Origin of the sequence: Rahnella aceris, from assembly GCF_011684115.1 — a bacterium.
Lineage (GTDB): Bacteria > Pseudomonadota > Gammaproteobacteria > Enterobacterales > Enterobacteriaceae > Rahnella > Rahnella aceris.
Genome location: NZ_JAADJV010000006.1, coordinates 1 through 57,113 on the forward strand (window position 1 = coordinate 1; position 57,113 = coordinate 57,113).

56 protein-coding genes, 1 tRNA gene and 1 rRNA gene (1 of these 58 running past the window's edge) are annotated in these 57,113 nt (G+C 53.0%); 24 read left to right on the top strand and 34 right to left on the bottom strand.

What is annotated here, in order from left to right; translation table 11 throughout:
* Together rrf and GW591_RS21790 are read left to right on the top strand one after the other, a co-directional pair.
* Positions 1-74, top strand: a 5S ribosomal RNA gene (gene rrf / locus GW591_RS24310); the annotation flags it as partial.
* Positions 75-301: 227 nt separating this feature from the next.
* Complete coding sequence (locus GW591_RS21790) at positions 302-1,600, top strand: MFS family transporter (protein WP_013574070.1); 1,299 nt, start codon at positions 302-304, stop codon at positions 1,598-1,600.
* A 189-nt stretch (positions 1,601-1,789) separates the two neighbouring features.
* Here the strand turns inward: GW591_RS21790 and pssA are convergent, their stop codons facing one another.
* The 4 genes from pssA to trxC form a co-directional block, all read right to left on the bottom strand.
* Positions 1,790-3,145 carry a CDP-diacylglycerol--serine O-phosphatidyltransferase gene (pssA, locus tag GW591_RS21795; RefSeq protein ID WP_153376683.1) on the bottom strand — a complete coding sequence of 452 codons (1,356 nt, stop codon included), beginning with the start codon at positions 3,143-3,145 and terminating at the stop codon, positions 1,790-1,792.
* An 84-nt stretch (positions 3,146-3,229) separates the two neighbouring features.
* Positions 3,230-5,950: a bifunctional acetate--CoA ligase family protein/GNAT family N-acetyltransferase gene (locus GW591_RS21800; RefSeq protein ID WP_119261262.1), complete on the bottom strand. Its 2,721-nt coding sequence runs from the start codon at positions 5,948-5,950 to the stop codon at positions 3,230-3,232.
* 31 nt (positions 5,951-5,981) lie between these two features.
* Positions 5,982-6,686 carry a tRNA-uridine aminocarboxypropyltransferase gene (locus GW591_RS21805; protein WP_013574073.1) on the bottom strand — a complete coding sequence of 235 codons (705 nt, stop codon included), beginning with the start codon at positions 6,684-6,686 and terminating at the stop codon, positions 5,982-5,984.
* A gap of 129 nt (positions 6,687-6,815) precedes the next feature.
* Positions 6,816-7,235, bottom strand: coding sequence for a thioredoxin TrxC (trxC, locus tag GW591_RS21810; RefSeq protein ID WP_013574074.1), 420 nt, complete (start codon positions 7,233-7,235; stop codon positions 6,816-6,818).
* A 244-nt stretch (positions 7,236-7,479) separates the two neighbouring features.
* Here trxC and GW591_RS21815 point away from each other — a divergent pair, with 244 nt between their 5' ends.
* On the top strand, positions 7,480-8,583 hold the full coding sequence (locus GW591_RS21815; RefSeq protein WP_013574075.1) for a tRNA/rRNA methyltransferase: 1,104 nt from the start codon (positions 7,480-7,482) through the stop codon (positions 8,581-8,583).
* A gap of 75 nt (positions 8,584-8,658) precedes the next feature.
* On the opposite strand, the gene emrB is transcribed toward GW591_RS21815, so the two are convergent.
* The 15 genes from emrB to GW591_RS21890 form a co-directional block, all read right to left on the bottom strand.
* Positions 8,659-10,194, bottom strand: coding sequence for a multidrug efflux MFS transporter permease subunit EmrB (emrB, locus tag GW591_RS21820; RefSeq protein ID WP_015689403.1), 1,536 nt, complete (start codon positions 10,192-10,194; stop codon positions 8,659-8,661).
* Positions 10,195-10,211: 17 nt separating this feature from the next.
* On the bottom strand, positions 10,212-11,387 hold the full coding sequence (gene emrA / locus GW591_RS21825) for a multidrug efflux MFS transporter periplasmic adaptor subunit EmrA (protein ID WP_013574077.1): 1,176 nt from the start codon (positions 11,385-11,387) through the stop codon (positions 10,212-10,214).
* A gap of 25 nt (positions 11,388-11,412) precedes the next feature.
* A complete protein-coding gene (locus tag GW591_RS21830; protein ID WP_013574078.1) occupies positions 11,413-12,867 on the bottom strand; it encodes an efflux transporter outer membrane subunit in 1,455 nt (484 codons plus the stop codon).
* Positions 12,868-12,890: 23 nt separating this feature from the next.
* Complete coding sequence (gene mprA / locus GW591_RS21835) at positions 12,891-13,412, bottom strand: transcriptional repressor MprA (RefSeq protein ID WP_013574079.1); 522 nt, start codon at positions 13,410-13,412, stop codon at positions 12,891-12,893.
* A gap of 174 nt (positions 13,413-13,586) precedes the next feature.
* Positions 13,587-13,925 carry an L-valine transporter subunit YgaH gene (gene ygaH, locus GW591_RS21840; RefSeq protein WP_013574080.1) on the bottom strand — a complete coding sequence of 113 codons (339 nt, stop codon included), beginning with the start codon at positions 13,923-13,925 and terminating at the stop codon, positions 13,587-13,589.
* Complete coding sequence (locus GW591_RS21845) at positions 13,915-14,676, bottom strand: AzlC family ABC transporter permease (RefSeq protein WP_013574081.1); 762 nt, start codon at positions 14,674-14,676, stop codon at positions 13,915-13,917. Before GW591_RS21845 ends, ygaH begins: the two co-directional genes overlap by 11 nt.
* A gap of 174 nt (positions 14,677-14,850) precedes the next feature.
* Positions 14,851-16,035 (bottom strand): MFS transporter, encoded by a 1,185-nt coding sequence (locus tag GW591_RS21850; RefSeq protein WP_119261265.1) that lies wholly within the window; start codon positions 16,033-16,035, stop codon positions 14,851-14,853.
* 168 nt (positions 16,036-16,203) lie between these two features.
* Positions 16,204-16,635: a type II toxin-antitoxin system HicB family antitoxin gene (locus tag GW591_RS21855; protein WP_013574083.1), complete on the bottom strand. Its 432-nt coding sequence runs from the start codon at positions 16,633-16,635 to the stop codon at positions 16,204-16,206.
* A gap of 21 nt (positions 16,636-16,656) precedes the next feature.
* Positions 16,657-16,839, bottom strand: coding sequence for a type II toxin-antitoxin system HicA family toxin (locus GW591_RS21860; RefSeq protein ID WP_013574084.1), 183 nt, complete (start codon positions 16,837-16,839; stop codon positions 16,657-16,659).
* A gap of 116 nt (positions 16,840-16,955) precedes the next feature.
* Positions 16,956-17,951 (bottom strand): glycine betaine/L-proline ABC transporter substrate-binding protein ProX, encoded by a 996-nt coding sequence (proX, locus tag GW591_RS21865; RefSeq protein WP_166861366.1) that lies wholly within the window; start codon positions 17,949-17,951, stop codon positions 16,956-16,958.
* Positions 17,952-17,975: 24 nt separating this feature from the next.
* Positions 17,976-18,986 carry a glycine betaine/L-proline ABC transporter substrate-binding protein ProX gene (gene proX, locus GW591_RS21870; protein WP_112152327.1) on the bottom strand — a complete coding sequence of 337 codons (1,011 nt, stop codon included), beginning with the start codon at positions 18,984-18,986 and terminating at the stop codon, positions 17,976-17,978.
* Positions 18,987-19,091: 105 nt separating this feature from the next.
* The gene (gene proW, locus GW591_RS21875) at positions 19,092-20,291 is read right to left on the bottom strand and encodes a glycine betaine/L-proline ABC transporter permease ProW (RefSeq protein ID WP_013574087.1); all 1,200 of its coding nucleotides are present in this window, start codon (positions 20,289-20,291) and stop codon (positions 19,092-19,094) included.
* Positions 20,288-21,484, bottom strand: a complete 1,197-nt coding sequence (proV, locus tag GW591_RS21880; protein WP_013574088.1) for a glycine betaine/L-proline ABC transporter ATP-binding protein ProV — start codon at positions 21,482-21,484, stop codon at positions 20,288-20,290. The genes proW and proV overlap by 4 nt, the downstream gene beginning before the upstream one ends.
* A gap of 588 nt (positions 21,485-22,072) precedes the next feature.
* Entirely contained in the window at positions 22,073-22,786 is a 714-nt protein-coding gene (locus tag GW591_RS21885; protein ID WP_112152328.1) for a response regulator, read from the bottom strand.
* Positions 22,779-24,431 carry an ATP-binding protein gene (locus tag GW591_RS21890; protein WP_166861368.1) on the bottom strand — a complete coding sequence of 551 codons (1,653 nt, stop codon included), beginning with the start codon at positions 24,429-24,431 and terminating at the stop codon, positions 22,779-22,781. Before GW591_RS21890 ends, GW591_RS21885 begins: the two co-directional genes overlap by 8 nt.
* Before the next feature lie 319 nt (positions 24,432-24,750).
* Between GW591_RS21890 and GW591_RS21895 the strand changes: the two genes are divergently transcribed.
* Together GW591_RS21895 and GW591_RS21900 are read left to right on the top strand one after the other, a co-directional pair.
* Positions 24,751-26,106 carry a 2-hydroxycarboxylate transporter family protein gene (locus GW591_RS21895; RefSeq protein ID WP_013574091.1) on the top strand — a complete coding sequence of 452 codons (1,356 nt, stop codon included), beginning with the start codon at positions 24,751-24,753 and terminating at the stop codon, positions 26,104-26,106.
* 194 nt (positions 26,107-26,300) lie between these two features.
* Positions 26,301-26,861, top strand: a complete 561-nt coding sequence (locus GW591_RS21900) for a C40 family peptidase (RefSeq protein ID WP_013574092.1) — start codon at positions 26,301-26,303, stop codon at positions 26,859-26,861.
* A gap of 47 nt (positions 26,862-26,908) precedes the next feature.
* On the opposite strand, the gene mgrA is transcribed toward GW591_RS21900, so the two are convergent.
* The 6 genes from mgrA to GW591_RS21930 all read right to left on the bottom strand — a co-directional run bounded on the left by mgrA (position 26,909) and on the right by GW591_RS21930 (position 32,561).
* On the bottom strand, positions 26,909-27,952 hold the full coding sequence (mgrA, locus tag GW591_RS21905) for an L-glyceraldehyde 3-phosphate reductase (protein WP_013574093.1): 1,044 nt from the start codon (positions 27,950-27,952) through the stop codon (positions 26,909-26,911).
* Positions 27,953-28,069: 117 nt separating this feature from the next.
* Positions 28,070-29,053, bottom strand: a complete 984-nt coding sequence (nrdF, locus tag GW591_RS21910; protein WP_013574094.1) for a class 1b ribonucleoside-diphosphate reductase subunit beta — start codon at positions 29,051-29,053, stop codon at positions 28,070-28,072.
* 21 nt (positions 29,054-29,074) lie between these two features.
* Entirely contained in the window at positions 29,075-31,237 is a 2,163-nt protein-coding gene (gene nrdE / locus GW591_RS21915; protein WP_119261268.1) for a class 1b ribonucleoside-diphosphate reductase subunit alpha, read from the bottom strand.
* Complete coding sequence (gene nrdI / locus GW591_RS21920; protein ID WP_013574096.1) at positions 31,219-31,623, bottom strand: class Ib ribonucleoside-diphosphate reductase assembly flavoprotein NrdI; 405 nt, start codon at positions 31,621-31,623, stop codon at positions 31,219-31,221. Before nrdI ends, nrdE begins: the two co-directional genes overlap by 19 nt.
* Before the next feature lie 10 nt (positions 31,624-31,633).
* Positions 31,634-31,873: a glutaredoxin-like protein NrdH gene (gene nrdH / locus GW591_RS21925; RefSeq protein WP_013574097.1), complete on the bottom strand. Its 240-nt coding sequence runs from the start codon at positions 31,871-31,873 to the stop codon at positions 31,634-31,636.
* Positions 31,874-32,129: 256 nt separating this feature from the next.
* Positions 32,130-32,561 (bottom strand): carboxymuconolactone decarboxylase family protein, encoded by a 432-nt coding sequence (locus GW591_RS21930; RefSeq protein WP_013574098.1) that lies wholly within the window; start codon positions 32,559-32,561, stop codon positions 32,130-32,132.
* Positions 32,562-32,684: 123 nt separating this feature from the next.
* On the opposite strand from GW591_RS21930, the gene pdxR reads away from it, so the two are divergent.
* A complete protein-coding gene (gene pdxR / locus GW591_RS21935) occupies positions 32,685-34,136 on the top strand; it encodes a MocR-like pyridoxine biosynthesis transcription factor PdxR (RefSeq protein ID WP_131638645.1) in 1,452 nt (483 codons plus the stop codon).
* Positions 34,120-34,293: a hypothetical protein gene (locus GW591_RS24260; protein WP_015689408.1), complete on the top strand. Its 174-nt coding sequence runs from the start codon at positions 34,120-34,122 to the stop codon at positions 34,291-34,293. Before pdxR ends, GW591_RS24260 begins: the two co-directional genes overlap by 17 nt.
* 237 nt (positions 34,294-34,530) lie before the next feature.
* On the opposite strand, the gene GW591_RS21945 is transcribed toward GW591_RS24260, so the two are convergent.
* On the bottom strand, positions 34,531-34,836 hold the full coding sequence (locus GW591_RS21945) for a DUF883 family protein (protein WP_013574100.1): 306 nt from the start codon (positions 34,834-34,836) through the stop codon (positions 34,531-34,533).
* Positions 34,837-35,108: 272 nt separating this feature from the next.
* On the opposite strand from GW591_RS21945, the gene GW591_RS21950 reads away from it, so the two are divergent.
* Both GW591_RS21950 and GW591_RS21955 read left to right on the top strand, forming a co-directional pair.
* On the top strand, positions 35,109-36,305 hold the full coding sequence (locus tag GW591_RS21950) for an MFS transporter (protein WP_013574101.1): 1,197 nt from the start codon (positions 35,109-35,111) through the stop codon (positions 36,303-36,305).
* Positions 36,306-36,431: 126 nt separating this feature from the next.
* A complete protein-coding gene (locus GW591_RS21955) occupies positions 36,432-36,767 on the top strand; it encodes a DUF2002 family protein (RefSeq protein ID WP_013574102.1) in 336 nt (111 codons plus the stop codon).
* Between the two features lie 64 nt (positions 36,768-36,831).
* Here GW591_RS21955 and GW591_RS21960 read toward each other — a convergent pair whose 3' ends face one another.
* The 3 genes from GW591_RS21960 to pfkB form a co-directional block, all read right to left on the bottom strand.
* On the bottom strand, positions 36,832-37,719 hold the full coding sequence (locus GW591_RS21960) for an AraC family transcriptional regulator (protein WP_166861370.1): 888 nt from the start codon (positions 37,717-37,719) through the stop codon (positions 36,832-36,834).
* 126 nt (positions 37,720-37,845) lie between these two features.
* Positions 37,846-38,286, bottom strand: coding sequence for a DUF1198 domain-containing protein (locus tag GW591_RS21965; RefSeq protein ID WP_013574104.1), 441 nt, complete (start codon positions 38,284-38,286; stop codon positions 37,846-37,848).
* A 159-nt stretch (positions 38,287-38,445) separates the two neighbouring features.
* A complete protein-coding gene (gene pfkB, locus GW591_RS21970; RefSeq protein ID WP_112152335.1) occupies positions 38,446-39,390 on the bottom strand; it encodes a 6-phosphofructokinase II in 945 nt (314 codons plus the stop codon).
* Between the two features lie 183 nt (positions 39,391-39,573).
* Here pfkB and GW591_RS21975 point away from each other — a divergent pair, with 183 nt between their 5' ends.
* Entirely contained in the window at positions 39,574-40,104 is a 531-nt protein-coding gene (locus tag GW591_RS21975; RefSeq protein ID WP_013574106.1) for a class IV adenylate cyclase, read from the top strand.
* Between the two features lie 48 nt (positions 40,105-40,152).
* Here the strand turns inward: GW591_RS21975 and ygfZ are convergent, their stop codons facing one another.
* On the bottom strand, positions 40,153-41,145 hold the full coding sequence (gene ygfZ / locus GW591_RS21980; protein ID WP_166861372.1) for a tRNA-modifying protein YgfZ: 993 nt from the start codon (positions 41,143-41,145) through the stop codon (positions 40,153-40,155).
* A 278-nt stretch (positions 41,146-41,423) separates the two neighbouring features.
* Here ygfZ and sdhE point away from each other — a divergent pair, with 278 nt between their 5' ends.
* Both sdhE and GW591_RS21990 read left to right on the top strand, forming a co-directional pair.
* Positions 41,424-41,690: an FAD assembly factor SdhE gene (gene sdhE / locus GW591_RS21985; RefSeq protein ID WP_037035260.1), complete on the top strand. Its 267-nt coding sequence runs from the start codon at positions 41,424-41,426 to the stop codon at positions 41,688-41,690.
* Positions 41,671-42,123, top strand: coding sequence for a protein YgfX (locus GW591_RS21990; protein ID WP_112198031.1), 453 nt, complete (start codon positions 41,671-41,673; stop codon positions 42,121-42,123). Before sdhE ends, GW591_RS21990 begins: the two co-directional genes overlap by 20 nt.
* 45 nt (positions 42,124-42,168) lie before the next feature.
* Here GW591_RS21990 and fldB read toward each other — a convergent pair whose 3' ends face one another.
* A complete protein-coding gene (gene fldB / locus GW591_RS21995; RefSeq protein WP_013574110.1) occupies positions 42,169-42,687 on the bottom strand; it encodes a flavodoxin FldB in 519 nt (172 codons plus the stop codon).
* A 99-nt stretch (positions 42,688-42,786) separates the two neighbouring features.
* Here fldB and xerD point away from each other — a divergent pair, with 99 nt between their 5' ends.
* The 7 genes from xerD (at position 42,787) to GW591_RS22030 (ending at position 50,002) form a co-directional block, all read left to right on the top strand.
* Positions 42,787-43,746, top strand: a complete 960-nt coding sequence (gene xerD / locus GW591_RS22000; RefSeq protein WP_013574111.1) for a site-specific tyrosine recombinase XerD — start codon at positions 42,787-42,789, stop codon at positions 43,744-43,746.
* A gap of 25 nt (positions 43,747-43,771) precedes the next feature.
* On the top strand, positions 43,772-44,491 hold the full coding sequence (gene dsbC, locus GW591_RS22005; protein WP_013574112.1) for a bifunctional protein-disulfide isomerase/oxidoreductase DsbC: 720 nt from the start codon (positions 43,772-43,774) through the stop codon (positions 44,489-44,491).
* A 6-nt stretch (positions 44,492-44,497) separates the two neighbouring features.
* Complete coding sequence (gene recJ, locus GW591_RS22010) at positions 44,498-46,231, top strand: single-stranded-DNA-specific exonuclease RecJ (RefSeq protein ID WP_166861374.1); 1,734 nt, start codon at positions 44,498-44,500, stop codon at positions 46,229-46,231.
* A 130-nt stretch (positions 46,232-46,361) separates the two neighbouring features.
* Positions 46,362-47,460, top strand: a protein-coding gene (gene prfB, locus GW591_RS22015; protein WP_013574114.1) for a peptide chain release factor 2 whose coding sequence is annotated in 2 segments (ribosomal slippage) — positions 46,362-46,436 and positions 46,438-47,460 — 1,098 coding nt in all. Because the reading frame shifts where the segments join, the coding sequence is not laid out codon by codon here.
* A 9-nt stretch (positions 47,461-47,469) separates the two neighbouring features.
* Positions 47,470-48,999 carry a lysine--tRNA ligase gene (gene lysS / locus GW591_RS22020; RefSeq protein ID WP_013574115.1) on the top strand — a complete coding sequence of 510 codons (1,530 nt, stop codon included), beginning with the start codon at positions 47,470-47,472 and terminating at the stop codon, positions 48,997-48,999.
* A gap of 151 nt (positions 49,000-49,150) precedes the next feature.
* A tRNA-Gly gene (locus GW591_RS22025) sits at positions 49,151-49,224 on the top strand.
* Positions 49,225-49,750: 526 nt separating this feature from the next.
* Complete coding sequence (locus tag GW591_RS22030; RefSeq protein WP_112152338.1) at positions 49,751-50,002, top strand: helix-turn-helix domain-containing protein; 252 nt, start codon at positions 49,751-49,753, stop codon at positions 50,000-50,002.
* 71 nt (positions 50,003-50,073) lie between these two features.
* Here GW591_RS22030 and argG read toward each other — a convergent pair whose 3' ends face one another.
* Both argG and GW591_RS22040 read right to left on the bottom strand, forming a co-directional pair.
* A complete protein-coding gene (gene argG / locus GW591_RS22035; RefSeq protein WP_015689414.1) occupies positions 50,074-51,435 on the bottom strand; it encodes an argininosuccinate synthase in 1,362 nt (453 codons plus the stop codon).
* 150 nt (positions 51,436-51,585) lie between these two features.
* Positions 51,586-52,491 (bottom strand): LysR family transcriptional regulator, encoded by a 906-nt coding sequence (locus tag GW591_RS22040; protein WP_037035253.1) that lies wholly within the window; start codon positions 52,489-52,491, stop codon positions 51,586-51,588.
* A 128-nt stretch (positions 52,492-52,619) separates the two neighbouring features.
* On the opposite strand from GW591_RS22040, the gene GW591_RS22045 reads away from it, so the two are divergent.
* The 4 genes from GW591_RS22045 (at position 52,620) to GW591_RS22060 (ending at position 56,416) form a co-directional block, all read left to right on the top strand.
* The gene (locus tag GW591_RS22045) at positions 52,620-53,759 is read left to right on the top strand and encodes a M20 family metallopeptidase (RefSeq protein WP_015689415.1); all 1,140 of its coding nucleotides are present in this window, start codon (positions 52,620-52,622) and stop codon (positions 53,757-53,759) included.
* A 365-nt stretch (positions 53,760-54,124) separates the two neighbouring features.
* The gene (locus GW591_RS22050) at positions 54,125-54,805 is read left to right on the top strand and encodes a nucleoside recognition domain-containing protein (protein WP_015689416.1); all 681 of its coding nucleotides are present in this window, start codon (positions 54,125-54,127) and stop codon (positions 54,803-54,805) included.
* Positions 54,798-55,265 (top strand): YjiG family protein, encoded by a 468-nt coding sequence (locus GW591_RS22055; protein ID WP_013574121.1) that lies wholly within the window; start codon positions 54,798-54,800, stop codon positions 55,263-55,265. Before GW591_RS22050 ends, GW591_RS22055 begins: the two co-directional genes overlap by 8 nt.
* A 47-nt stretch (positions 55,266-55,312) precedes the next feature.
* On the top strand, positions 55,313-56,416 hold the full coding sequence (locus GW591_RS22060; RefSeq protein WP_013574122.1) for an amidohydrolase: 1,104 nt from the start codon (positions 55,313-55,315) through the stop codon (positions 56,414-56,416).
* 55 nt (positions 56,417-56,471) lie between these two features.
* On the opposite strand, the gene GW591_RS22065 is transcribed toward GW591_RS22060, so the two are convergent.
* A complete protein-coding gene (locus tag GW591_RS22065) occupies positions 56,472-56,948 on the bottom strand; it encodes an Lrp/AsnC family transcriptional regulator (protein ID WP_013574123.1) in 477 nt (158 codons plus the stop codon).
* A gap of 132 nt (positions 56,949-57,080) precedes the next feature.
* Between GW591_RS22065 and GW591_RS22070 the strand changes: the two genes are divergently transcribed.
* A protein-coding gene (locus GW591_RS22070; RefSeq protein WP_119261274.1) for a DUF2000 domain-containing protein crosses the window boundary here: on the top strand, positions 57,081-57,113 show its start. The gene runs 384 nt beyond the window's last position; the window shows 33 of its 417 coding nt (coding positions 1-33); the start codon lies at positions 57,081-57,083; the stop codon falls past the right edge of the window.

Below are 57,113 nucleotides of genomic sequence, written 5' to 3' on the forward strand. Positions count from 1 at the left end.
AACTCAGAAGTGAAACGCCGTAGCGCCGATGGTAGTGTGGGGTCTCCCCATGCGAGAGTAGGGAACTGCCAGGCATCAAATAAGTGGAAAGCCCCGTACGAAAGTACGGGGCTTTTTGCTATGCGGAATTTAACTAAAAGTTACCTTTAACCACGCGCTGCATCACAAAAAACAACGCAAACGCAGGTAACTCGTCAACTTTCCTCTCTTCCTTATCCATTCGTTGCTTAACTCAATATTTCCTATCGATAAAAAATAGCCTTAACCACGCTTATAGCAGGAACTATTGGGAGAAAATAATATGAAGGATACTCTGGGATCTCAATCTGAGAATCATGATCAGCAAGATAAGAAGAAACGTATTTTTGCGATTGTGGGGGCATCTTCGGGAAATCTGGTCGAATGGTTTGACTTCTACGTCTATTCCTTTTGTTCGCTCTATTTTGCTTCTTCATTTTTCCCCAGCGGAAACAGTACAACCCAGTTATTACAAACTGCAGGCGTTTTTGCCGCAGGATTCTTTATGCGCCCTATTGGAGGATGGTTATTTGGTTATATCGCCGATAAACATGGGCGCAAAAACTCAATGATGATCTCGGTCTGCATGATGTGCTGCGGTTCGCTGGTGATCGCCTGTTTGCCAACCTACGCGACGATAGGCAGCTGGGCACCGGTATTATTACTGGTCGCCCGTCTATTCCAGGGGCTTTCTGTTGGTGGGGAATACGGAACAAGCGCAACTTATATGAGTGAAGTTGCGATTAAAGGACGTCGCGGTTTTTATGCTTCATTTCAGTATGTGACCTTGATCGGTGGGCAACTATTAGCACTTCTGGTTCTGGTTATACTGCAGCAGATATTCTCCAATGATGAGCTTAAATCCTGGGCGTGGCGGATCCCCTTTGCCTTAGGCGCTGTGCTTGCTGTCGTGGCGTTGTTCCTGCGGCGTTCACTGAACGAAACATCAGATAAACAAACTCGTGAGCATAAAGATGCTGGTACCCTCTCGGGTTTATGGAAGCATAAAAAGGCATTTATGATGGTATTAGGGTTCACGGCGGCAGGATCCCTGACCTTCTATACCTTCACCACTTATATGCAAAAATATCTGGTGAACACTGCCGGGATGGATACCAAAACAGCGAGTGCCTTAATGACCGTCGCCCTGTTTGTCTTTATGTGTTTGCAGCCTATTATTGGCGGGCTCTCGGATAAAATAGGTCGACGCAGTTCTATGTTGATATTCAGCGGCCTGGCGACTGTTTTCACCATCCCGATTTTGTATATTCTGCAAACCGTTACCAGTCCTTATATCGCCTTCGGACTTATTGTTTTGGCACTGCTGATTGTCAGTTTTTACACATCAATCAGCGGATTATTAAAGGCGGAAATGTTCCCGCCGGAAGTGAGGGCATTGGGTGTCGGATTATCTTATGCGGTTGCAAATGCTGTGTTTGGTGGTTCGGCAGAATATGTCGCCCTGACCTTTAAATCCTGGAATATAGAGGAAGTATTTTTCTGGTATGTCTGCGTAATGTGTTTGATCGCTTTGGTCGTATCGATGAAATTGCACCGCAAAGGAAAGGAAATACAGCTGTAATTCTTACGGAGAGAGTGCAGGGATGCACTTTTAATAATGGATAAGATGGTAAGCGCTGTAGCCAGCAGCTGCGCCTGCTATAAGCATAATGACAGGAAGCCTGAGAGCCAGGAGAATTTTTGCATCACAAAGTGGAATTCCAAATACAAAAAAGCCCGATCACGATGATCAGGCTTTCAGTATAGCCAATTACAGAATCCGGCTGATTAATCTGTCGATACGTATCCGGCGCAGACGGCGGATAAGCTTACGGACTTTCACCGGGTAATTAGGAATACTTTCCAGCTCCATATAATGCGAGACAACCTGCGTGTGCTGGCGTATTTCTTCCAGTTCTTTGTGTCGCGCGATCGCCAGCTCTTTATGCGGATCATGGATCAAAATGGCATTCTCCAAATCCAGACGCCAGGCGCGAGGATTCAGGTTATTACCGGTAATAAGTTGCCAGCGGTCATCCACCCACATTCCCTTCAGGTGATAGCTGTTATCACCGTCTTTCCACAGGCGGACAATCAACTGTCCGCTGTCCACGAAGCGTTGTAAACGGCTCAGGAAACGACGCAGATTAATTTCATACAAATACGGTAAGGCACCGATGATTTTGAATGGCTGATCCTGCGGAATATAAAAATCGTTTGCGGTTTTGTCACCCACGATAATTTCAACCTGCTTACCACGACGCAGCAGATGAATAATATTACGTGCCAGCATGGCAGGCATATTGAAATAAGGCGTACACAGCGTCAGCTTATGTTCCGTACTGGCCATGAGATGATGGATAGTTCGGTTAAGCTCATTTTGTTTGCCCAGACCGACGATAGGGGTCACTGCCAGCTCATCATTCCCTGCGCTGTCTTTGAAATGATAACCGCTGCTGCGCAGATTCTGACGGAACTGACGCGTTTCGTTTTTAATCTCAATGCTTTTCGGGCGATCTTCACGATCAAGACGCTGTACCGCTGCGGCTGTCAGGATCGACTTCTTCATAAAGTCGATCATGGCATCTGCCAGCGGGGCGTTGGACAGTAACTGATAGCGATCGTAGCGGTATTTTTCATGACGATGCAGATAAACATCATTGAGGCTCGCGCCGCTGTAGATCACCTGATCGTCAATAACAAAGCCTTTGAGATGCAAAACACCTAACGCTTCACGGGTATTGACCGGAACGCCATACACCGGCACGGAAAGCTCAGGATGCTCTTTTGCCATGCGACAATACCAGTCAGCATTGGTGTTTGACGCTGCCGCGCCAATGCGACCACGCTGCGCGCGGTGCCAGTCAACCAGCACACAAATCTCCAGTTCAGGACGTTGCTGCTTGGCGGCATATAGCGCCGACAATACATCACGACCGCCATCATCGTTCTCTAAATAGAGCGCGACCAGATAAATCCGTTGGGTGGCGTTGGCAATGGCTTCGAGCAGCGTCTTACGGAAATCTGCAGGGCAGTAGAGTGTTTTTACAGCATCAACCGTTTGGGGGAGTTTGGGCAGCTGAGCAAGGTGTTGTTGATGTTTATTACGTTTAAATTTTGACAACATCACAGTGCGCTTCTTCTCTCTTCATGTAATGGCTTTAGCGGCACAAGCAGACAGTGGTAACCGCACAATCGGTCGATAATACCATTAGTCCTGCCCCATGTGCGCATCTTTTGCCTGTTCATGGCGCAGGCTCGCAGCTTTCTGCTGCGAAATCCGGGTCTTTTCCAGTGCCAGTGAGAGGTTCACAATGCCGTCCTGGATCTGAATATCGACGTCGAATTCGAGTTTTCTGGCCAGCGTGATCATGCCACGGTTATTGGGCATCGTAATGCCGGTCAGACGTTGCAGGCCGTGCTCTGCCGCGTAATGGATCATCTTATCAAGCAGCCGCCTTCCGAGCCCCAGACCTTTCAGATCCGACCGCACCAGTACCGAGAATTCAGCATCAATATTATCCGGATCCGAGACCGCCCGGGTGACGCCAATAATTTCACTTTCATCATTCACAGTACGAATGGCGACGAACGCCATTTCACGGTCGTAGTCGATCTGTGTCATGTTCGCTAAATCTTCATGGGTGAACTCATTGATCTCACTGAAGTAGCGGTAATACAGGTCTTCCTTAGTGACTTTCAGGATAAATGCTTTAAGCAGCGGCTCATCTTCCGGAAGGATTGGCCGGAACAATGCCGGTGATCCGTCTTTCAGTATAACGCGCTCTTCCAACTCGCGCGGATAAGGGCGAATCGCCAGTCGTGACGGTGCCTCTGCTCCCTGTGCACAAAGCTGCATGGACACATCCAGCAGGCTGAGCTCACTGCCGGAAATCAGCAGAGGATGGATATCCAGCCGTTCGATCTCCGGGCAGTCGATAATCAGGTTCGACACATTCACCAGCAACTGACTCAGCGCCGGTATATCAAGAGGATGCAGGGCATGGCGGCCACGAATTTTTCCACTCTTCAGCGCCTGAACTATCTGATAACGTGCAAGCGTCATGTTCAGCGGCGGCAGGGAAATCGCCGCCTGTCTTTCAGGTCGCCAGTCGGTACCGCCTTCGGCCAGCATGATCAGCGGGCCGAATACCGGATCCTGTTCGACCACCACGCGCAATTCTTGTGAGCCTGGCCGGTTGGCCATGGTTTGCACCAGCAGCCCCAGAATTCTCGCCTGCGGAAACGCCTGTCTGGCACGGTCAAAAATGGCATTCGCCGCCTGCGCGACCTCGCTGGCGGTACGCAGATATAACATCACGCCCTGTACTTCAGAATTATGCGGGATGTCAGGGGAGCGTAATTTCAGCGCCACCGGATAACCCACCTGGCTGGCGATATTCACCGCTTCTGCGCTGTCGCTGGCAATCCACGTCGGCAGCACATTCATGCCGTACGCCTGCAAAATCGGGCGTACCTCATGTGTATCCAGCTGTGTCGTGCCTTCCGCCAGTGTGCGGGCGATCAACTGATGCGCCTGATCAGTGTTCTGCTCGAGGTCGGCCGGAAGTGCCGGTGTTTCTTTCAGCTGCTTTTGGTTCCGGCGATATTCCACCATATGCATAAACGCCGTCACCGTTCCTTCCGGTGTCCGGTAAGTCGGGATCCCGGCTTCAGTAAATAACTTGCGGGCTTCCTGCGAGGAAAACTCACCGCACCAGTTGGTTAGCAGCGTGATGTATTTGCCACGCGAATGCTTATGCACAGCATCGATCAGATGGCTGGCGGTCACCGTACCGTGTGCGACGGCGCTGGGGGCGTGGATCACCAGTAGCGCATCGTAATCGGTGCTATCCAGCAGGGCGGTCATCACAGCCTGATACAGCTGCGGTGTGGCGTCATCATGCAAATCCAGCGGATTCGAGACGGCAATATTGTCAGGCAGAATGGCACTCAGTTTTTGGCAGGTTTCATCGCTCAGTTTCGCCAGTTTGCCGTTACGCGAAAGCAACTGATCCAGCGCCATCGCGGCAGGAGCGGCACCGTTACTGATGATAAACAAACGCTCACCGCGTAACGGGCGCATATGGCTCAGCGTTTCAACGGCGGAAAACAGCTCGTGCGTATCCTGCACGCGCAGTAAACCGGCGCGCTGAATAGCCGCATCATAGGCGGCGTCGAGGCTAAGCGGGCTGTTGAGTAATTGCTGCGCCTGTCCGCTGCGACCACTTTTGATCACCAGAATCGGTTTATTGCGTGAGGCACTGCGGGAGGCAGAAAGAAAGCGCCGTGCATCGCTGATGTGTTCGAGATAGAGCAAAATAGCGCTGGTTTTACTGTCGCGGGCGAGGAAATCGAGCAGGTCATCGACATCAATATCCAGGCTGTCGCCCAGTGATACGAAATAGGAAAAGCCGACGGCACGCTGTTGCGCCCAGTCCAGAATCGTATTGGCGACCGCAGCCGATTGCGAAATAAACGCCAGCTTACCGGGCAGGATGGGCACCGGCGAAAAACTGGCGTTTAGTTTTTGCCACGGTGCAAGAATGCCCAGGCTGTTGGGTCCGAGCAGGCGCATCGAAAAGCGCTGGGCGCTGGTTTTGAGTTCAACGAATTGTTGTGGCTGTGAGGAAAGCACAATGACCGTCTTGCAGCCACGTTCGCCGAGCTGTTCGAGCAATGCAAGATTGCGGTCAGCGTGGGTACAGAGAATGGCGAGATCGGGCGACATCGGCAGGCTGGCGACATCCCGCCAGGTCAGTACGCCGCACACCGCGCGATAAGCGGGTGTAACCGGCAGCACCGGGCCATTGAATCCGCTGTCGAGCAGATTGCGCATCATCAGATATCCGGCCCGCCCCGGTTTATTGCTCGCGCCAATGACCGCGATAGATTCAGGTCGTAATAAGGCTTCCAGTCCGCGCTGACTCATAACGTCTCCGGTTCATCATGTTCCCATGATTCTAGAGGTTTTCTTCGTTCTTTGCTGTGAGCTGGTGCACCGGATGATGGGGTTTTCCGGCCAGATACTGGGTGCGGAAATGGGTAAAGTGGCGTGAGAGGCCCGCTGAAGCATCGAGATCACCGGCTTTTTCCAGCAGGGCGGCGGCCACTTCCACGGTGCAATGCAGTTCCGGGCGCGAGGCTTCCCGAAGGATATAGCCGGAGCTGGCGCTTACATCGAGAGAGAAAACCGGCAAATTATCCAGATACGGGCTTTTGCGGAACATTTTGCGCGCTTCGTTCCAGGTGCCGTCGAGCATAATGAATAAAGGCGGTTTGCTGCCCGCCGGAACTTCGGTAAACACCTGACGCGGCGGTTCGGCGAAAGAGGCGGGAAACACCACATAAGCCTGACGCTGCGGGTCCGCAATTGCTTCCAGCAGAGCCGGATCGGTTTGCGTGCGTGACCACAAAAACGCCTGCGTATCCGGCAACACGTCCGCGATTAAGCGACCCGTATTGCTCGGTTTCATCGGCTCCGTGTCAAACATCACCAGACAAAAACGGCTGGTGGCCTGATGAATTTCGCGCGTGGCGCAGATGCAGTGGCGTTTGGGCAACAGGCAGGTCTGACAGCGTATCGCCCGTGAACCACGCGCAAGAAAAGGACGGGTGGATCGGGCTAAACGCTGCTCACGCAGGCGAAGGACGGCATTGTCTGACATAGGCATTCCGGTATGCAAAAAACGGCTATTCTAATCGCCCGGTGGTGGCAGGCAAGTGGCTTGTGTTCGGAACAGAAAAAGGCCCGTGCGGTGACGGGCCTTCAGCAGGGCTTTATAGCGGCTTATGCGTTACAATGATTCATTAAGCCAGTTGTTGAAAGGTGCTTTAGGCATTGCTCCACTCAACATATCGACCATTTTGCCTTCATTAAATACCATAATGGTCGGAATACTGCGGATACGGAACCGCGCGCTCAGTTCAGGTTCAGCTTCGGTATTAACCTTGATGAAGCGGATTTTACCGGCGCGTTCCTGTGCAACGTCTTCAAAAATCGGTGCAAAGTTAACACAAGGGCCACACCACGGTGCCCAGAAATCGACAACCACCGGCAGATCATCCTGCAGGTATTTGTCCAGCGTGGCGGCAGTCGCGTGAATGACATCGCCTTCAAAAAGTGCATGACCGCAACGGCCGCATTTTGCGCCGTCGTCGATACGATCCTCAGGCAGGCGGTTGGTGGCCTGACATGATGAACAAACCGTATTCATAAAATAGCCTCTACATTGCTTAACGTGAGAATGGTATCAACCACAACCCCGGTTTTATCCTTAAAAGCGGTAAAGAACACGGCTGATATGTTACTTATATGTTGTAAGTATGGGGTCGATACGTCACGTAAACAACGTGGTTTATTCAATGATTACGATAGTTTTTAGCTTTTGGTCCAAAGCCTGTGGCTTAGCTCACAGACATCAGGTAATCTTCGCGCCCTGCGCGTAGGTGGAGAGAAAAATGAACGATTCATTCAGTGGCAAGAACGGCAAAGTCAAAGTGATGTACGTCCGCAGTGACGACGACGGCGATAACCGCAATAACGATAAACGTCCTTCTAACAATAAAGGACGTCCGGGCGATAAACCTCGCCAGGGTTCCCGTCCAGACGATGCCCGCCGCAATGAGCGTCGCAGCAGCGATTCCCGTGGCGATTCCCGCGGACCGGCACCACGCCGTGGTGATGATCGCCCGCGTCGTCCGGCGCGTGACGACGACGGCCCGTACTCTTCGCCGTGGAAAACAGTTTCACGTCCGCCGGCAGATGAATCTGTTCCGGATCACGGCGGTATCAGCGGTAAAAGCTTTATCGATCCTGAACAACTGCGTCGTCAGCGTCAGGAAGAAACCCGTGTGTATGGCGAAAACGCCTGTCAGGCACTGTTTGCCAGCCGTCCGGACGCGATTGTGCGTGCATGGTTTGTGCAGTCCGTGACTCCGCGTTTCCGCGAAGCGCTGCGCTGGATGGCGGCGAACCGCAAAGCCTACCATGTGGTTGAAGATGACGAACTGGCGAAAGCCTCCGGCACCGAACACCACGGCGGCGTGTGCTTCCTGATCAAAAAACGCCAGGGTCTGGATGCAGAAACGTATCTGCAAACGGCTCCGGCGAAAGACTGTGTGCTGGCGCTGGAAAACGTCGGTAACCCGCACAACCTCGGCGGTATCATGCGTTCTTGTGCGCATTTTGGTATCAACGGGATGATGGTTCAGGATCCGGCCCAGCTGGAATCTGGCGCAGCAGTCCGTACGGCAGAAGGCGGCGCGGAACACGTTAAAGCCATCAGCGCGGATAACTTCCTTGAAGTGCTGGAAACCTTCCGTAAAGCGGGATACACCATCGTGACCACGTCGAGCCATAAAGGTACGGCGCTGGGCAAAGCGCAGTTACCGGCCAAAATGGTGCTGGTGCTGGGCGAAGAAAGTGATGGTTTATCTGACAGCGCATGGCAGCAGGGCGACCTGAGCGTGTCTATCGGCGGTACCGGTAAAGTGGAAAGCCTCAACGTTTCCGTGGCATCCGGTATTTTGCTGGCAGAATGGTGGCGTCAGAACCAGGCGTAATCGCCCGGTTTCAGCCATAAAAAACGGACGCATAAGGCGTCCGTTTTGCTTTCTGACATTCAGGGTTTATCTGAATCAGTGCGCACCACCCGCGCCACCGCCACTGGTGAATGGCGGTCGGGCGAACCAGATTAAAATCAGCAACACCAGGAACGCCCCGCCGGATAACCAGAAAATCTCGTTGGCAGAGATAATTAATCCCTGATTGGTGATCTCCCGCGCTATCCATCCTGAAGCCTGCTGGTGGCTCATACCGAGACCTTCGAGCTGCTGATAAGTCTGCGTCGCCGCCGGATTATACGGCGTGATGTTTTCCGTTAACTGGGCGTGATGCAGCGATTCACGGTTCGACCATAACGTGGTGGTGATTGACGTACCAATCGACCCCGCCAGTGTACGGATAAAGTTCGACAGACTCGATGCCGCCGCCATCCGTTCCGGCGGTAATCCCGACAGAATAATGGTGGTCAGCGGCATGAAGAAGCAACCCACCGCGAAGCCCTGAATAAACTGCGGCCAGGCGGATGCGCCAAAATCCATCCCCGGTTCGAACGTATACGCACGCCAGAAGAAGCAGTAGGCATACATGATAAAGCTGAAGGTCACCAGCTTTCGCATATCCAGACGGTGCGCGAAACGCCCGATAATCGGCGACATCAGTACCGGCAAAATACCCACCGGCGCGGACGCCAGACCGGCCCAGGTGGCGGTATACCCGTAAACCTCCTGCAACAGCTGCGGCAGCAACACAATCGCGCCGAAGTAGAGCATGTAGGCCAGGCTGATACACAGCACGCCGATGGTAAAGTTTCGCGATTTAAACAGTGACAAGTCGACGATCGGATGGTCGTCGGTCAGTTCCCAGACCACAAGGAAACAGAGCGCGACCACCGCCACGACCGCCAGCACGATAATTTCCGTCGAGTTAAACCAGTCGAGTTCTTTACCCCGGTCGAGCATCACCTGCAAGGCACCGATACCCAGCACCAGCAGCACTAATCCCACACTGTCGATCGGACGGATCTGCGTGGCGGTTTCGCGTCCCTTCAGCGTTCTGAGCGTCAGGAACACCACGGCCAGACCGATCGGCACGTTAATAAAGAAGATCCATCCCCAGTGATAGTTATCACTGATATACCCGCCGAGGATCGGCCCGCAAATCGGGGCGACGATCACCGTCATCGACCAGAGCGCGAGCGCGGTACTCCGCTTGGCCGGTGGATAGTTATTCAGTAACAGACTTTGTGATAACGGGATCAGCGGACCTGCCACCACGCCCTGCAACACACGGAAGAAGATCAGCATTTCCAGACTGTTGGACATCCCGCACAACCATGAAGCGAGGGCGAACAGTACTGTGGACCACAGGAACAGTTTGACCTCACCGATGCGTTTTGCCAGCCAGCCGGTGATCGGGATCGAGATGGCATTCGCCACCCCGAATGAGGTGATAACCCAGGTACCCTGTGAGTTCGAGGCACCCAGATTCCCGGCGATGGTCGGGATCGCCACGTTGGCGATCGTCGAGTCCAGCACCTGCATAAAGGTGGCCATAGACAAAGCCACCGTCATCCAGGCCAGCGGGGCGCCTACCAGCGGTTTATTTGCCACAGAGGCCTCCGGATGTTTTAGCCTGCATTGGCATGTATAACGTCAGCAATAATGGCGTTAACCGGTGCCAGATCCAGCGTCAGTGCTGAAGTCTGATACAACGGTTCGGTACGGACTTTATCGGCCAGCACCAGGCCATCGCGATTCTGAGTATCAACCGTTACCAGTGTCGATAAACCGATACGCAGCGGATGTTCAGCCACTTCCTGATCGTTAAGTTCGATACGGACCGGCAGACGCTGAACCACTTTGATCCAGTTGCCGGTGGCATTTTGCGCAGGTAACAGCGAGAACGCGCCGCCGGTGCCCATGTCCATACCGACGACTTTGCCGTGGTATTTCACGTCATCGCCATACATATCGCTGACCACGGTTGCCACCTGACCAATACGCATATTCGCCAGCTGGGTTTCTTTAAAGTTGGCATCAACCCAGATGTGATGCGCTGGCACCACGGCCATCAGGGACGTTGTCGGGCTGATCTGCTGGCCGATTTGTACGGCACGGCGTGAAACGAAACCGTCAACAGGGCTGCGCACTTTAGTCCGTTGCAGGGCAAGCCATGCGTCACGAACCTGCGCGGCGGCCTGCAGAACTTGCGGCTGTTTATCGACCGGCGTATCCAGAATCATCGCCTGATTGGCGTTGTACTGCTGAACGGCGACATCGTATTGCGCTTTCGCGGTATCGACGGCGTCACGGGCGTGTTGCAGTTCTTCGCGGCCAATGGCATCGACATTACCCAGCACAATGCGGCGCTTAAGGTCAGTCTGTGCCTGTTGCAGTTGGGTCTGACGCAGCGCGATATTGGCCTGATATTGCTTGCCGTTGATGATCAACTGATGCGTCTGACGCACGCTGTTCGCCAGCGCCGTTTTAGAGCGCTCGAAAGCCTGCTCTGCATCGGTCGGATCGAGGGTCACCAGCACGTCGCCTTTTTTCACAAAGTCGGTGCTGTCGAAGTTGACGTCGGTCACGCTGCCCGACACCTGCGCCATAATCTGTACCTGATTACCGGCCACGTAAGCATCGTCGGTAGACTGGAAATGACGTAATACCAGCAGCCAGTAGAACAGGTAGGCGATGGCAATAATAATGAAAATTCCGGTTAACAAGAGCATCGCGACTTTGCGCGTCTTTTTCTTATTTTTCGGAGCTTGCGGCGTTGCCTGAGTGTCGGCATTTGCGCTCATGGTCTTCTCCACACTGAGTCTTTTATTATGATTTTTGGTCCGCGGCAGGGGCCTGATAGCCACCCCCAAGCGCACGGATGAGACTGATTTTTGCCTGCATCAACTGACTGCTGGCAGTGAGTTGCGCCTGCTGTTGTTGCAGGAGTGCTGACTGGCTGGTTAACAGCTCATCCCGTCCGATGACGCCAGCGTTGTATCTTGCATCTGAAACGCGATACACCTCTTCCAGCGATTTAGCGGCAGAAGACGCCTGCTGCAATTGTTCAACGCTGCTTTTCGAGACAGTAATGGCATCCGCAGTTTGCTGGATGGCGTTCAGGATGGTCTGGTTATACGACTCAACAGACTGGTCATATAACGCGGACTCTTCGCCCAGTTTGGAGCGCAGCGCACCGGCGTGGAAAATTGGCAGCGAAATGGCGGGCGCGATATTCCAGGCTTTACTGGCTGCTTCAAAAAGATTCGGGCTGGTGCCGCCGTAGTTGGTGGTTGTCAGACCGCCGAAGGCACTGATGGAAAGGCTTGGATAAAATTCTTTTTTCGCGGCACTGACCCGCTGGGAATAGGACTCCACCAGATCACGTTGTGCAGCGATGTCCGGGCGTTTGCCGAGTAAATCCAGCGTCAGTTCACCTTTCGGTGCCAGCGCGTCAGGCGACGGCAATGCCACGGCGTGCAGCCCGTTCATGGCATCCGGACCACGTCCGGCCAGCGCGGAAAGCTGGTGTCTTAGCTGTTCGGTCTGCGCTTTCAGATTGATGATTTGCTGTTTGGCACTGTCGGCCTGAGCCTGGGTTTGTTGCGGAATTTCAACACCGTACACGCCTGCCTGATATTGCGCTTTACGCAAATCAGCCAGATGCTGATTATTGTCCACTTCGTGTTGCAGAACATCCTGCAAGGCAAGATCTGCCTGCAACTGATAATAGGCTGACGCCACCGAACTGGTCAGCGTCAGAGCGGCTTCAGCCTGTTCAGCACGGGCGGAATCCACCTGTGCTTTCGCGGCATTCACCTGATTGCGGTATTTCCCCCACCAGTCAAACTCATAGCTCAGATTCAGCCCGAGGCTGTTGCTGCTGTCGTAAATTGGCGCTTCGGGATAACTGGTCAAAAACGGCGGGATCGTGTTTTTTGCGACACGTTCACGACGCGTTGAACCGTTCAAATCCAGATAAGGGCCATTGGCGGCATCAGCTTCTCCCATCACACTTTGCGCTTCGCGCACGCGGGCGGCTGCCTGACGTAATGATGGCGAGTTTTGCAACGTCGTAGTCATCAGATTATCGAGTTGCGGGTCATTAAGACTGCGCCACCACTGAGGACCGATGGTCAGGGAACTGACTTTTTCCTGCTGCAGATGAAGCTGTTGCGTATCCAGCAGCGACGACTGAGGAGCAATATTATTACTGGAGGCGCAGCCGGCCAACGTCAAAACGGCAAACAGCGGCGTAAGCCTCCAGCGAGCTTGGAGTGACATGTGTGGTTTACCTGAACAGAAATCTAGAATTGTTGTGGTGCTGTCGCATCCATCTGATCAAGGCGAGTTAACAGTTTGCGCGTCAGGGTTTCTAACTGCTTCTGTTCATCTGCGTCTAATGTCGACCAGAGAAAATGCAGGCTCTTATGTTGAGGCGGCAGTAACTTCTGAATAAAGGCTTCACCGTCAGCCGTCAGGTGCAAATGCAGACACCGGCGGTCGTTATCGCTTTCACGGCGTTCGATCCATCCGCGTTTTTCCAACTCATCCGCAATACGGGTGGCGTTGGTACGGGATGAACCTAGCGCAGAGCTTAGCTCCGAAGGCTGAATACTGTGACTTTCCTGCGCATCAAGGGTGAGTAACGCCATAAACAGCGTTTCATTAATTCCTTGTGCTTTCAGCATCTTATTACGGTTTTCAAGCAATTTACTTTGCATGTGCATACACAGGCGGGTCAGCAGAATTTCCTGATAAGGGAAATCTTTTTGCTTTTTAGCCCGGAAATTCAACATGTTTTCAATTGGCGCGAACGAACTGTCCATATGAGAAGCCTCATTAGTTACGAATGACATAGTAACGATGGTAATTAATAATATCAATGTCATGAATCACCAATTCTTTAGCAATTAGTGTTATTCATAACTCCGGTGAATTATTCGATGTTTAATGTATCAGGCAGACTTTGCCCGGGTGTTGCCTTACGGTAAAAATGGTCCTCAGCTTGCCAGCAGCATCACCTTGAACACCAGTCCGTACACTACGGCACCGGTCAGGGTGGCAATAATGATGCTTTTGGTGCGCCAGAAAATCAGTGCGAGCAGAACGAAACCGGCCAGTGACGGCAGCAGTTTTTGTTGATCGCGCAGAATTTCAGGGGTGCCTGAAACCACCAGCAGCGCGCAAATTGACGCGATACCAATGCTGTCGAGCACGCGGGAGAGCGGGCCATTTTTCAGTCCCGATTTCTGCCGCGAACCCAGGCGCAGAGGCAGATACCGGAACAGGTAATTGACCGTGCCGACGAGCAGACAAACCAGAATGACATCAGTGCTCATCTGAGGTTATCTCCGTGGCAGAAGGGGATTGAGGACGTTGCAGCAGGGCGGCAAGGCACCCTGCGCCCAGACCACCGCCTATGGCAGCGGGGATCGACCAGAACAGCAGCCCGCCCAGCGCACCGGCCAGTGAGGCGACAAACACTATGCTCTGCTGGCGCTTAAAAGCTGCGAGCAGGAAACTCAGAAACAGCGCCGGTAACATAAATCCCAGCGCGGCTTCGACGGCCGGGAAATTTTCCAGCGGACCATTACCAAACAGTGCACCCACGGCGGTGCCCGATACCCACGACAGCCACGATGACAGCGCAATGCCGCACATCCAGTTTTCACTCCAGCTGCGTTTATCACGGATCAGCCTGGCGGTGGCGGCAGCGAACACTTCGTCCGTCAGGCCGAATGCCCAGAGCGCCGTTTTTTTACCATTGAGCTTTCCCGCCAGGCGATTGCGCAGCGACGGGCCGTACAGCACGTGCCGGACATCCATCGCCATCACGGTCAGGGCGGAAACCCACAACGACATTCCTGCACTGAGCAGCGCGGTGATCACAAACTGGCTGGCGCCAGCGTAGATAAGAATGGAAAACAGCAGACTTTCAGCGGGAGTGAAACCTAGTTTGACCGCGCTGAGCCCGAATGCAAAAGCAATGGGCAGATAACCAATCACGATAGGAAGGCTATCGGTAATACCTTGTGCGAAAGTGGAAACGCGGACGGGGTCAGGTGCTTCGAGATCTGGATTGGTTTGCATGGATATTTGAAACATTGTGAAACCGGATGGTTGCCGGCGAATAATTCATGGCGTAAACATTACCAGACTGTAAGTATTGTTGACACCCTTTGGTTCAAATAAATTTCCCAAATGACTATTCGCAAGCTAATCAGGAGGGGTGATGATTCCCGCCTGATGTAGTTTCGTACGTTATCAGGCCAGTGTGTACTTATGACCCTTCCACCAGACCAGTAAATTCAGTATACACATGACGATGCCTGCTGCTGAGACCCCGTACCAGCCTGCCGCCTGATAGGCTGAAGCCGACACCAGTGAACCTGCCGCACCCCCGATAAAGTACGTCGTCATGTAACCCGCCGTCAGGCGGTTACGCGCTTCCGGCATCGTTTTATAGATAACACTTTGGTTGGTGATGTGTACGCCCTGAACCGAAAGGTCCAAAACGATGATACCGATAATCAGCGAAATCACCGAGTGTTGTCCCAGGGCAATCGCAGCCCATGACAGTAACAGCAGCACCAGCCCGGCGGTCGTGGTCAGATGCGCTTTGCCTTTATCCGCCAGATTCCCTGCACGGGTGGCCGCCAGTGCCCCCGCCGCCCCCACCAGACCAAACAGGCCGATTACCCCTTCGGAATAGTGATACGCCGGGCCAGCCAGCAGGAACGCCATCGACGTCCACAAAATGCTGAAGTTGGCGAAGCAGAACATGCCGATCAGTGCGCGGGTACGTAACACCGGCGTGTGGATGAACAGCGTAAAAATGGATTTCAGCAGTTGTAGATAATTCAGATCCGTTTTTTGCTGATGTTTCGGCAGCTTGCGCCACAGCACCAGCGCCATCACGATCATCAGCGCACTGGCGACCCAGTACACCGTCCGCCAGCCGCCCAGCGACGCCAGCGCACCAGCGACGGTTCGCGCCAGCAGAATACCCAGCAGCAAGCCAGACATAATCAGTCCGACCACTTTACCGCGACGCTCCGGTTCCGCCAGTGTGGCGGCCAGCGGCACCAGAATCTGCGCCACGACCGAGAACAGTCCTGTCAGCGCCGTCCCGACCAGCATGACGGTCAGCGTGGGCGCCATGGCGGTGATCAGCAGTCCGGCGGCGGAAAGCAGCGTCATCAGCACGATTAAACCGCGACGCTCAAACATATCGCCCAGCGGCACGATAAACATCAACCCACAGGCGTAACCGAGCTGCGCCACCGTCACAATAAACCCGGCCTGATTGACGGAAAGATTAAAAGCGCGGGCGATGGTTTCCAGCAACGGTTGCGGATAATAGTTACTGGCGACGGCAAGCCCGGTGGCCACCGCCATCAGAATAATCAGTGCCGGGCTGAGTGGGGAATGTGTGGTCGTTTTTTTCATAATGAGATTTAACAGATCTTATTGAAGAATCAGGGGAAATTCGGATGATGATTATCGTTTTGGTTGAAATATTAAACCAATGAATAGTTTTAATGGCAACTATTTGGTTTTGTAATAGACACAGTGGCAAGGGAGTCGCCAGCAGGAGGGTTTCCTGCTGTCAGATTGTCAGGTCAGCAATTCTTTACGTGCGGCCATCGCCAGAAAATGGCTGCGGTCGCGATATGACGGATGATTTTTAACTTTATTATCAATGCGTTTGATCAGGGTGTCAGGCAGCGAAATATTGATTCGATGCGCTTTCCCTTCGAATTCCGAGAGATCAATATCAATCAAAAACCAGGTATCGAAGTCGGCATATTCGGGATTAGCGGCATACACCAAATGGCCTGCATCAAAAATATCGTCAACAACAAAGCGTTCGCTTTCGATCAAATCTTCTACTGTCATCAGGATGGCTTCGCGAACCATAGGGGCGATTTCTTCACGGGTATCCGCTGCAGAGAAGCATCCGTAATCAAACGCGGTAAATGCAGGTACCACCATACCGTAAGCGGTTTTGTCATCTTTTGGTGTTTCAAGACCGACTGAAAAGAACATATTCAACCTCCAGTTGCAGGATCATATCCCTGCCATTTTTCTAATGGATTTGAGAGTTCCCACAGGTAAATCATTTTTGGGGTGGGGAACGGGAAAGGTTTTGTTGGTGACAGGTGACCACCAAATTTGATGACTTCCTCCCCGGTGACGCTTGAGTTCACAACCCGCTGCAAGCAGCGCTTTAATCAATTCCGTTGATTTCATGGGCTCTCCTTGGTGATGGATGATTATACACACCAATACACACACCGGCAATCACCCACAAAAAAACGGGCGGAGATCTCTCTCCGCCCGCGGGCCTTACTGAGTCTGTGACTGCGTTATTTCGCCGCAGCAGCCGCTTCTTTTACCCAGCCATCAAATTCTTCCTGATGGGCTTTGATCCAGCCGTCGGTCTGTGCGGAGATATCCGCATCTGAATTTTTACCCGCGTGCATCGCGGCGTTCTGCGCATTGATGTCTTTCAGAGGCAGTTTCATGATGGCAAACAGTTTTGCTGCCGCCGGGTTTTTCTCAGCCCAGGCTTTGTTCGCCACGATGTGCATAGTGCTCACCGGGAAACCGTAGTTTTTGCCATTTGGCAGTTTGGTATCGGCGTTTTTATCCCCTGGCACCACGGAGAACGGTACCTGCATCCACAGCACGTCTTTGCCCGGGATAAGCACATTGCTCACCCAGTACGGCGTCCAGGTGTAATAGAAGATCGGTTTACCTTCTTTGTAACGCGTGATGGTGTCAGCGATCATCGCAGAGTAGTTACCCTGATTGTGCGTCACGGTCGGTTCAAGACCATAGGCTTTCAGCTGTTCATTCAGCGCCGCTTCGCAGCCCCAGCCCGGTGTACAACCGGTCAGATCGGCTTTGCCGTCGCCGTTGGTATCAAACAGTTTGGCCAGTTTCGGGTCTTTCAGCTGTTCGATATTAGTGATGTGGTATTTCTCAGCGGTTTTCTTATCGATCAGCCAGCCCTGTGCCGCGCCGGTCACGTAAGTCCCTTCACGGTAAAACACTTTGTCGCCACCGGCGGCTTTGTACATTTCATCATGCAGTGGCGACCAGTTGACGGCGGTGAAAGTGGCATCACCGGCAGCCAGGGTGGTGTAGCCGACGTTGTAATCGACCTCGCGGGTTGGCTGAACGTCATAGCCCAGTTTCTCCAGCGCCTTGCTTACCAGTTCTGTCTGAAAAGACTCTTCGCTGATGGTGCTCTGAACGGGTGTCACGCTGATGCCTTTACCCGGCAGATCGGCGGCGAATGTGGTGGCTGTTGCAAATGTGGTGAGGGCGGCAACTGCCCAGATTCCTGTCTTTTTCATAAATTCCTCGATTTTTATAATGCGTTATTTTGCTGCGGCGGCAGCTTCTTTGATCCAGCCATCGAAGGTCGCCTGATGCGCCTTGATCCAGCCATCAACATGCTGCTGGATATCTTCTGATGAGGATTCACCTTCATGCATCCGCAGGTTCTGCGCATTCACGTCGGCCAGTGGCAGTTTCATGATGGCGAACAGTTTCGCGGCCGCCGGGTTTTTCTCAGCCCAGGCTTTGTTCGCCACGATGTGTTCGTTATTGACCGGGAAACCATAGTTCTTGCCGTTCGGCAGCGTGGTATCGAGATCTTTCTGCGAACCCGGATTGGCCGAGAACGGCACAGTCAGCCAGACCACGTCTTTGCCCGGTTTCATCTCGTTGCTGACCCAGTACGGCGTCCAGGTGAAGTACAACACCGGCTTACCGGATTTAAACCGGGTGAGGGTGTCAGCGATAATCGCCGAATAGTTCCCCTCGTTTTGCGTCACGGTATTGCTCAGACCGTAGGCTTTGATTTGGGTGTTGATCACCTGGCCGCAGACCCAGCCCGGATTACAACCCGCCATATCCGCTTTGCCGTCGCCGTCAGCATCAAAGAGTTTGGCGATCTTCGGATCTTTCAGCTGTGACAAATCGTGGATGTGATATTTGTCGGCGGTTTTTTTATCGATCAGATAACCCTGCGCTGCGCCGCTGATGTAGGTGCCCTGACGGTAGAATTTCTGGTCGCCACCGGCTGTGTTATACATGTCTTTTTGCAGCGGCTCCCAGTTCACCGCCATGTAGGTAGAATCGCCGCTGGCGATGGCGGTATACGCCACGTTGTAATCCACTTCGCCGGTTTGCTGAACGTCATAGCCCAGTTTTTCCAGCGCGCGGTTAACCAGTTCTGTCTGGAAGGCTTCTTCCGCGATGGTACTTTGCAACGGTTTGACGACCACGCCTTTGCCCGGTAAATCGGCAGCGAAAGCGGCGGGAGTTGCCATGGATACTGCGAGGATGAGTGCTTTGATCTGTGTTTTATTCTGAGTTGTGCGCATGGTGAACCCTTATTCTTGCTGTTGAATACGTAAGAGTGGACTGCGTTTTTTTAGCTTTTTGAGAGTTCCCGGCAGCGAGCCGCCGGGAAAAATGCAGTGTGTGAATCAGGCTTTCTTCGTGAAAGGCTTCATCACCAGACCGACAGGACCGCGGGTGAACCAGCGGTGACCGCCTTTACTGCGGCTGTCGCGTCCCATCGACTGGGTGAGACGGTCGAGGATAATGGCGAGAATAACGATACCCGCACCACCGACTGACGCCAGACCCATATCCAGACGACCAATACCGCGCAGTACCATCTGACCCAGACCACCGACGGCGATCATCGAGGCGATAACCACCATCGACAGCGCCAGCATCAGCGTCTGGTTAATACCGGCCATGATGGTCGGCATCGCCAGCGGCAACTGAACTTTAAACAGCAACTGACGCGGGCTGGAACCAAAGGATTTCGCGGCTTCGATCAAGTCTTCCGGCACCTGATTGATACCCAGAATGGTCAGACGCACCACCGGCGGCAGGGCGAAGATAATCGTTACCACTACGCCCGGCACGTTACCGATACCAAACAGCATCACGATCGGCACCAGATAGACGAACGCAGGTGTGGTTTGCATGGCATCAAGCAGCGGCCTGATAATTTTCGCCGCTCTCTGACTGCGCGCCAGCCATATCCCGAGCGGCAGGCCGATCAGGATACAGAAGAACAGCGAGGTCAGAACCAGCGCCAGCGTCACCATCGCCTGTGACCAGGCACCGATCGCACCGATCAGCACCAGCGAAACCAGCGTGGCAGCACCCATGCCGAAACCGGCCATCTGCCAGGCGAGCAGGGCGAAGACCAGGATCGCAATCGGCGCTGGCAGGGATTCCAGACCATGCTGGAAACCGCTCAGGACGAAATCGACCGGAACACGGATCCCCTGAAATACCGGGCGGAAGTTACCGACCAGCCAGTCGATCCCCTCAGTCACCCAGCGGTCGAGCGGGATCAGCGTGCTGTGAAACGGATCGAGAATATTAAAATGCTGATGCTGTTCCGGCGCGACACTCAGCCAGTCGTTGGTCTGGGCGGCGGCATGGTGCGTCGCGTCTGGTGTGCTGGTTGCGGCATCGCTGCTGCCGCCCCACGGATCACTGCTGCCTGCATCGGCTGGCGCGGCATGGGTGGCGGCGTCAGCTTGTGGCGCGACACCGCCACTGGCGTTATCGGCACTCCACGGATCCACGGAAGGATCGAGAGCCTGGGCCTGAGCGGCCTGCGCGTGCTGTGTAATGGTGTTCGTTATGGTTGAAGTGCTCATTCGTTACCCCCTTCTTTGTCCAGAGCCTGAAGCAGCATGGCTTTGGAAATAATGCCGATATAGTTATTGTCCTCATTGACGACCGGCACAGCGCAAGGCGCGGCGGCGACATGGGAAATCAGTTCGCTGAGCGGCATGTCTGCCTGCACGGCTGCCGGAGATTCCAGCAAGGCGCTTTCCAGCGACTGATTGGTTTTGAGCGCGGTTTTCAGGGATTCAATCGACACCACGCCAATGAATTTCTGTCCACGTTCAAGTACATAACCATATTCGCGGTCTTCATCTTCGAGCAGCTTGAGAGCGGCACGTGGACCAAAACCGGGGGTTTTACGAATAAGCGCGCCACGGCGGCGGGCAATGTCTTTGGCACTGAAGACCTGACTGATATCCACACCACGGAAGAACGTGCGCACATAGTCGTTGGCCGGATTATTAAGAATGTCTTCCGGCGTGCCGACCTGTACCACTTCGCCGCCCTGCATAATGGCGATGCGGTCGCCAATACGCATGGCTTCGTCCAGATCATGAGAAATGAACACAATGGTGCGCTGATGCTGAGCCTGCAGCTTCACCAGTTCATCCTGCATTTCGGTACGAATTAACGGGTCAAGTGCAGAGAAGGCTTCATCCATGAGCAGAATGTCAGGGTTGTTGGCCATAGCACGCGCTAAACCGACACGCTGGCGCATCCCGCCTGACAATTCATCCGGATAAGAGTTGGCATAGTTTTCCAGCCCGACCTGACGCAGCGCGTCAAGCGCTTTGGTATTGCGCTCTTCGACCGGCACACCAGCCAGCTCCATACCAAACGCGGTGTTATTCAACACGGTCAGGTGTGGCATCAGCGCAAAGGACTGAAATACCATACTGATTTTACTGCGGCGCACCTGGCGCAATTTTGCTTCTGAGATTTTGGCGATGTCTTCGCCGTCGATCAGGACTTCGCCACGGGTGGGCTCTATCAGACGATTGAGAAGGCGTACCATGGTGGATTTACCGGAACCGGATAACCCCATGATGACGAAAATCTCGCCTTCTTCAATGGCCAGACTGGCATTCTTAACGCCAAGTGAAAGACCGGTTTTCTCAAAAATCTCTTCTTTACCCTTGCCTGCATCAATCATCTTGAAAGCGCGATCCGGGTTTTCGCCAAATACCTTATAAAGATTCTTTACTTCGATTTTAATTGCCATGCAATGTGCATTCCTTGGATATAAATAGCCGTATCGGCTCGATGTCTAATTTTTGTGTTGGACCGTATAGGATTTTGCCTGTAACGAAATAGTGAACGCGTTATACCCTAACACATCGAAATTCTGAGACAAGTCTCAATGTTTCCGATGAATATTCATGATTGGGTTTCTGGTTACGTATTTATCTGTATTTGCGGTGTTTAATTTCGGTAAATTCAAACTGACAATTAATGACAATTTATCCCGCCAGAGCACTTTGGGTTTTTGCCTAATTTCACGACGGATGCTTTCGCTAAAAATATAAGTAATTTATTGATTTTGTGGGATTTGTTGTCTTTTTTATTTGTGTGATTTTAGAACGGAGTTATTGAGGTATTTCCCTGAAGTTAATGCGTTTTATGAGGAGGGGATTTGCAAGGGTAAATAGAGATTTGAGCTTTGCGTGAAAGCCGTGAATTTACCGCTTGTCTGAAAGATGACTACGTAATGAAATAATCACCTGAACAGGCGGGGTATGCGGGAAATTCGCCGGTGATGACACCGGCAGGGAGGGGGAAGTTCTTCACGCAAAACGGCCGGAATTCGGCCTCAGGATACGGATTTTTCTTCGTCTGCTATTTTGCGATACAGACGTCTCGGATGACCGATATTTCCGTACTGCATCTCGACGCCGATAAAGCCAATTTCCACGCAATATTCCAGATAGCGGCGACCGGTCGTTTTGCTGATCCCAACCTCTTCAACCACCTGTTCCACCGACCAGCTGACGTCGGGTTTCGCCGTGAAAACCCGCTGAACCAGTTCGAGCGTATTCGGCTCGATGCCTTTGGCAGAAGGGGCTGCCGGTGTATCGCTGGCGGGCAGATTGAACAACTTATCCAGGGCCCGCTGATCGACCACTTTCACATTACGCAGCGTTTGCACCAGTTGCATAAAGCGCTCGAGTGAACTGCGCAGACGATGGAACGACACCGGCTTGATGATGTAATCGAACGCGCCGCTGCGCATGGCCTGGCTACAGGTTTGCATATCGCTGGCAGCGGTAATGAAAATCACCGAGCAATCGAAGCTTTTCAGCAACGGGCTGTCGATCAGATCGACACCCTGACCATCCGGCAAATAGTTATCGAGTAAGATCAGACGCGGCTGATGCAGGCGCAGCAGAGAACGCGTCTGCTCCAGTGTGGCCGCAATGCCGACGACGCGCAGGTTGAAATTTTGCTCGATAAAATCACGGTGCAGACCGGCCAGATGCGGCTCATCTTCCACAATCACGACATCGAGTGCGCTGCTGTTATTCATGGTTCTGTCCTGTTAACGCTTGTGCCGGATACGGGATAAAGACTGAAAATATTGTACCTTGCGGCGTGTTGTCTGAGATTTCGATGCTGCCACCCGCCTGACGGACATAACCGGCCACCAGATACAGGCCGATACCGTGTTCTGCACCCGTGGCGTCCTGCCCGCTGGAGGGCTTGCTGGTGACGCCTTGTTCAAACAGGTGCGGCTTGAGTGCATCTTCCACGCCGCTGCCCTGATCGGCGACTTCAATCAGCAGTTCCCGGTTCCGGTCGGAAATATACAATTCGACCGGTGCCGGGGGCGTCAGTGCTTTCAGTGTGGCGTCCACGGCGTTATCCAGCAAATTACCAATCACTGACATCAGTTCGGTTTCACTGATGGCTGCCGGTATGCGGGTGAGCTGACAGGCGGGATCGAAACTCAGCTCGACACCTTTTTCGCGTGCACTGACGTATTTCCCCAGCAGCAGGCCACAAAGTGCTGGCGAGGTAAAGCGTGCTGAGACGAAATCCAGCACGGCCTGCGCGCCTTCCGACTGTGCCTGAATATAGCGCATTGCATCGTCGTAACGCTGCATTTGCAGCAAGCCCGCCAGCGTCGCAGTCCAGTTCAGTTGTTCATGGCGCATAATGCGAAGGTTATCGGCGTAGCGCTTCACCTGACTCAGCTGGCTGCTCAGCGTATTAATGTCATTTTTATCGCGGAAACTGAATACCCAGCCACTTTCTGCACCGGGTTCAAGTTCGATGGGTACGCGGTTGACGATCACCTGTCTCTGATTGAGTACCGTAATCTGATCATGCTGACTGTTGTTTTCACTGACACCACGTTGCGTAAAGAACGTGGGCGGCGTCTGAAGCACCTCCGCCAGCGGTTTACCCAGTAGCTCGTTTTCGGGCTGGCGGATATCCAGTAACTCGCGTGCGGCCCGGTTAATTGAAATCAGTTGCCTTTCGGCGTTGATCGCAAATACGCCCTCATACATGGCTTCCAGCAACGCTTTTTGCTGGCGGACCAGCAGGGCAATATCTTTGGGTTCCAGCCAGAACATCTGTTTTTTAACGTTGCGGGTGAACATCCATGAAAAAATAAACAGCAGTAATAAAAGCAGTAAACCGTATAAACCGGCCTGCGCCAGACGGCGGCCATTAATATTATCGATGTAAGAGGTGAGATAACCGACCGAGACAATGCCGATCACCTGATTACTGGCATCCAGAATCGGCGCTTTGCTGCGCAATGAAACGCCGATGCCGCCCTGACGTACGGAAATAATGGTTTTACCGGCCAGCACACCGGCGTTATCACCGCCAATCATCGGCAGGTCTATGCGCTCCGGGGATTCGGAATGATAAAGATGCAGCTCGCGGGTATCGCCGATAACGATATAACTGGCGTCACTTTTATCGCGTAATGGCTGGATTAGTTTCGCGATGCCGGGGATATCGCGGGCCTGCACCTTTTGCGCCAGCCCCGGCATCAGAGCGATCTCGCTGGCCTGAACCCGTGCACGCTGGCCCAGATCATGATGTAACTGACGGTCAATAATATGAAATAAAATTGCCCCCAGCAATGCCAGCAACACGCAGGAAAATACCACCAGAGATAAAAAGAGTTTTACCTGAAAAGGTAACCTGAATTTCATACGACCTGCTGCACGGCGAACCTGAGATATACATTCAATAAGCCTATCACGGCGAAATGTGAGTCGTAATCGCAGAGAAGCGGAGTTGTGAACAGAAGATTAAAATAATGATTATTTCACACAGTAATAACAGGGTTAATAGCGGGATTTACTACTAATCTTATAATCCTTATAAATCAGGGTGCATTAACACCATAAACACCATAACAACCTTTATCCCTGCGGTTTTAATTTGAACAACCTCACACCCGGCTGACCGCCTGTTTTCATATGCTCAGACCATCAATAAGAAAAGTCTTCAGAAGAAAGAGGCAATGTCATGAGCACAACCGACGATTCCTACATCGCTGTCAAAGAAACGAAAACCTCCGGCCTCTCGGCCAGACAAAAATGGTGGCACATTCTTGATCACTACAAGATAGGCATTATCCCGCTGCCCTTTTTCCTGCTGGCGGGCGTGCTGATCCTGCTCGATTGCCTGAATGGCAAGTTGCCGAGTGACATCGTGGTGATGGTCGCCACGCTGGCCTTCTTCGGTTTTGCCTGTGGCGAGTTGGGTAAACGCTTACCTGTGGTGGGTAAACTGGGGGCCGCGGCGATTTGTGCCACTTTTATTCCTTCGGCGATGGTGCATTACGGCCTGCTGCCGGATGTTGTTGTTGATTCCACGGTCAAATTCTATAAATCCACCAATATTCTCTACCTTTATATCTGCTGCATTATTGTCGGCAGCATCATGAGCATGAACCGTCAGGTGCTGATCCAGGGCTTTATGCGTATTTTCGTACCGATGCTGTGCGGCGAAGTGGTCGGCATGATTGCCGGTATGGCGATGGGCACTGTTTTAGGTTTACCGCCAATGCAAACCTTCTTCTTCCTGATCCTGCCGATCATGGCTGGCGGTGTCGGGGAAGGTGCGATCCCGCTGTCGATGGGTTACGCGACCATCCTGCATATGGAGCAGGGCGTGGCGCTTGGGCGCATTCTGCCGATTGTTATGCTCGGTGGCCTGACGGCCATTGTGCTGGCGGGCGTGCTGAACCAGCTCGGTAAACGTTATCCGCATCTTACCGGCGAAGGCCAACTGATGCCGTCGAAAAAAGGCCAGATGGGCAGTGGCACCGATGAATTTGAGGGCAATCCGGGCGTCAACGCGCTGGCCTGTGGTGCGCTGCTGGCCATCCTGCTGTACATGGTCGGGATGCTCGGCCAGAAATGGATCGGCCTGCCAGCGCCGGTCGGCATGCTGTTTGCGGCGGTGCTGGTGAAACTGGCGAACGGCGTTTCGCCGACTATTCAGCACGGCTCGATGACGGTGTATAAATTCTTCCGCACTGCCGTGACCTATCCGGTGTTGTTCGCGGTGGGTGTCGCGATCACGCCCTGGCAGGAACTGATCAACGCTTTCACCCTTCAGAACCTGCTGGTGATTGTGACCACGGTGCTGGCGCTGGTCGGCACCGGTTTTTATGTGGGTAAGAAAATTGGCATGCACCCTATCGATGTGGCGATTGTTTCCTGCTGCCAGAGCGGGCAGGGCGGCACGGGCGACGTGGCGATTCTGACCTCCGGCAACCGCATGACGCTGATGCCTTTCGCGCAAATCGCTACCCGTATCGGGGGAGCTATCAACGTTTCTGTCGGCCTGTTTGTTCTGGCGAAGTTCTTCTCATAACACCTTCACCCACCCCTTCAGCCTAAGGGGTGGGTTTTCCTGAGAAAAAATCCCCAGTCCAATTTTGGACTCAATTCAACCTGCTTATTTATTGTCCGGCGGTTATTATTTGCGCACTCAGAGACGAGTCACCCGCCCCGTGAGCAGGTTCCCACGTAAGGAAGAGCACTATTTTTTGACGAAAGAATCCACGCATGTTCCGTATTAAATCGCTTGTTTCTGCCTTACTGCTGCTCGTTACCGGTTTGTTTAGCATCCACTCCTTTGCTTTTGATATGCCTAAAGAATTTGAGTCGATGGACACCTACAAATTTTTCCATAGCGAACTTTTTAATGGAAAAGGGTCCACCGTGACTGCGGTCAATACGGGCAACTCAGACAATATTAAAAGCGCCCTGCTGGCGGAATATCCGCGCTGGAAGGGGACGCATTACCGCTGGGGGGGCACCACCCACAAAGGCGTGGACTGCTCGTCGCTGATGCAGCATCTGTTTAATGATTCCCTGCAAACACGCCTGCCAAGAACCACCTTTCAGCAAATCAGGAACGGCAGAAAAGTGAGTAAAAATAATCTGAAACCGGGAGATTTAGTGTTTTTCAAAACGTCGCCGGGCGATCGTCATGTCGGCGTGTATGTCGGGGATCATCAGTTCATTCATGCCTCGAAAATTGAAGGCGTCACTATTTCATCACTGGATAATCAGTATTGGGTTGATCATTACGAAACCGCACGTCGTTTAGAACTGATGAGCTAAAAAAAAGGCGGATCCTTTCAGGAGATCCGCCCGTTTGTTTTGGATGGTTATTTATCTGACGAAGCCTGCCAAAGATTCAACTGACCATCCGCCACATGCTTATCAATCGCTGTCAGTTCTTCAGCGGTGAAGCGCAGATTATCCAGCGCTTTCACGTTTTCATCCAGTTGCTCAGGGCGGCTGGCACCAATCAGCACCGACGTCACGCGATCGTCTTTCAGCAGCCAGCTCAGCGCCATCTGCGCCATGGTCTGTCCGCGCTGCTGCGCCATCTCATTGAGCAACCGCAGGCTGTTCAGGTTATCTTCTGACAGCATTTGGGCGTTCAGCCCGCGCACCTTATTCCCTTCCACCTGCATGCGCGAGCCGTCAGGGATGCCGTTGAGATACTTGCCGGTCAGCAACCCCTGCGCCAGCGGCGTAAAGGCGATGCAACCTGCGCCATTTTGGTCCAGCGTATCCAGCAAACCACTCTTATCCACCCAGCGGTTCAGCAGATTGTATGACGGCTGATGGATCAGCAGCGGTACTTTCAGCTCACGCAGTAACTCCGCCATGATCTGGGTACGTTCCGGCGAGTAAGAGGAGATCCCGACATACAATGCCTTACCGCTTTGCACCGCATAAGCCAGCGCCGCTGCGGTTTCTTCCATCGGCGTTTCTTCATCCACCCGGTGCGAATAGAAGATATCGACGTAATCCAGCCCCATGCGTTGCAGGCTCTGATCGAGGCTGGCCAGCAGATATTTGCGCGAGCCGCCGGAACCGTACGGTCCTGGCCACATGTCGTAACCGGCTTTGGTGGAGATGATCAGTTCATCGCGATATGGCGCGAAATCCTGCTTCAGCAAACGGCCAAAATTTTCTTCCGCAGAGCCCGGAGGCGGGCCGTAGTTATTCGCCAGATCAAAATGGGTGATGCCTAAATCGAAGGCTTTTTGCAGCAATGCACGCTGGGATTCCAGCGGACTGACATGGCCGAAGCTGTGCCACAGGCCAAGAGAAAGGGCAGGGAGTTGTAAACCGCTCTGACCGCAACGGCGGAATTGCATGGTTTCGTAACGGGAGGATGAGGCTTGATAGGGCGTCATGATGTTTCCTTTTTCTGATCGCGTAGGGTTTTGAAACACTGTTTCTATACTAACGCTGAGAAAAATAACGGCAACATCCGTTTTCCTCCTTCCCCTCTCACGAGGGGAAGGAGCTGTTTAGAAATCCCAGTCCTCGTCTTCGGTGTTGACGGCTTTGCCGATCACATACGACGAACCGGATCCGGAGAAGAAGTCATGGTTTTCGTCGGCGTTTGGCGATAATGCGGAGAGGATCGCCGGATTCACATCCGCCATGCTGGCCGGGAACAGGGCTTCGTAGCCGAGATTCATCAGCGCTTTGTTGGCGTTGTAATGCAGGAATTTCTTCACGTCTTCGCTCCAGCCTACACCGTCGTACAGTTCTTCGGTGTAGCGGATCTCGTTATCGTACAAATCCTGAATCAGATCAAACGCCTGCTCCTTGATCTGACGCTGACGCTCTTCGCTTTCCAGCGCCAGCGCTTTCTGGAATTTATAGCCGATGTAGTAACCGTGAACCGCTTCATCGCGGATGATCAGACGGATCAGATCGGCGGTGTTGGTCAGCTTGGCGCGGCTCGACCAGTACATCGGCAGATAGAAACCGGAATAGAACAGGAACGATTCGAGGAACACGCTGGCGACTTTCTTCATCAGCGGGTCTTCGCCGTCGTAATACGACAAAATGATTGCGGCTTTGTTTTGCAGCGCGACGTTTTCCTCGCTCCAGCGGTAGGCTTCATCCACGTCCACGGTGGCGCACAGCGTCGAGAAAATCGAACTGTAAGAACGCGCATGCACCGCTTCCATAAAGCAGATATTCGAGTAAACCGCTTCTTCGTGCGGTGTCACCGCGTCCTTCATTAGCGTCGGTGCGCCGACCACGTTTTGCACGGTATCCAGCAGCGTCAGGCCAGTAAACACGCGGATCGTCAGCTGTTTCTCTTTTGCGCTGAGCGTCGCCCAGGACGGAATATCGTTCGACAACGGCACCTTTTCCGGCAACCAGAAGTTCGACGTCAGGCGGTTCCACACTTCCAGATCTTTATCGTCCTGGATTTTGTTCCAGTTAATGGCTTTGCTGACCGGCTGTGGCACTAACAATTGTTTTACTGCGCTCATCTTTTAAATCCTTTCAGTCGGTTACAGCGTGCAGGAAACGCAGCCCTGAACTTCGGTGCCTTCCAGCGCCATCTGGCGCAGACGGATGTAATAAATGGTTTTGATGCCTTTGCGCCAGGCGTAAATCTGCGCTTTATTGATGTCGCGCGTGGTGGCGGTATCGCGGAAAAACAGCGTCAGCGACAGCCCCTGATCGACGTGCTGCGTGGCTTCGGCGTAGGTATCAATAATTTTTTCCGGGCCGATTTCATAGGCATCCTGGTAGTAATCCAGATTGTCGTTGGTCATAAACGCCGCCGGATAATACACACGGCCAATTTTGCCCTCTTTGCGGATTTCTACGCGGGACACAATCGGATGAATACTCGACGTCGAATTATTGATGTAGGAAATAGAACCGGTGGGCGGCACCGCCTGTAAATTCTGGTTATACAGGCCATGCTGCATCACGGAGGCTTTCAGCGCCGCCCAGTCTGCGGTGGTCGGAATGGCAATACCGGCATCTGCAAACAGTTCGCGCACGCGCTCTGTTTTCGGCTGCCATTTCGCCGCCAGTGCGTCATCGACATATTTGTCGAAATACGCGCCGCTGGCGTAAGTGGAATCGCTGAAGCCTTTAAACGACTGCTGGCGCTCGATGGCGATCTGGTTCGATGCGCGGATCGCGTGGAAAGCCACGGTGCAGAAATAGATATTGGTGAAATCCAGACCTTCTTCCGAACCGTAGTAAATACGCTCGCGGCACAGGTAACCGTGCAAATTCATCTGGCCGAGGCCGATGGCGTGCGAATCCTGATTACCCTGATCAATAGATGGCACTGAGCGGATGTGGCTCATGTCAGACACCGCCGTCAGCGCACGAACCGCCATTTCGACAGTATTGCCGAAATCCGGTGAATCCATCGCCGAAGCGATATTCAGCGAACCGAGGTTACAGGAAATGTCTTTGCCAGTTTCCTGATAAGACAGGTCTTCGCCGTAGATCGTCGGCGAATTCACCTGCAAAATCTCCGAACACAGGTTGCTCATATTGATGCGACCTTTGATCGGATTGGCGCGGTTAACCGTGTCTTCAAACATCATGTACGGGTAGCCGGATTCGAACTGAATTTCCGCCAGCACCTGGAAGAATTCACGCGCGTTGATTTTGCTTTTATGAATGCGCTTGTCATTCACCATCTCGCGATACTTCTCGCTGATGCTGATTTCAGACATCGGCACGCCGTACACTTTCTCCACGTGATACGGCGAGAACAGGTACATATCTTCATTATTCTTCGCCAGTTCGAACGTGATATCCGGAATAACCACACCCAGAGACAGCGTTTTAATCCGGATTTTTTCGTCGGCGTTTTCGCGCTTAGTATCGAGGAAACGCAGAATATCCGGGTGATGGGCGTTCAGATAGACCGCCCCCGCGCCCTGGCGCGCACCGAGCTGGTTGGCGTAAGAGAAGGCATCTTCCAGCATCTTCATGATCGGAATAACGCCGGAAGACTGATTTTCGATGCGCTTAATCGGCGCGCCCACTTCACGAATGTTGGTCAGCATAAACGCCACACCGCCGCCGCGTTTGGAAAGCTGCAGCGCCGAGTTGACCGAGCGCCCGATGGATTCCATGTTGTCTTCAATGCGCAGCAGGAAGCACGACACCAGCTCACCGCGCTGTTTTTTGCCGCAGTTGAGGAACGTCGGCGTGGCAGGCTGGAAACGGCCGGAAATGATCTCATCAACAAAATGCCCGGCGAGCTGAATGTCGCCGCGCGCCAGCGTCAATGCCACCATGCACACGCGATCTTCATAACGTTCAAGGTAGCGTTTGCCGTCGAAGGTTTTCAGCGTGTAGCTGGTGTAATACTTGAACGCGCCCAGAAACGTCTGGAAGCGGAATTTTTTGGCGTAAGCCTGTTTGAATAACGCTTTAATATCGTCAAACGCGTACTGATCCAGCACGGCGGCTTCGTAATAGCCTTCTTCCACCAGATAACGCAGTTTCTCCGCCAGATTGTGGAAAAACACCGTGTTCTGATTAACGTGTTGCAGGAAGTATTGGCGCGCGGCCAGGCGGTCTTTATCAAACTGGATCTGGCCGTTAGCGTCGAACAGATTCAGCATCGCGTTAAGCGCGTGATAGTCCGGGCCGCGGGTGCCGGGGTCGGTGATTGCTAGTTCTGTCGCTGCCAAAATTCTGTTACTCCCTGTCTGACCTTTGCAACGTCTTCCGGCGTTCCCAGCAACTCAAAACGGTACAGGTAAGGCACCTGACACTTTTGGGAAATAATATCGCCGGCAATACAATACGCTGCGCCGAAGTTGGTGTTTCCGGCAGCGATAACGCCGCGGATGAGTGAACGGTTATGTTCGTCGTTCAGAAAACGGATCACTTGTGTCGGCACCGCGCCTTTGGCCGAACCGCCGCCGTAGCTCGGCACCACCAGAATATACGGTAAGTCCACACGCAATTTTTCAGGCTGACGATCTACCGGGATACGGATCGCCGGCAATCCTGTTCTGCCGACGAAACGATGGGTGTTTTCTGAACTGCTGGAAAAATAGACCAACGGATTCATCCGCCAGCCCTCAGAACGCGTTCTGGAGCTGGCGCAGGGCGCTGATTTTGTCCGGACGGAAACCAGACCAGTGATCGTCACCGGCCACAATCACCGGAACCTGCTGATAGCCCATCGCACGAACCTGGCCGAGCGCCTGCTCATCCTGAGTCAAATCCACAACTTCGTAAGCGATGCCTTGTTTATCTAATGCACGGTAGGTCGCGTTGCACTGGACACAGTCTGGTTTACTGTAAATAATAATGCTCATGATTCGTATTTCCATCTTGTAAGAAATCAGAGACAATTTTTGCCTTACCGCTGTGCGGCTGCTTCAGCCGGGGAAAGGCGCGAGAGTCGGTGCCATCGTGGCGTCCCGATGAACTGAATACTAGATGTAGTGATTTGGATTTTCAACCACACAATATGTAGATTTTCTAAATTTGCTTATTGCAAAAGCGGCAAAGCCCGCAGGAAGCGGGCTGGCGAGGAAAAACTTTTTTTAGTTCAATTTTTAAGCGGTCAAATTACTGGCGCATACCCACCGCGAGGCGGTTAAACGCATTCATCAGACCGATGGCGAAGGTCAGTTCCGAGATTTCCACGTCGCTGAATTGCGCTTTCAGCGGCTCAAAGGCGTTGTCCGGTGCGCCGGTAGCGGCAACGAATGTCAGTGATTCGGCCCACGCCAGCGCGGCACGTTCACGCTCAGAATACACGTGGCTGACCTGCCAGCCCGCCAGCTGATCCAGTTTGGTCTGCGCGACTTCCATTTTACGCAACGCTTTGGAATGCATATCCAGGCAATAGGCGCAGCCGTTAATTTGTGACACACGCAGGAACGCCAGCTCGATAATCACGTTATCCAGCGGACCGTTTTCCAGTGCGCCGAGCGCGGCTTTCATCGGTTCCATCACCGAAGAAGACAGGGAATAGTAAGGCAGGCGAAGTGCAGTCATGATGATTTCCTCTGGGCGTTTCGGGCTAAACAGCGACGCAGGGTGCGTCTCAATGACCGCTACTTTACGCTGCGTATGGTCTATACTACAGGGCCATAAAATGTCTCTTTAAGCAGGTCATGAATGAACCGCTTCGACCTTGCCTTTCATCTCGATCCCCGACACAAAGCACCGCTTTACCGGCAGATTTATCAGCGGGTGAAACAGGCGATCATGGCAGGACAGCTTAAACGCGGCAGCCGTGTGCCGTCGGTGCGGGCGCTGGCCAGCGAACTCGGCGTGGCACGCGCCACGGTTGAAAATGCCTATGGCTTGCTGATGGCAGAAGGCTTTCTGCAAAGCCGCGGACAGGCCGGAACGGTAGTCAGCGCGCCGGAAAGTTTATCCGCCCCTGCACCCTCGCCGGTCAGAGAAGATGCCGGGCGTAAACCCGTCAACCCGATGTTACCTTCCGTTTCTTCCCTGCCTTTCCAGCTCGGGCTTCCGGCACTGGATGCGTTCCCGCGTGCGATCTGGTCGCGCATTGTTTCACGGCAAATTCGTCACACCAGCATGAATGATTTAGGCCATCCGCCGCTGGCAGGGACGGACGTTTTACGCCACGCCGTCGCCCGTTATCTGCAACTTTCCCGCGGATTTACCTGCCGTCCTGAACAGATATTTATTTGCGGCGGCTATGCGCCGGTGCTGGATTTGATCATCGGCAGCCTGCTGCAACCGGGCGACGGCGTCTGGCTGGAAGACCCGGGTTATCCGGTCACGCAGGCATTTTTCCGTGCCGCCGGTGCCACGCCGATGGCGGTGAATGTTGATGATGAAGGCATGAATGTTCCGCAGGCGGTGGCGCAGTTTGCGAACGCACGATTTGCCGTGGTGACGCCCGCTCATCAAAGTCCGACCGGTGTGACCATGAGTTTAGCGCGGCGTATGGCCTTGCTGGATTGGGCAGCGCAGCAACAGGCGTGGATTATCGAAGATGATTACGACAGCGAGTTCCGCTATCACGGCCAGCCTTTGCCTTCGCTGAAAAGCCTCGATACGCAGGGAAGGGTGATTTACGCGGGAACATTCAGCAAAGTGATGTTTCCGGCGCTTCGCTGTGGATATGTCGTGGTGCCGGACAGCCTGGTGGAAAAAATCGAAGCGTATTGCCCGCTGCGAATTTGCGGAACGCCGCCTCTGGTGCAAAGCAGTATCGCGGAATTTATCGAGCAGGGGCATTTCTACCGGCATCTGAAACGGATGCGTCAGCTTTATGCTGAGCGGCGCGGCTATCTGGAAAAGGCGCTGACGGCGGCGTTTCCGGCGGACATATTACGTGTGAGCCAGCAGGTCGGCGGGATCCAGCTTTGCACCACACTGAATGCCGCACTGGACGATGCGCTGATCGCCACAAATGCCCGTGAACAGGGGCTGGCAGTGCAGGCGCTGTCCGACTGGCAGGTTGAGCGCCACGTGAGGGGCGAGGCTTTACGTCCGAATGGCCTGCTGATGGGATTTGTGAATATCAGTTCGCAGCAACAGGCGGACGGGCTGGTGCAGCGGCTGGCGGCAGTGCTTGAAAACAGCCGCTGATCAGTGCGGCATCCGCCGCTATCAGCAGGTACTGGAGCTGGAAAACGGCTCGGATGATGGCGATGAATATGACTATTCTCCGGCGCGCGATGAGTGGCTGCTCACGTCCGGCAACCTGGTGGCCGGGGTCAGCTATCAGCATCAGCCGTGGCGATGAAACGCAGGCATCTTCTCAACATAAAAAAGGTGACCTGGGGACGTTTAAATCCTGTCAGTCAAAGAGTTTTCGCGTTCATTTTTAACGTTAAAGGGATCCAAAAATAGAAAACGGAGCCCGAAGGCTCCGTCGTCTTTTTTTAGCAATCGCGCGGCAATGAGGGAGCCACACGGATGTTTCAGGTTTTTAAGCCATATTCCCGACACAGGAGTGAAACATCACAAATTGCCTTTTACGTTAGCGGCGTCCCAAAAGAACACCGATAACAATACCGATTGCGGCACCGGCACCGACGCCATACCACGGATTATCTTTCACATAATCATTGGCAGTGGCCGCCGCATCGCGTGCCTGCTGACTTAATTTTTCGCTGTTGAAACGCGCACGGGTTTCACGCAATACACCCTGTGCTTTGCTGCGGATTTTATCCAATTCATCCTTGGATTTATCACCTGCAGACTGAAGCACTTCATCCAGCGTGTCCGCCAGCAGGGTTACGTCCTGATCGATATTTTTTTCTACTTTATCTGTTCTCTTAAACATTCCGTCTCTCCTTGTGTGACTGTTGTATTAAGCATAGACCATAATGTTGTACCGGATGGTTCTTTAAGGACAAATGTCTATGATTTCGGACCTTTTCAGGCCATGGCACTGTGTCAGAAGTCAGGCGGGACGAGGGCTGGCGTGATGCGGCTCAGATTTCTCTGCAAAACAAAATCCGCGTTACAGCCGATAACATTTTTAGCCCGTTTTGAAGGCCAAACCTGTTTATACTGTTTATTCCACTCTCAGTGATCTCATTTTCGGGTCCGCCCATGTCTTTAAGTACATTGCGTTCTAACGCTCTGCTCAACAAACGCATTTTGTCGTTCATGCTGTTCACTTTCGTTGTTTATCTGACCATTGGTTTGCCGCTCGCGGTGTTGCCGGGCTTTGTGCATAACACGCTGGGATATAACTCGGTGCTGGCGGGGCTGGTGATCAGTGTTCAGTATTTCTCGACGCTCATCAGCCGGCCGCACGCCGGGCGATATGCCGATCTCCTTGGCCCGAAACGGGTGGTCATTTTTGGCCTTATTTGCTGCGGGATCAGCGGTATTTTTTACGCGATGGCGTTTTGGTTTTCGGCGTTTCCGCTGGCGAGTCTGCTGATGCTCTGTGTTGGCCGCATCTTTCTGGGTGTCGGTGAAAGCTTCGGCAGCACCGGAACTACGCTGTGGGGAATTGGTGCGGTAGGCGCGAAACATACCGCACGCGTGATTTCCTGGAATGGTGTGGCGACTTACGGCGCAATGGCCGTCGGTGCGCCGCTCGGCGTGTTACTCAACCATGCTTACGGGCTGATGGGGGTGGCGGTACTGATTATCGTCGCTGCCGCGTTTGCCGCCATACTGGCCAGCATGAAAGCCGCGATTTCCGTCACCGCCGGTAAGCGGATTGCATTCAAAGCGGTGGTCGGGCGCATCTGGCTGTATGGCCTCGGGCTGGGATTCGGCACCATCGGGTTCGGCGTTATCGCCACCTTTATTACCCTTTACTACGCTGATAAAGGCTGGAGCGGGGCGGCATTCACGCTCACCTTATTCAGCCTCGGATTTGTCGGCGCGCGCCTCGTCTTCGGCAACATGATTAACCGGTTCGGCGGCCTGCGGGTCTCACTGGTGTCCTTTGTGTTTGAAGTCGCAGGGTTACTGATGATCTGGCTGGGACACGATCCGTTGTCGGTGCAACTGGGCGCCTTTCTTACCGGTTCCGGCTTCTCGCTGATTTTCCCTGCGCTGGGTGTGGAAGCGGTAAAACAGGTACCGCCACAAAATCAGGGCACGGCGCTGGGGCTATATTCCGCCTTTCTGGATCTGGGGCTCGGTATTACCGGACCAGTAGCCGGGCTGATTATTTCGCATTTTGGGACGCCGTCTATTTATCTTGCGGCGGCATTTATGGTGGTGATTGCCTGGCTGCTGACCCTCAGATTATGGGTAAATACTTCGCGGCAATCTCCTGCTGATTAACCCTTCAAATTTCAGGGTTAAGGCATTTAGATAAATCCTAAATACGCCGAAATCGGGGATAAACGCATTGTCTGGCAGAGTTATTGCGGTAAGGTCGCCTTGCGGTTAAAGAAGCGAGGAGCAACCATGTATTTACGGCCAGATGAAGTGGCACGTGTTTTAGAAACCTCAGGGTTTGAACGTGATTTTATTGATGATAAAGCTTACGGTTACCGCCGGGGCGAGCATTATGTGTATGTAAACCGGGAAGCGCGGTTTGGCCGGACTGCCCTGGTAATACACCCGGCGCTGAAAGAGCGCAGTGAGCGTTTTGCTGAACCCACAGCATCGTTTCGCAGCAGTGAAGCCTACAAGAATTTCCCGCTGGATGTCTCCAGCGACAATGAAACTTACTATGGCATTTGCCATGGTTTCAGTTCACGCCAGATCCTGGCGAGCTATCTGGACAACGTGTTCAGATAATCCGGCGACGGAACAGAAACAGACAGCGCTGATTTCACCAGCGCTGTTTCCTCAGGTTTTTATCTCATTTCAGCGGCAACAAAATATCGGTTTGCTGCGCATGCTCCGGTAATTCCTGATCAAGATGCAGGTAGCGGAAATAAACCGGAAAATCCCGTAATTCCTCTCCGCTGTGCGGCAACCATTCGCGATAAAGATAATAAACACTGTCACTTATCCGGTCATACGCTCCGACGTGTCGAACCACCGCGCAACGTCCACCCGGCAGCGTTTTGCCGATCACTCCCTGCGGATTTTCCGGCACGGTGCCATTAGCCTGCGGGTTAAGTTCGCCGCAGACATCGAAGCGGAATTCCTCGCCCGGCGTGACCAGCGGATCGTTATACGGAATACCGTAAGTGCCGCGCTGTGTGTAATCCGAAAGCCCGGAAGCTTTGCGCCATTCGATAAACGTTGCGACCGTATTGCTCACCCGCATCGGATCCCCGAGATGTTCCAGCACCGCGACCTGCATGGGTTCCACTTCAATGATTTTGACTTCCATATTTTCCAGCCTCTGCTGATTTTCCCTGCCGGGAAATTGAAAATGCACATGCCAGTCGACCCAGACAGGATTTTTGCGAAACCCGCTGGGGCTCAGGCCAAAAGTGTTCCTGAAGGCACGGGAAAACGACTCCGGATTTTCAAATCCGGCATCCAGCGCGATACCAATCACCTTCTCGTGCGGGTTTTGTACCAGCCGGAACGAGGCGCGTTTCAGGCGCATCAGCGTGATGTAGCGGCTGACGCTGACCCCACAGAACTGGCTGAACTGCCGGTGAAAGTGAAAACGTGAGAAACAGGCGACTTCACTTAGTTGCTCCACGGTCATCGGACTGTCCAGATGCTGTTCTATATAGGTAAATACCTGCTGAAAACGTCGCTGATAAAGCTGGCTTTTGTCGTGATTCATTTCCTCTCCTTCATGGCGTTTACTTTGCCCGCCGTATGAGGGGTTGTCCTGACTGAGATTGCTTTTTCAATGCAGCAGAAAAGAAAATGGCCCGGATAAGGGCCATTTCTGAGGCGAACCGGAACGTTAAACCAGATGGATTTGGTTATAGGTTTCGTTGTAGTCGCGGCGAAACTGCGCCAGCTCGAAGGGTTCGATATCCAGTTCGGCAAAATAGAACAGCGCCAGCTCGGCGTGTTCGCTGCTTAACTGTGGCGGCAGATGCGCGCGCACTAAAATGTTTCGCCAGCGGACGATATTCTCTTCCGAGGGATCTTTAATAAACGTCTGATAAATAAAAACAACATAAGCAGCTTTGCGGATTTCTTCAGCATAGCCACCGCTGATTGAGCGGATAAACATCTGGCTCTGACGTTTACCCATTTCCAGCAACATGGAATCGATATAAACCGGCTTTATTTTCAACAGACTGGCGAGAGAATCATTCGCTTTACGGGTATCTGCTGTCATAAACCAATAACCCACAATAAAAACCACAACAATTGCAGCAAGCATAATCCATATCATTCTGGACTCTGGCCTCCGGCCTTTTCTGGCGTGATGTGAAAGGTGCATGCAACACCCGATGCTGCGAGTTTATCTGCTAATCAGGGTAAATACGTGAAGGAGTGACAAAGAATTTTCGCTTCGTGAAGGTGCTGAGCCTTCACGAAGCGGGGTTTGGCCCTAATGAGCCGGTGTTTGCTGGCACAGATACTGATAAATTTGCTGAGTATCTTTATCCGAGCACAGACGCGTACCGATATTGAGTGTTGCCGCGCTACCGGCGGCCACGCCAAAGCGAACCATGTCGAGTAAATCAGCCCCTTCGGCCAGTTTGAGGGTCATCGCGCCGACCATGCTGTCACCTGCGCCAACGGTACTCATTTTTTTCACCGGCGGCGGGACAACCTGGAATGAGCTGTTCGCGTCCACGGCCAGCGCACCCTGCGGCCCCAGTGAAACGACCACGCGTTCAGCACCACCGTCACGGATAATTTGCTGAGCTGCAGCCAGAACATCCCCCGGATTTTCCAGAGAATGCCCGACCAGCGCGGCCAGTTCATTCTGGTTCGGTTTGACCAGCGCCAGCCCGCCGAGCTTCAGGCCTGCGGCCAGTGCATCACCCGAACTGTCAAGAATGCAGCGTAAACCGGCTTTCTGCGCTTTCCTGATTAACTCTGTCAGTGCCGTAATGTGCGTGCCCGGTGGCAAACTGCCGCTGATGACCAGTATTGAGCCGGCTGGGATCTTTTCGATTTTCGCGCTAAGGCCCGCAAATTCAGCCTCCGTAAGTCGCGCGCCCGGCATCACGAAACGATACTGTTCGCCGGTATTTTCGGTGTGAACGTGCAGGTTCTGGCGGGTCCAGTCCTGGGTTTCCAGTGTGTCTGTGGTGATCCCCTCGTCGCGCAGCAACTGAACCAGATGTGCACCTGTCGGGCCTCCCGTCGGAAATAATGCGGTAGCCTGGCCGCCCAGATAAACAATGGCACGCGCTACATTAATACCGCCGCCGCCGGGTTCGAACACGGGGGCCGTACAACGCAATTTACCTTCCGGGTAAATCTTAGGGGTGAGAGTGGCACTGTCGAGCGAAGGTGCCAGTGTGAGTGTGACTATTTTGGTCATTATCGTTCCCTCAATTTTCCAAAAACTGAATTCAGGTTAGCATCCTGACCTGTTTTTGCAGCACCTGATTGGCGATTTAACGCGCGAGATCAAACTCCCTTGCGGTTCAACATAATGTCACTGTAAGGTCACTCCATGTTCATTGAATCAGTATAAAAAGCATGAACTTTTAAGGAGTGAAAGATGGCCAGAAACATTGAGATCAAAGCCAGAGTAGATGATTTCTCTGCGCTGTATGAAAAAATCGCGCTGCTTTCCGATGGATTGCCGGACATCATTGAGCAGGACGACACTTTTTTCGTGTGTCCGCACGGACGCCTGAAATTGCGCACATTAGCGCCTGATCGCGGCGAGCTGATTTTCTATCAGCGTCCTGACAAGGCGGGACCGAAAACCAGCTTCTACACACTTTCAGAAACGCATGATCCTGACAGTCTGCGCGAAACTCTGACGCTGGCCTATGGCGCTGCCGGACGGGTCATCAAACAGAGGACTCTTTTTATGATCGGACAAACCCGTCTGCATCTCGACAGGGTAAAAGGGCTGGGCGATTATCTGGAATTCGAGGTTGTGCTTGCGGATGATGAAACGCCTGAGCAGGGCATTGTCATTGCAGAAGACTTACTGGAAAGGTTGGGGATTGACCGCCAGGAACTGGTGGATCAGGCGTATGTGGATTTGCTGAATGCGAAAGGCAAACACCTTCACGAGTAAATTTATAATCACCGCCTTCATATCAGGAAGGCGGCAATAGGTTGAAAGTTAATTCTTTTCTTCCAGCGAATACGGCAGCGGCTGAATGCTCAACTGGCTGGTCGCGTCATCGCGCACCCGCAGACTGGCATCGGCTTCCAGATCGTTATTCAGCACGGCCTGAACCCAAAGCGTGCCGTCGCTGAGCTGAACGGCTGCCAGAACGGTGCCGGTCCGGCGCCAGTTTTCACCCAGTTGCAGTTCGAGATCGTCCGCCGGGGCAGGCACTTTGCTCGCTTTGCCTGCCAGCCAGTACAATGCACGTTTGTTCGCACCGCGGTATTTTGCTCGCGCCACCATTTCCTGCCCGGCGTAGCAGCCTTTGGTAAAGCTGATGCCATCGAGCGCATGAATATTGGTGGCCTGCGGGATAAATTGCACGGCGTTGGCGGTATCAATCACCGGGAACCCGGCTTCGATATCCAGCGCCAGCCATTGCTGGCTGTCGTTGCGTTGTGCCTGTTCACCCAGTTCTTCCACCACCTGACGGGCTTTTTCCGGGCTGGTGACAATCAGATAACGTTCGGCTGGCAGGGAGAAATGCAGCAGTGTGGTTTCATCTTGTTGTACGACCTGCTGTTCAGCCGTTGGCAAGGTTGAAAAAAGCCCGGTCAGAGCAGCACTGGCCTGAAAACCTGCCACACCGAGTAACACCACATCATCATCGGCAGTGAACGTCACTTTAGAAAATACGGCGTACTTTTTGATTTCTGTAAGCTGTGTGTCACGCAAATTGCGGCGTTCAATAAACGCCATACCATCGCCACGCTTGAACAGGCGCAAATTACTCCACATTTTCCCTTTCGCATCACAGTGCGCACAGAGAATATGCTGATCGGCGGCCAGCGCATCGACATCCGCAGTGACCTGGCCTTGCAGGTATTTCACGGTGTCTGCGCCGGTCATGGTCACCAGTGCCCAGTCTTCCAGTGAAATCAATGTCAGCGGCAGGTGCGAAGACGCTGAAGGTTTTTGCGGTGGAAAGGGAAATTCGTTAGCCATTTTCTAATCCCGGTCAATGAAATGTGACTGATGCCCCATGGTAAAAGAGCCCATCCGCTTTGAAAACAGTTATTGGTGCCTTTTCCAGGACGCCTTCCAGAGAATGTAAGACAAACGACAGGTTTGCATCAGGTTTTCCAGCACATCACAGAGATTGACAAAACAGGGCACTGAAAAGTTACGCCCCTGCGCAACGGGCTGTTAGAATCGCTTTCTATATAAAAGAATTCTCATTCTGTATCCTAAAAAAGAGTCTTGTTATGGAAAGCAAAAACCAACTGGATATTAATAATCGTTCCCGCGTTCACTGGGCCTGCCGTCGTGGCATGCGCGAGCTGGATATCTCCATCATGCCGTTCTTCGAATATGAATATGATTCGCTGAGCGAGACCGATAAAGAAGTATTTGTCCGCTTGCTGACCTGTGATGATCCGGATCTGTTCAACTGGCTGATGAATCACGGCGAACCGAAAGACACCGAATTGCAGCGTATGGTCGCCCTTATTCAGACTCGAAACAAAGCCCGTGGCCCTGTGGCGATGTGATCTCAGGGTGTCCTGGCGCAGTCAGCTTATTTCACTGGGATGTTACGGTGCAGTGATGTTGCTGATTTTGCTGGCACCCTGGCCTGCGGGTTACTGGCCGGTATGGATGACGTTGCTTTTGCTGGTGTTGTTTGAATGCATCCGCAGCCAGCGGCGTATTACAGCACGCACAGGTGAAATGATCCTGCTCGAGGATGACCGTCTTTTATGGCGCGGCCATGAATGGCAGATTAAACAGCCGGTATGGATGATAAGCCACGGCGTACTGCTCTCGCTTCGTCGCGAAAAACGTAAAGGCGGGCTGGCGCAGGCGATGCGCAGTTCAAGGCAGCGGTTATGGCTGGCGTCGGACAGCATGAGTCTGGAAGAGTGGCGGCGGTTGCGACAGATATTGCTCAGTGGCACTCCGCGTAGCCCGGTAAAACCGGGCTGAGAGGGGCATGTCCATGGAAGGCTGACGCCGTGTTCTTATGCTGCGTTAAAGCAGGGCGTCCATTTCCAGCAGGATCTGTTCGCACCATTGTTGCAGGCGCTCTTCGGTGAGATCGAACTGGTTCACATCATCCAGAGCCAGCCCGACGAAATGCTTGCCGTCCGCACTCAGCGGTTTCGGGCTGGTAAACTCAAAGCCTTCTGTCGGCCAGAAACCAATGAAATGCACGCCAAGGGGAACCAGCTGATGATAAAGCATGCCGAGCGCGTCAAGGAACCATTCGCCGTAGCCGAGTTGGTCGCCCATGCCGTACATGGCGACGATTTTGCCGCGTAGTTTCAGCGTTGGGAGTTGATTCCAGACCGCTTCCCAGTCTTCCTGGATTTCGCCAAAATCCCATGTCGGGATGCCCAGGATCAGGATGTTGTAATCTTCCATTCTGTCGGGATCAACATCTTTTATGTTATGCAAATCAACCAGTTCTTCGCCCAAAATATCGCGGATTTTTTCCGCTGCCATTTCGGTATAACAGGTGCTGGAACCGTAGAAAAGTCCGATCTTCATACTTGCTGCCATAACGTTATCAGAATACGAATGGCAGCCAGTGTAGCAGATTTGGGCGCATGAAAGGCATAATGGCCGTCGTGAGTAAGAGGAGTCGGGATGCCAAAACAAGATAATGCGAATCCTCAGGATGTTACGCCTGAGCCGGTGACACCAGCGGTTAATGAGGCCGATCAGAGCCTGACTGAGCAGTTTCTGGATATGCTCTGGATCGAGCGCAATCTCGCGGAAAATACGCTGTCATCCTACCGTCAGGATCTGAAATCATTGCTGGGCTGGCTGCATCATAACAATACCGATCTCCTGCATGTCAGCGCCGAAGATTTACAGTTGTTCCTCTCCGAGCGCATTGAGGGCGGATACAAAGCCACCAGCTCAGCACGGTTGCTTAGCGCGATGCGTCGCCTCTTTCAGTACATGAACCGTGAGTCCGTGCGTCAGGATGACCCGACCGCGCTGTTGTCTTCGCCTAAATTACCGCAACGCCTGCCGAAAGATCTCAGTGAGGCGCAGGTAGACGCATTGCTGGCGTCACCGAGTGTCGATGTGCCTCTTGAACTGCGTGATAAAGCCATGCTGGAGCTGCTTTACGCCACCGGTTTGCGTGTTTCGGAACTGGTCGGGCTGACGCTCAGTGATCTGAGCCTGCGCCAGGGTGTGGTGCGGGTTATCGGTAAAGGCAACAAAGAACGGCTTGTGCCGATGGGCGAAGAAGCCGTGTACTGGATCGAAAATTATTTCGAACACGGCAGGCCGTGGCTGCTGAACGGACAATCGCTGGATGTCGTGTTCCCCAGCAACCGGGCGCAGCAAATGACACGCCAGACGTTCTGGCATCGCATCAAACACTATGCGATTCTTGCGGGCATTGATGCGGAGCGGTTGTCTCCCCACGTTCTGCGCCACGCTTTCGCCACCCACTTATTAAATCACGGTGCGGATCTGCGCGTCGTGCAAATGTTGTTAGGTCACAGTGACTTATCGACCACACAAATCTATACCCATGTAGCGACTGAACGACTCAAACTGCTACATCAACAACATCATCCCCGTGCATAACAGGCCGGAGAAAAAGGACGACATGATGAAAAAAGGTTTAATGCTGCTGACACTTCTGGCTGCGTGTATGAGCTCCGCGGTCCATGCTGATGAAGCAGCAATCAAAGCCACGCTGGGCAAACTGGGCATGAGCCATGCCGACATCCAGCCTTCGCCGGTAACCGGCCTGAGTGCGGTTTCTACCGACAGCGGCACCCTTTACATTACCGACGACGGCAAACACGTTTTGCAAGGCCCGCTGTATGACGTCAGCGGCAGCCATCCGGTTAACGTCACCAACAAAGCGCTGGTGAAGAAGATGGATGCGTTACAAAACGAGATGATCATTTATAAAGCCAAAAACGAAAAGCATGTGATCACGGTGTTTACCGATATCACCTGCGGCTATTGCCACAAGCTGCACCAGCAGATACAGGACTATAACGATCTTGGCATAACCATCCGTTATCTGGCCTTCCCGCGTCAGGGGCTGAATTCCAAAACCGAGAAAGACATGCAATCTATCTGGTGCACAGGCAACCGCAAAACCAACTTTGATGCGGCAATGCGCGGCGATGACATCACGCCGGCAACCTGTAAAACCAGTGATATTGCGAAGCAATTTGAGCTGGGCGTTCAGTTCGGCGTGACAGGCACTCCGGCCATCGTGCTGGCAGACGGAACTTTGATCCCTGGTTATCAGCCGCCGAAAGAAATGGCTGCCATGCTCGACCAGCAGGATCCTTCACATAAAACCGGTGGTTGATTTTTCGTGACCTTGCAGACTCAACTTCGCCGTCGTGAGGCGGCGACTGGCGTGGATCTTCCCGCCGAACTCTCCCCGCTGTTACGCCGGCTGTATCTCGCCCGCGGTGTGACACAAAGCCAGGAGCTGGAGCGCGGCGTGCGCGGTATGCTGCCTTATCAGCAGCTTGATGGCATTGATACTGCCGTTGCCTTGCTGCAAAAAGCGCTGGCTGAGCGTCTGCGCATAATTATCGTTGGCGACTTCGATGCCGATGGCGCGACCAGTACGGCGCTGACGTTGCTTTCCTTGCGCAGCATGGGCTGCGGTAATCTGGATTATCTGGTGCCGAACCGTTTTGAAGACGGTTATGGTCTCAGCCCGGAAGTGGTTGAACAGGCGGCGTCGCGCGGTGCAGAGTTGATCCTCACCGTCGATAACGGCATTTCTTCTCACGCGGGCGTGACGCTCGCCCATGAAAAAGGCATTCAGGTGCTGATCACCGATCACCACTTGCCGGGCGAAATATTGCCGGATGCCGAAGCGATCATTAACCCTAATCTGGTCGGTTGCGAGTTTCCGTCCAAATCGCTGGCGGGTGTCGGTGTGGCGTTTTATCTGATGCTGGCGCTGCGCAGTGCATTACGCGAAAGTGGCTGGTTTGAACAAAACGGTCTGGCGATCCCCAATCTCGCGGAGCATCTGGATCTGGTGGCGCTCGGCACCGTCGCGGATGTCGTGCCGCTTGATACCAACAATCGCATCATGGTGTATCAGGGGCTGAACCGCATTCGTGCCGGAAAATGCCGTGCGGGGATCCGCGCGTTGCTGGAAGTGGCCGGGCGCGAAGCCCGTACGCTGTGCGCCAGTGATTTAGGTTTTGCGCTTGGACCACGGCTGAATGCCGCCGGACGTCTTGATGATATGTCGGTTGGCGTGGCGCTGTTACTCAGTGAAGACATCGGTCAGGCGCGTGCGCTGGCAAGCGATCTGGATGCGCTGAATCAGACCCGCCGTGAGATAGAGCAGGGCATGCAGGTCGAAGCGCTGGCGCTGTGTGGCAAGCTGGAAAGCAGTACCGACGCGCTGCCGTTCGGGCTGGCGATGTATCATCCTGAGTGGCATCAGGGGGTGGTCGGCATTCTGGCATCACGTCTGAAAGAGCGTTTTAATCGCCCGGTGATTGCGTTCGCACCGGCGGGTGAAGGCATTCTGAAAGGGTCCGGTCGTTCGATTGCCGGATTGCATATGCGCGATGCGCTGGAACGTCTCGATACGCTTAATCCCGGTCTGATGATGAAATTCGGCGGACACGCGATGGCAGCCGGTTTGTCGCTGGAAGAGAGCAAGTTCGACGAATTTCGTGATCGTTTCGCTGCACTGGTCGGTGAATGGCTGGATCCTTCGCATCTGGAAGGTGTGGTCTGGTCGGATGGCGAGCTGTCGGCCCGTGAACTGACGATTGATACGGCTGAAATGCTGCGCGACGGCGGCCCGTGGGGACAGGCGTTCCCGGAACCGACCTTTGACGGCAGGTTCCGTATCCTGCAACAGAAACTGCTGAAAGAGCGTCATCTCAAGCTGATGATTGAACCCGTCGGCGGCGGTCCGTTGCTCGATGGTATTGCTTTTAATATCGATCCGACTTTCTGGCCGGACAGCAGCATCCGCGAAGTGCAACTGGCCTACCGGCTGGATATCAATGAATTTCGGGGAAATCGCAGCGTTCAGTTGATTATCGAACATTTATGGCCGAAATAAGCGATTTACGCCGGTAATAAACCCTGCAAAAAAACGGCTCCTTGCTATAAAAAGACCGCTAATTCCGTTAGAATCTGCGGTTCGAATGGCATTGGGCCAACTCCGAATCTAACGTAAGACGCGAAAAATCATGTTTGAAATTAATCCGGTTAAAAACCGCATTCAGGACCTGTCCGAGCGGACAGTCGTTCTTCGGGGGTATCTTTGACTATGATGCCAAGAAAGAACGCCTCGAAGAAGTAAACGCCGAGCTGGAACAGCCGGACGTCTGGAACGAGCCAGAACGCGCGCAGGCGCTGGGCAAAGAACGTTCCTCACTGGAAGCTATTGTTGAAACCATCGATGAGTTGTTGCAGGGCGCGGAAGATGTGACCGGCCTACTGGAACTGGCGGTAGAAGCCGACGATGAAGACACTTTCAATGAAACGGTTGCCGAACTCGACGTACTGACCGCCAAACTGGAACAGCTTGAATTCCGCCGCATGTTCTCCGGTGAATACGACAGCGCGAGCTGCTATCTCGATATCCAGGCTGGTTCCGGTGGTACGGAAGCACAGGACTGGGCGAGCATGTTGCTGCGTATGTATTTGCGTTGGGCAGAAGCCAAAGGTTTCAAAACTGAAGTTATTGAAGAATCTGACGGTGAAGTCGCTGGCCTGAAATCCGCGACTATCAAGATCATCGGTGATTATGCGTTTGGCTGGCTGCGTACGGAAACCGGCGTTCATCGCCTGGTGCGTAAAAGCCCGTTTGATTCCGGCGGTCGTCGCCATACCTCGTTCAGTTCCGCGTTTGTGTATCCGGAAGTGGATGACGACATCGAAATCGAAATTAACCCTGCCGACCTGCGTATCGACGTATACCGTGCGTCCGGTGCGGGTGGTCAGCACGTCAACAAAACGGAATCTGCGGTACGTATTACCCACCTTCCGACCAACATTGTGACCCAGTGTCAGAACGACCGCTCCCAGCATAAAAACAAAGATCAGGCCATGAAGCAGATGCGTGCGAAGCTTTATGAGTATGAGATGCAAAAGAAAAATGCGGACAAACAGCAGCTGGAAGACACCAAGTCTGACATCGGCTGGGGCAGCCAGATTCGTTCTTACGTGCTGGATGATTCCCGTATTAAAGATTTACGCACGGGCGTCGAAACGCGAAATACGCAGGCCGTACTGGATGGCGACCTGGATAAATTCATTGAGGCAAGTTTGAAAGCCGGGTTATGAGGAACCAAAATGTCTGAGCAACAACCAGCAGCGCAAAGCGCAGAAAACGTACCAGATCTTAACAACGAGCTGAAATCTCGTCGTGAGAAGCTGGCTTTACTGCGCGAATCCGGTATCGCTTTCCCTAACGATTTCCGTCGTGACAGCATCTCTGATGAATTGCATGCGAAATATGGCGAAAAGACCAACGAAGAACTGGAAGCATTAAACATCGAAGTCACCGTGGGTGGCCGTATGATGACCCGCCGTATTATGGGCAAAGCATCTTTCGTGACCCTGCAGGATGTCGGTGGCCGTATCCAGCTTTACGTTGCGCGTGATGACCTCGCAGAAGGCATCTACAACGAGCAATTCAAGAAATGGGATCTGGGCGATATCCTGGGTGCGACCGGTAAACTGTTCAAAACCAAGACCGGCGAACTGTCGATCCATTGTTCTGAACTGCGTCTGCTGACCAAAGCACTGCGTCCGTTGCCGGACAAATTCCACGGCTTGCAGGATCAGGAAGCGCGTTACCGTCAGCGTTATCTCGACCTGATCGCTAACGAAGATTCCCGTAAGACCTTCAAAATCCGTTCTCAGATCATGTCTGGCATCCGCAGCTTTATGGTGGAAAACGGCTTCATGGAAGTCGAAACCCCGATGATGCAGGTGATCCCTGGCGGTGCGGCAGCGCGTCCGTTCATCACTCACCACAATGCGCTCGATATCGACATGTACCTGCGTATCGCGCCGGAACTGTATCTGAAGCGTCTGGTTGTCGGTGGCTTCGATCGCGTGTTCGAAATCAACCGTAACTTCCGTAACGAAGGCGTTTCTCCGCGTCACAACCCAGAGTTCACCATGATGGAACTCTACATGGCGTACGCGGATTACAAAGACCTGATTGTTCTGACCGAGACTCTGTTCCGCACCCTGACTGAATCTGTTCTGGGCAGCAGCGTTGTGCAGTACGGCGACCAGACTTTCGATTTCGGCAAGCCTTTCGCCAAGCTGACCATGCGTGAAGCGATCTGCAAATACCGTCCGGAAACTAACGTGGCTGATCTCGACGATCTGGCAAAAGCGACCGCTATCGCAGAATCACTCGGTATCAAAATCGAGAAGAGCTGGGGTCTGGGCCGTATCGTGACCGAGATCTTCGAAGAAACCGCCGAAGCACAGCTGATCCAGCCAACCTTCATTACCGAGTACCCGGCAGAGGTTTCTCCGCTGGCGCGCCGTAATGACGTGAACCCTGAAATCACTGACCGTTTCGAGTTCTTCATCGGTGGCCGTGAAATCGGTAATGGTTTCTCTGAGCTGAACGACGCAGAAGACCAGGCACAGCGCTTTGCTGATCAGGTTTCTGCGAAAGATGCAGGCGACGACGAAGCGATGTTCTACGACGAAGACTACGTGACAGCGCTGGAACATGGCCTGCCACCGACTGCGGGTCTGGGTATTGGTATCGACCGTATGGTTATGCTGTTCACCAACAGCCACACCATCCGCGACGTTATCCTGTTCCCGGCAATGCGTCCGCAGACACAGAAATAAGCTCTCCTCAGAAACACAAAAAGGGCGCTCCGGCGCCCTTTTCCATGCCACAGATCACGGCATATGCTAACTGCTTAAAACTCCAGCGCTTATCCGCAATCACGTCTTGCTCCGCCGTCGTAACCGGTTATAATGCCACTCGCACACCGATGCGGGTGTAGTTCAATGGTAGAACGAGAGCTTCCCAAGCTCTATACGAGGGTTCGATTCCCTTCACCCGCTCCAAAAGCTTCTTCCTCAAATCTGTTCAATACCCCAAAAAAATTCACTACCCGACTCCGTTTATTCGTCTTCCTGTGACGACGTTTTGCATATCCCAAATTTGGTCTGATAACTAAAAAAATGATGCAAATCAGCTCCCTTCCTTGGGGTATTAAGGTCAGATCGCAATGCGGAAACATCGACTGTTTTAGGGTTTGCGAAACCCCCACCCAGCCTCCCCCTTCGCAGGAGGAGGAGCACACCTGCAATCTCTGCAACTCCTTGCAAACCATTAAATTTATCTGGAATCATCACCTCAGTTTCGTTCTTAGCCACTTGGTTTAGTCACGCGCTTTACGCTATAGTCGCGTCGCTGCGGCAAAATCCGCAGCCGGGCGTGAGAACTCGAACTCTACTGGAAACGGCACAATTTCTGTTGTGCGAAAACATCAGCTTAGTTAGATGGAGTTCTCAATGAACCTGTATCAGTTATTCACCTTTTTACCTTTCCCACATTCCCCTGTGATCCTGACATCAGGAGCACAAACTCATGAATAAACAAGACTGGCATCAGGCAGATATTATTGCGGCGTTACGCAAGAAGGGCACGACATTGGCGGCGGTATCACGGGCTGCGGGATTAAGTTCTTCAACGCTATCGAATGCGCTTTCGCGTCCGTGGCCGAAAGGGGAAATACTGATTGGTCAGGCAATTGGTGTGCATCCTGCGGTGATCTGGCCGAGCCGTTATTACAACCCGAAAACACATCAGTTAATTGAACGCCGTACACGAAATCATTAGGTGCAAATTATTGAGCGGGCAGGGCATCAGTAATGATGATGATCCTGCCCGCTCGTTTAAACCAACAGCAATTACTTATTCTTCACCTGCAATCCGCGTGGCAGATTATTGTTATCCACCTGCGGTAAACCGGTAGAGGCGGAAGAAGTCAGCAAGCCTGTCTCAACGTAGTTTTGCAGCTTCTCGCGGGTATCGGTGATATCCAGGTTACGCATGGTCAGCTGACCAATACGGTCATCTGGTGAGAACACCGAATCGCCTTTTTCCATGGTCAGACGCTCTGGTTTGTAAGTCAGGTTCTCAGATACCGTATTCATGATGGTGTAGTCATTACCGCGACGCAGTTCCAGAGTCACTTCACCGGTGATTTCGCTGGCGACCCAGCGCTGTGCGGAGTCACGCAACATCAGAGCCTGCGGATCGAACCAACGGCCCTGATACAGCAGACGACCCAGTACACGGCCATTTGCATGGTATTGCTCGATGGTATCTTCGTTATGGATACCGGTCAGCAGACGCTCATAAGCGATGTGCAGCAGCGCCATCCCCGGGGCTTCGTAGATGCCACGGCTTTTGGCTTCAATGATACGGTTTTCAATCTGGTCGCTCATCCCCAAGCCATGACGACCGCCGATGCGGTTGGCTTCCATCATCAGCTCCACGCTGTCGTCAAAGGTCACGCCATTCAGTGCGACAGGATAACCACGCTCAAAACGGATGGAGACTTCTTCCGCTTTCACGACCACATTCTCGTCCCAGAATTTCACGCCCATAATCGGGTTAACGATTTTGACGCCGGAGTCGAGGAATTCCAGATCTTTGGCTTCGTGCGTTGCGCCCAGCATGTTGGAGTCAGTGGAGTAGGCTTTCTCGGTCGACATTTTGTAATCGAAACCGGACTGAATCATGAATTCGGACATCTCATGACGGCCACCGAGTTCATCGATAAAGTCGGTATCCAGCCACGGCTTATAAATCTTCAGTTCAGCATTGGTCAGCAGACCGTAACGGTAGAAACGCTCAATGTCGTTACCTTTATATGTGCTGCCGTCGCCCCAGATATTGACGCCGTCTTCTTTCATTGCGGCAACCAGCATGGTGCCGGTCACGGCACGGCCCAGCGGCGTGGTATTGAAGTAAGTCACGCCCGCCGTAGTGTTATGGAATGCGCCACACTGAATGGCGGCAATCCCTTCTGCAACCAGTTGTTTACGGCAGTCAATCAGGCGGGCTTTCTCTGCACCGTACTCCATCGCTTTACGCGGAATGGCATCGTAATCTTCTTCATCAGGCTGACCCAGATTGGCCGTGTAGGCATAAGGAATCGCCCCTTTTTTCTGCATCCACAGCAGGGCTGCACTGGTGTCCAAACCGCCGGAGAATGCAATCCCCACACGCTGATTGATAGGAAGGTGCTTGAGAATAGTTGTCATCGGTTAAATCCTGTATGAATGGGGGTCTGTCTGCTAAAAGTTTCAATGCCTATATTGATATCGCAAAACCGGCGTCGGGTAAAAGACATTTTGCATATTTATGTAAATTTTACCGCATAACTATCTAATTGTCATGCACTGCAAAACGCCTTACCGCTCATTCTGTTTCTGGAAAAAATTCAGCAGTAACTGCCATAAATGATGCGCTGCGGGCGTGAAACGCCGGTCTGAATTGCGCAATAAATGGCACTGGGCTTCGGTGGCGATAGGGTGATCAATGGGAACCGCCACCAGAATGTCGTGCTCGATGCGTTCACCTGCCGCCTGTGCGCTCATAAAGGAAATCCCCATGCCTGAAATGCTCAGGCTCATGGCCGTCGAGAACAGGTTACAGCGGTAGGCAGGAGTGAACAAAAAACCTTTGCTCTGGAACATCGCGTTCATGTGGCGTTGCAAACCAAACGTCTCACTGAGCGAAATCAGCGGGTGCTTGTTCAGTTCTTCGATCGAGACTGTTTTCAGATGTGCGATCGGGTGCTGCGGATTGACCACTGCGCAGATCGGCCCCCACGGAAAACTGTGTCGCTTCAGTTCCGGGTTACCAATCGGGCCAAACGCCAGTGCCATATCGGCCTCTCCCTGGACAATCGACGCCAGTGTTTCCTGCATATTCCCTGCGACAATTTCCACAAAAACATTGGGATAAGATGTCGCAAAGTTTTTCAGTACGTGCTCGACAAACGTATCAACCAGTCCGGCACCGACGCGAATGGTGACTGCGCCGCCTTTCATATAGCGCAAATCTTTTAAATGCCGCTCCAGTTTTTCGCGACGTATCCGGCTTTCAAAAAAATCATCCGCCAGCAGTTTTCCTGCATCGGTCAGCACCACTGTGCGTCCGCTGCGTTCAAGTAAGGGCAGTTGCAGTGTGCGTTCCAGCAGGGCGATCTGACGGCTGATCACCGAAGCGTTGACGCCCAGAATATCGGCCGCACGGCGGATCCCACCCTGGATCCCCACCTCGTAGAGATAACTGATCTGCTTCTCGTGAAACATCTGGCTCATCGGTGTTCCCGGTGTCTGTTGACCAAAAGGCAACAATATAGTCATTGAAACGACATTTATATTATGTGATGGGTTGTAGATAATCAAAATTGACGACAAAACAGACATCGGGAAATTTCATGCCAACCGTGTATGACTATCTGCAACAACATGCCTCGCTGATCCTCAGTGATATAAAGCGCCTGGTTCAGGCCGAATCCCCTTCGCTGAATAAAGTGGCGGTTGACCGTTGCGGAGACGTACTGCAAAGCATCATGGCGGAGCGGCTGGATGTGCAGGCACAGGTTTGCCCGCAGGAAAAACTCGGCAATCATCTGCTGTTCAGTGTCGGTAACGGGCCGCAGGTGACCAGTATTCTTGGCCATTTCGATACTGTGTGGGAATGCGGTGAGTTGGAGATGGTGGAAAAAGACGGCCGTTTATATGGGCCCGGTGTGCTGGATATGAAAGGCGGGCTGGTGCAGGCAATCTGGGCGGTGCGGGCGCTGGTACAAACCGGCGCGCTGTCGCCACATCGCATTCAGTTTATTTGTCCTTCGGATGAAGAACTCGGCAGCCCGTCATCGCGTAAATGGATTGAACAATGTGCTGCTGATTCCGGACGGGTTCTGGTGGCCGAACCGGCCGTGGCGCGTACCCATGAGGCCAAAATTGCCCGTAAAGGATCCGGCAGGTTTGAAGTGAAAATCACCGGTCGTTCGGCCCATGCGGGCAACAATCCGGAAGATGGCATCAGCGCGATTGAGGAAATGGCGCATCAGATTTTAGCCCTTCACAGCCTGAATGCCCCAGAGGCTGGCACGACGGTCAACGTCGGTCTGGCAAGCGGTGGCGGTAAAATTAACGTGGTCGCCGATCATGCCGTACTGGGTGTGGATTTACGTGTGAGCAATATGGCAGAGGCCGCGCGCGTGGAAGCGGCCATCAAGGATTGCCAGCCGCATCTTGCCGGTGCGCAGGTGGTGGTCACCGGCGGGATGTCCCGCCCGCCAATGGAACAGACACCGCAGAATTTAGCGCTTTTTTTGCAGGCGCAGCATGCTGCTGAACGGCTGGGAATTACGCTGAAAGGCAAAGCGGTCGGCGGCGGCAGCGACGGTAATTTTACGTCGGCGCTGGGTATCCCCACGCTCGACGGACTGGGTGCGACAGGCTCCGGCATTCATGCCCGGGACGAGCATATTATTATTGATGATATTCCGCTGCGGACAGCGTTGCTTGCTGAAATAATTCTGGTCAGCGGGGAAGTAGTCGTATGACATGTTGATAAGCAGTGCATGAAATAAAATACCCGGGCCCTTTATTGGTGCGTCATAAACCAAAATGGTGCAATGAATCTTGGGTTATTTCATCGCGATTGAATGATTTTATTAAAAAGCCTTTATTACGATGAGGGCTATTTTTCGTTTTTATTTTTTATCTGTTTTTTAACTATTTTTACTGTTTATTAAAAAGTGAAAGTTGGCACGTTTCCTGCTCTCTTGTCTGTGGTTAAAAATAAAAATGAGCAGAAATCAGGTGCTGAATGAATAACCTGTTTTCTCACATGACATTCATTGAAAACTGACAGGAATTGTATTCCTGATTTTTTATTGCAGACAGATACCAGAGAAGGAACGTTAGTATGAGTGACACACGAATATCAGAACAGAGAGCCACCCCTGAGGTGGACGAGTGGAAAGTCGGTAAGGGGGCATACGTGTCGCTTATTGTCGTTATCCTGCTGTTTTCTGGTGCATTTTTAAAGGTGGATGGCATGGCGTGGCTGGGAGCCTTTGACTTCACCACGCTGGGCGGTTCGTTCGGTACCATGAAAGGTGAAACCAGCACGTTTGTCGGGGCGGGCGGTGTCAGTGCGAAAGCCGGTTTCCTTTTTGCCTTATCTCTGGTGCCGACGGTCATGCTGGCACTGGGATTATTAGAAATATTTACGCACTACGGGGCAATCCGGGCTGCACATAAATTATTAACACCACTGCTTAAGCCGATATTAGGCATTCCCGGCCACACCGGCCTGGCGTTAATTACCGATCTGCAAAGCACTGACGCCGGCGCTGCATTAAGTAAAGAGCTTTACGATAATAAACAGGTCACAAAGAAAGACGTAGTGATCATGGGCGCATGGCAATATTCCGGTGCCGGTCTGATCAACAACTATTTCTCCATCGGTTCCGCTATGTTTGCATCATTAACCATGCCGGTGATTATTCCGCTGGTGGTGATGTTCGTGATGAAATTTGTCGGCGCGGTATTTGTCCGCTTTGTGTTGAACACCGTTTATAAAAGAGATTTTGAAAATGAGTAATGCCACCCGAGTTTCCTCAAACCCGTTCGATATTTTCGTGGTCGGTGCCCGTAAAGGCTTCAATATTGCTATCAATAATCTGATGCCTAACGTGGTAATGGCTTACGTCATTTCAGAAATGCTCAATCTGCTCGGCGTAATGACGTTGGTGGGGCACATTTTCGCGCCGCTCATGGGGTTGCTGGGATTGCCAGGTGAAGCCGTTACCGTGCTGCTCACATCATGGCTATCGTCTTCGGCGGGTACGGGTGTAGCTATCAGTTTGCTGACCAAAGGCACGCTGGATATGACGCAGATTACCATCCTGGCACCGGCAATTTTCCTGATGGGTTCTCAGTTGCAATACATGGGACGCCTGCTTGGCGTGGCGGATGTGCCGAAAAAATACTGGCCTCTGCTGATGCTGACCAGCGTACTGAACGCCATTATTTCGATGATCCTGATGCGAATTTTTGCCTGATTTTCGATTGCACTGTTTTGAAAATGAATTTACCGGAGTCTTTACCCGTGTCGAAAGCTATTGAACATTATCAACATTTACATCTCATCCCTGAACTGGGTTTTACCGAATTTAAAACATCGGCTTATATCGCGCAGGCGCTTGAAGATGCGGGGTTTAACGTCACGCGTCATGTGAACGGCACCACAGGAATTATCGCTGAAATCGACAGCGGCAAGCCCGGTCCGGTCATGGCGTTGCGTGCCGATATGGATGCACTCGGCCATATCATTGATGGCGAGCTGGTGGCGCGCCATACCTGCGGCCACGATGGTCACTCCTCTGTCGTGCTCGCAGCGGCGCAGGAAATCATGAAAGAAGGCATGGTTAAAAAAGGCCGCCTGAAAATTTTGTTTCAGCCCGCTGAAGAGCTGGGCACCGGCGCCCTGGCCATGGTGGAAGGGGGCGCCATTGATGATGTGGATATGCTGCTGGGGTTCCATGTGCGGCCACTTGAAGAATGCCCGATGGGGCAGGCGGTGCCCGCAATGTATTACTCTGCCTGTGCGACGGTGGAGGCGATTATCACCGGTGTTCCTTCTCACGCGGCGCGCCCGCACCTGGGCATTAACGCGCTGGATGCCGCCGTGGCGGCGGTTCAGGCAGTGAATACTATTCATCTGGCACCGAGCCTGACATACAGCGTGAAAGCCACCCGTTTCCTGTGCGATGCGGGTGTGACCAATTCTGTGCCAGCGGAAGCCCGCGTGTGCTGGGATTTGCGTTCGCAGCACAATGAACCGATGGATGAACTGAAAGCAAAGGTGATTCGTGCGATTGAGCACAGCGTGGCGGCGCTGGGTGCCACCGCGGAAATTCATGTGATGAAAGAGATGCCTGCGGCAGAAGTCGACAGTGACGTGACCGCGATTATCGCGGAATCAGTTACAGAAGTTTTAGGTGCAGAGGGCCTGACTGAACCGAAATTTACACCGGGCAGTGAAGATTTCTTCCACTATTCACGCCAGCGTCCGGCCATTAAAACCGGGTTCTGGGGACTGGGCGCGAATCTCACGCCCGGGCTGCATCATCCTGATATGCGCTTTGATCTCGACGCTTTGGACATTGGTGTCAGGGTATTTAAAGGCTGCGTGAAAAGAGTGCTGGGATAAGCATTACGGCGCGTCATTGTTTTAAAAATATGCCCGGCTTTTGTCGGGCATTGCCTTACATTCCCTCCAGCGGCAGCACATCCAGCGGTTTCACTTCCCTGAGCACAAACGAGGTTTGCATCTCTTTGATGCCCGGCAGACGACGCACCACTTCCATCGCGAAACTGGAAAAACTGTCGAGATCTTTAGCGACCACCTGCAACAGAAAATCCGCATCACCGGCAATCGCGTAACAGGCAATCACCGAAGGCAGCGCCCCCACTTCCTGCTCGAAACGTTGCGCATCTTCCTCGCTGTGACTGTCGATTTTCACCCGGATAAACGCCAGCAACCCCAGCCCGATTTTTTTCCTGTCGATGTTCGCCTGATAACCGGTGATTATGCCGCTGTCTTCCAGTTGTTTCATGCGCCGCCAGCAGGGAGAAGCGGCCATGCCCACTTTTTCCGCCAGCTCCTGATTGGTCATTCTGCCCGAACCCTGAAGTTGTTTGAGAATGCGAAGGTCTGCCGGTGAAATTTCAGATGCGGACATAATCTGCCTTTTAAATGTGATTTTAAGAAAGAGATAACCAGATTAGGGCATTTTACGGCGGGAAAAGAAAGCACCTTTCAGCGGCCAGGCGCTATCATTTTTGTCATCAATAATGATGAAAAGGGCGCAAAAATGGCAGATAAACTGCGGGTGGCAATTATTCTC

What these genes read in the sequence shown, in the direction of transcription:
- GW591_RS21790 (WP_013574070.1), top strand. Translation starts at nt 302, where the DNA reads ATGAAGGATACTCTGGGATCTCAATCTGAGAATCATGATCAGCAAGAT.
- pssA (WP_153376683.1), bottom strand. Translation starts at nt 3,145, where the DNA reads ATGTTGTCAAAATTTAAACGTAATAAACATCAACAACACCTTGCTCAG.
- GW591_RS21800 (WP_119261262.1), bottom strand. Translation starts at nt 5,950, where the DNA reads ATGAGTCAGCGCGGACTGGAAGCCTTATTACGACCTGAATCTATCGCG.
- GW591_RS21805 (WP_013574073.1), bottom strand. Translation starts at nt 6,686, where the DNA reads ATGTCAGACAATGCCGTCCTTCGCCTGCGTGAGCAGCGTTTAGCCCGA.
- trxC (WP_013574074.1), bottom strand. Translation starts at nt 7,235, where the DNA reads ATGAATACGGTTTGTTCATCATGTCAGGCCACCAACCGCCTGCCTGAG.
- GW591_RS21815 (WP_013574075.1), top strand. Translation starts at nt 7,480, where the DNA reads ATGAACGATTCATTCAGTGGCAAGAACGGCAAAGTCAAAGTGATGTAC.
- emrA (WP_013574077.1), bottom strand. Translation starts at nt 11,387, where the DNA reads ATGAGCGCAAATGCCGACACTCAGGCAACGCCGCAAGCTCCGAAAAAT.
- GW591_RS21830 (WP_013574078.1), bottom strand. Translation starts at nt 12,867, where the DNA reads ATGTCACTCCAAGCTCGCTGGAGGCTTACGCCGCTGTTTGCCGTTTTG.
- mprA (WP_013574079.1), bottom strand. Translation starts at nt 13,412, where the DNA reads ATGGACAGTTCGTTCGCGCCAATTGAAAACATGTTGAATTTCCGGGCT.
- ygaH (WP_013574080.1), bottom strand. Translation starts at nt 13,925, where the DNA reads ATGAGCACTGATGTCATTCTGGTTTGTCTGCTCGTCGGCACGGTCAAT.
- GW591_RS21845 (WP_013574081.1), bottom strand. Translation starts at nt 14,676, where the DNA reads ATGCAAACCAATCCAGATCTCGAAGCACCTGACCCCGTCCGCGTTTCC.
- GW591_RS21850 (WP_119261265.1), bottom strand. Translation starts at nt 16,035, where the DNA reads ATGAAAAAAACGACCACACATTCCCCACTCAGCCCGGCACTGATTATT.
- GW591_RS21855 (WP_013574083.1), bottom strand. Translation starts at nt 16,635, where the DNA reads ATGTTCTTTTCAGTCGGTCTTGAAACACCAAAAGATGACAAAACCGCT.
- GW591_RS21860 (WP_013574084.1), bottom strand. Translation starts at nt 16,839, where the DNA reads ATGAAATCAACGGAATTGATTAAAGCGCTGCTTGCAGCGGGTTGTGAA.
- proX (WP_166861366.1), bottom strand. Translation starts at nt 17,951, where the DNA reads ATGAAAAAGACAGGAATCTGGGCAGTTGCCGCCCTCACCACATTTGCA.
- proX (WP_112152327.1), bottom strand. Translation starts at nt 18,986, where the DNA reads ATGCGCACAACTCAGAATAAAACACAGATCAAAGCACTCATCCTCGCA.
- proW (WP_013574087.1), bottom strand. Translation starts at nt 20,291, where the DNA reads ATGAGCACTTCAACCATAACGAACACCATTACACAGCACGCGCAGGCC.
- proV (WP_013574088.1), bottom strand. Translation starts at nt 21,484, where the DNA reads ATGGCAATTAAAATCGAAGTAAAGAATCTTTATAAGGTATTTGGCGAA.
- GW591_RS21885 (WP_112152328.1), bottom strand. Translation starts at nt 22,786, where the DNA reads ATGAATAACAGCAGCGCACTCGATGTCGTGATTGTGGAAGATGAGCCG.
- GW591_RS21890 (WP_166861368.1), bottom strand. Translation starts at nt 24,431, where the DNA reads ATGAAATTCAGGTTACCTTTTCAGGTAAAACTCTTTTTATCTCTGGTG.
- GW591_RS21895 (WP_013574091.1), top strand. Translation starts at nt 24,751, where the DNA reads ATGAGCACAACCGACGATTCCTACATCGCTGTCAAAGAAACGAAAACC.
- GW591_RS21900 (WP_013574092.1), top strand. Translation starts at nt 26,301, where the DNA reads ATGTTCCGTATTAAATCGCTTGTTTCTGCCTTACTGCTGCTCGTTACC.
- mgrA (WP_013574093.1), bottom strand. Translation starts at nt 27,952, where the DNA reads ATGACGCCCTATCAAGCCTCATCCTCCCGTTACGAAACCATGCAATTC.
- nrdF (WP_013574094.1), bottom strand. Translation starts at nt 29,053, where the DNA reads ATGAGCGCAGTAAAACAATTGTTAGTGCCACAGCCGGTCAGCAAAGCC.
- nrdI (WP_013574096.1), bottom strand. Translation starts at nt 31,623, where the DNA reads ATGAATCCGTTGGTCTATTTTTCCAGCAGTTCAGAAAACACCCATCGT.
- nrdH (WP_013574097.1), bottom strand. Translation starts at nt 31,873, where the DNA reads ATGAGCATTATTATTTACAGTAAACCAGACTGTGTCCAGTGCAACGCG.
- GW591_RS21930 (WP_013574098.1), bottom strand. Translation starts at nt 32,561, where the DNA reads ATGACTGCACTTCGCCTGCCTTACTATTCCCTGTCTTCTTCGGTGATG.
- pdxR (WP_131638645.1), top strand. Translation starts at nt 32,685, where the DNA reads ATGAACCGCTTCGACCTTGCCTTTCATCTCGATCCCCGACACAAAGCA.
- GW591_RS21945 (WP_013574100.1), bottom strand. Translation starts at nt 34,836, where the DNA reads ATGTTTAAGAGAACAGATAAAGTAGAAAAAAATATCGATCAGGACGTA.
- GW591_RS21950 (WP_013574101.1), top strand. Translation starts at nt 35,109, where the DNA reads ATGTCTTTAAGTACATTGCGTTCTAACGCTCTGCTCAACAAACGCATT.
- GW591_RS21955 (WP_013574102.1), top strand. Translation starts at nt 36,432, where the DNA reads ATGTATTTACGGCCAGATGAAGTGGCACGTGTTTTAGAAACCTCAGGG.
- GW591_RS21960 (WP_166861370.1), bottom strand. Translation starts at nt 37,719, where the DNA reads ATGAATCACGACAAAAGCCAGCTTTATCAGCGACGTTTTCAGCAGGTA.
- GW591_RS21965 (WP_013574104.1), bottom strand. Translation starts at nt 38,286, where the DNA reads ATGATATGGATTATGCTTGCTGCAATTGTTGTGGTTTTTATTGTGGGT.
- pfkB (WP_112152335.1), bottom strand. Translation starts at nt 39,390, where the DNA reads ATGACCAAAATAGTCACACTCACACTGGCACCTTCGCTCGACAGTGCC.
- GW591_RS21975 (WP_013574106.1), top strand. Translation starts at nt 39,574, where the DNA reads ATGGCCAGAAACATTGAGATCAAAGCCAGAGTAGATGATTTCTCTGCG.
- ygfZ (WP_166861372.1), bottom strand. Translation starts at nt 41,145, where the DNA reads ATGGCTAACGAATTTCCCTTTCCACCGCAAAAACCTTCAGCGTCTTCG.
- fldB (WP_013574110.1), bottom strand. Translation starts at nt 42,687, where the DNA reads ATGAAGATCGGACTTTTCTACGGTTCCAGCACCTGTTATACCGAAATG.
- xerD (WP_013574111.1), top strand. Translation starts at nt 42,787, where the DNA reads ATGCCAAAACAAGATAATGCGAATCCTCAGGATGTTACGCCTGAGCCG.
- dsbC (WP_013574112.1), top strand. Translation starts at nt 43,772, where the DNA reads ATGAAAAAAGGTTTAATGCTGCTGACACTTCTGGCTGCGTGTATGAGC.
- lysS (WP_013574115.1), top strand. Translation starts at nt 47,470, where the DNA reads ATGTCTGAGCAACAACCAGCAGCGCAAAGCGCAGAAAACGTACCAGAT.
- GW591_RS22030 (WP_112152338.1), top strand. Translation starts at nt 49,751, where the DNA reads ATGAATAAACAAGACTGGCATCAGGCAGATATTATTGCGGCGTTACGC.
- argG (WP_015689414.1), bottom strand. Translation starts at nt 51,435, where the DNA reads ATGACAACTATTCTCAAGCACCTTCCTATCAATCAGCGTGTGGGGATT.
- GW591_RS22040 (WP_037035253.1), bottom strand. Translation starts at nt 52,491, where the DNA reads ATGTTTCACGAGAAGCAGATCAGTTATCTCTACGAGGTGGGGATCCAG.
- GW591_RS22045 (WP_015689415.1), top strand. Translation starts at nt 52,620, where the DNA reads ATGCCAACCGTGTATGACTATCTGCAACAACATGCCTCGCTGATCCTC.
- GW591_RS22050 (WP_015689416.1), top strand. Translation starts at nt 54,125, where the DNA reads ATGAGTGACACACGAATATCAGAACAGAGAGCCACCCCTGAGGTGGAC.
- GW591_RS22055 (WP_013574121.1), top strand. Translation starts at nt 54,798, where the DNA reads ATGAGTAATGCCACCCGAGTTTCCTCAAACCCGTTCGATATTTTCGTG.
- GW591_RS22065 (WP_013574123.1), bottom strand. Translation starts at nt 56,948, where the DNA reads ATGTCCGCATCTGAAATTTCACCGGCAGACCTTCGCATTCTCAAACAA.